This window comes from Kitasatospora sp. NPDC050463 (assembly GCF_040655255.1).
Taxonomy (GTDB): Bacteria; Actinomycetota; Actinomycetes; order Streptomycetales; family Streptomycetaceae; genus Kitasatospora.
The window spans coordinates 57672-114524 of the sequence record NZ_JBFAJO010000003.1 but is presented as its reverse complement, the minus strand read 5'-3'; the positions used below and the strand labels follow the sequence as shown (position 1 = coordinate 114524).

At 72.4% G+C, this 56853-nt stretch carries 59 protein-coding genes and 1 pseudogene (1 of these 60 cut by a window edge); 15 read left to right on the top strand and 45 right to left on the bottom strand.

The features are described from left to right. The first annotated feature begins 377 nt into the window (after window positions 1–377). The 15 genes from AB0J08_RS03320 to AB0J08_RS03250 all read left to right on the top strand — a co-directional run bounded on the left by AB0J08_RS03320 (window position 378) and on the right by AB0J08_RS03250 (window position 20462). Window positions 378–602, top strand: a complete 225-nt coding sequence (locus AB0J08_RS03320) for a hypothetical protein (protein WP_360626074.1) — start codon at window positions 378–380, stop codon at window positions 600–602. A 312-nt stretch (window positions 603–914) separates the two neighbouring features. Then, window positions 915–1262 carry a plasmid mobilization relaxosome protein MobC gene (gene mobC, locus AB0J08_RS03315; protein WP_360626071.1) on the top strand — a complete coding sequence of 116 codons (348 nt, stop codon included), beginning with the start codon at window positions 915–917 and terminating at the stop codon, window positions 1260–1262. Then, window positions 1243–2985 carry a mobilization protein gene (locus AB0J08_RS03310; RefSeq protein ID WP_360626068.1) on the top strand — a complete coding sequence of 581 codons (1743 nt, stop codon included), beginning with the start codon at window positions 1243–1245 and terminating at the stop codon, window positions 2983–2985. The genes mobC and AB0J08_RS03310 overlap by 20 nt, the downstream gene beginning before the upstream one ends. Before the next feature lie 3652 nt (window positions 2986–6637). Further along, complete coding sequence (locus AB0J08_RS03305; protein WP_360626065.1) at window positions 6638–7366, top strand: CRISPR-associated endoribonuclease Cas6; 729 nt, start codon at window positions 6638–6640, stop codon at window positions 7364–7366. Then, window positions 7363–8796, top strand: coding sequence for a hypothetical protein (locus tag AB0J08_RS03300; protein ID WP_360626062.1), 1434 nt, complete (start codon window positions 7363–7365; stop codon window positions 8794–8796). The genes AB0J08_RS03305 and AB0J08_RS03300 overlap by 4 nt, the downstream gene beginning before the upstream one ends. After that, entirely contained in the window at window positions 8793–9818 is a 1026-nt protein-coding gene (gene cas7i / locus AB0J08_RS03295) for a type I-B CRISPR-associated protein Cas7/Cst2/DevR (protein ID WP_360626059.1), read from the top strand. The genes AB0J08_RS03300 and cas7i overlap by 4 nt, the downstream gene beginning before the upstream one ends. After that, window positions 9815–10492, top strand: coding sequence for a CRISPR-associated protein Cas5 (gene cas5, locus AB0J08_RS03290; protein ID WP_360626057.1), 678 nt, complete (start codon window positions 9815–9817; stop codon window positions 10490–10492). Before cas7i ends, cas5 begins: the two co-directional genes overlap by 4 nt. Window positions 10493–10515: 23 nt before the next feature. Beyond that, window positions 10516–12930 carry a CRISPR-associated helicase Cas3' gene (gene cas3 / locus AB0J08_RS03285; protein ID WP_360626054.1) on the top strand — a complete coding sequence of 805 codons (2415 nt, stop codon included), beginning with the start codon at window positions 10516–10518 and terminating at the stop codon, window positions 12928–12930. Between the two features lie 662 nt (window positions 12931–13592). Further along, window positions 13593–14915: an MFS transporter gene (locus AB0J08_RS03280; protein WP_360626051.1), complete on the top strand. Its 1323-nt coding sequence runs from the start codon at window positions 13593–13595 to the stop codon at window positions 14913–14915. Window positions 14916–14948: 33 nt separating this feature from the next. Further along, window positions 14949–16073: a GNAT family N-acetyltransferase gene (locus AB0J08_RS03275; RefSeq protein WP_360626048.1), complete on the top strand. Its 1125-nt coding sequence runs from the start codon at window positions 14949–14951 to the stop codon at window positions 16071–16073. Window positions 16074–16117: 44 nt separating this feature from the next. Then, on the top strand, window positions 16118–17386 hold the full coding sequence (locus AB0J08_RS03270) for an ATP-grasp domain-containing protein (protein ID WP_360626045.1): 1269 nt from the start codon (window positions 16118–16120) through the stop codon (window positions 17384–17386). Window positions 17387–17503: 117 nt separating this feature from the next. Continuing rightward, on the top strand, window positions 17504–18493 hold the full coding sequence (locus tag AB0J08_RS03265; protein ID WP_360626042.1) for a hypothetical protein: 990 nt from the start codon (window positions 17504–17506) through the stop codon (window positions 18491–18493). 319 nt (window positions 18494–18812) lie between these two features. Further along, complete coding sequence (locus tag AB0J08_RS03260; protein WP_360626038.1) at window positions 18813–19088, top strand: hypothetical protein; 276 nt, start codon at window positions 18813–18815, stop codon at window positions 19086–19088. A 177-nt stretch (window positions 19089–19265) separates the two neighbouring features. Then, window positions 19266–19679 (top strand): hypothetical protein, encoded by a 414-nt coding sequence (locus AB0J08_RS03255; RefSeq protein WP_360626035.1) that lies wholly within the window; start codon window positions 19266–19268, stop codon window positions 19677–19679. Window positions 19680–19973: 294 nt separating this feature from the next. Further along, complete coding sequence (locus AB0J08_RS03250; RefSeq protein WP_360626032.1) at window positions 19974–20462, top strand: hypothetical protein; 489 nt, start codon at window positions 19974–19976, stop codon at window positions 20460–20462. A gap of 252 nt (window positions 20463–20714) precedes the next feature. On the opposite strand, the gene AB0J08_RS03245 is transcribed toward AB0J08_RS03250, so the two are convergent. From AB0J08_RS03245 to AB0J08_RS03025, 45 genes and pseudogenes are all read right to left on the bottom strand, one after another. Beyond that, a complete protein-coding gene (locus AB0J08_RS03245; protein WP_360626029.1) occupies window positions 20715–21083 on the bottom strand; it encodes a hypothetical protein in 369 nt (122 codons plus the stop codon). Continuing rightward, window positions 21080–21490, bottom strand: a complete 411-nt coding sequence (locus tag AB0J08_RS03240; RefSeq protein ID WP_360626026.1) for a hypothetical protein — start codon at window positions 21488–21490, stop codon at window positions 21080–21082. Before AB0J08_RS03240 ends, AB0J08_RS03245 begins: the two co-directional genes overlap by 4 nt. A gap of 92 nt (window positions 21491–21582) precedes the next feature. Continuing rightward, complete coding sequence (locus AB0J08_RS03235) at window positions 21583–21750, bottom strand: hypothetical protein (RefSeq protein ID WP_360626023.1); 168 nt, start codon at window positions 21748–21750, stop codon at window positions 21583–21585. Between the two features lie 83 nt (window positions 21751–21833). Then, on the bottom strand, window positions 21834–22202 hold the full coding sequence (locus tag AB0J08_RS03230) for a DUF317 domain-containing protein (RefSeq protein ID WP_360626020.1): 369 nt from the start codon (window positions 22200–22202) through the stop codon (window positions 21834–21836). 295 nt (window positions 22203–22497) lie between these two features. Next, window positions 22498–24300 (bottom strand): hypothetical protein, encoded by a 1803-nt coding sequence (locus AB0J08_RS03225; RefSeq protein WP_360626017.1) that lies wholly within the window; start codon window positions 24298–24300, stop codon window positions 22498–22500. Beyond that, window positions 24297–25448, bottom strand: coding sequence for an AAA family ATPase (locus tag AB0J08_RS03220; RefSeq protein WP_360626382.1), 1152 nt, complete (start codon window positions 25446–25448; stop codon window positions 24297–24299). The genes AB0J08_RS03225 and AB0J08_RS03220 overlap by 4 nt, the downstream gene beginning before the upstream one ends. Before the next feature lie 261 nt (window positions 25449–25709). Next, complete coding sequence (locus tag AB0J08_RS03215; RefSeq protein WP_360626014.1) at window positions 25710–25931, bottom strand: hypothetical protein; 222 nt, start codon at window positions 25929–25931, stop codon at window positions 25710–25712. Window positions 25932–26110: 179 nt separating this feature from the next. Beyond that, window positions 26111–26971 carry a hypothetical protein gene (locus AB0J08_RS03210; protein WP_360626011.1) on the bottom strand — a complete coding sequence of 287 codons (861 nt, stop codon included), beginning with the start codon at window positions 26969–26971 and terminating at the stop codon, window positions 26111–26113. A 21-nt stretch (window positions 26972–26992) separates the two neighbouring features. Next, window positions 26993–28630, bottom strand: a complete 1638-nt coding sequence (locus AB0J08_RS03205; protein ID WP_360626008.1) for a DUF317 domain-containing protein — start codon at window positions 28628–28630, stop codon at window positions 26993–26995. Window positions 28631–28681: 51 nt separating this feature from the next. Next, on the bottom strand, window positions 28682–29797 hold the full coding sequence (locus AB0J08_RS03200) for a hypothetical protein (RefSeq protein WP_360626005.1): 1116 nt from the start codon (window positions 29795–29797) through the stop codon (window positions 28682–28684). After that, the gene (locus tag AB0J08_RS03195; RefSeq protein ID WP_360626002.1) at window positions 29794–30198 is read right to left on the bottom strand and encodes a DUF317 domain-containing protein; all 405 of its coding nucleotides are present in this window, start codon (window positions 30196–30198) and stop codon (window positions 29794–29796) included. Before AB0J08_RS03195 ends, AB0J08_RS03200 begins: the two co-directional genes overlap by 4 nt. Before the next feature lie 147 nt (window positions 30199–30345). Continuing rightward, window positions 30346–31131 (bottom strand): hypothetical protein, encoded by a 786-nt coding sequence (locus tag AB0J08_RS03190; RefSeq protein ID WP_360625999.1) that lies wholly within the window; start codon window positions 31129–31131, stop codon window positions 30346–30348. Between the two features lie 13 nt (window positions 31132–31144). Further along, on the bottom strand, window positions 31145–31720 hold the full coding sequence (locus AB0J08_RS03185) for a hypothetical protein (RefSeq protein WP_360625996.1): 576 nt from the start codon (window positions 31718–31720) through the stop codon (window positions 31145–31147). Further along, entirely contained in the window at window positions 31717–33300 is a 1584-nt protein-coding gene (locus AB0J08_RS03180; RefSeq protein WP_360625993.1) for a DUF317 domain-containing protein, read from the bottom strand. Before AB0J08_RS03180 ends, AB0J08_RS03185 begins: the two co-directional genes overlap by 4 nt. 33 nt (window positions 33301–33333) lie before the next feature. Further along, the gene (locus tag AB0J08_RS03175) at window positions 33334–34107 is read right to left on the bottom strand and encodes a hypothetical protein (RefSeq protein ID WP_360625990.1); all 774 of its coding nucleotides are present in this window, start codon (window positions 34105–34107) and stop codon (window positions 33334–33336) included. A 21-nt stretch (window positions 34108–34128) separates the two neighbouring features. Next, window positions 34129–35022 carry a hypothetical protein gene (locus AB0J08_RS03170; protein WP_360625987.1) on the bottom strand — a complete coding sequence of 298 codons (894 nt, stop codon included), beginning with the start codon at window positions 35020–35022 and terminating at the stop codon, window positions 34129–34131. Beyond that, complete coding sequence (locus AB0J08_RS03165; RefSeq protein WP_360625984.1) at window positions 35019–35885, bottom strand: hypothetical protein; 867 nt, start codon at window positions 35883–35885, stop codon at window positions 35019–35021. Before AB0J08_RS03165 ends, AB0J08_RS03170 begins: the two co-directional genes overlap by 4 nt. Further along, window positions 35882–36205 carry a hypothetical protein gene (locus AB0J08_RS03160; RefSeq protein ID WP_360625981.1) on the bottom strand — a complete coding sequence of 108 codons (324 nt, stop codon included), beginning with the start codon at window positions 36203–36205 and terminating at the stop codon, window positions 35882–35884. Before AB0J08_RS03160 ends, AB0J08_RS03165 begins: the two co-directional genes overlap by 4 nt. A 107-nt stretch (window positions 36206–36312) precedes the next feature. Beyond that, on the bottom strand, window positions 36313–36999 hold the full coding sequence (locus AB0J08_RS03155) for a hypothetical protein (protein WP_360625978.1): 687 nt from the start codon (window positions 36997–36999) through the stop codon (window positions 36313–36315). Between the two features lie 127 nt (window positions 37000–37126). Further along, window positions 37127–38047, bottom strand: a complete 921-nt coding sequence (locus tag AB0J08_RS03150) for a DUF4259 domain-containing protein (protein WP_360626379.1) — start codon at window positions 38045–38047, stop codon at window positions 37127–37129. Window positions 38048–38111: 64 nt separating this feature from the next. Continuing rightward, complete coding sequence (locus AB0J08_RS03145) at window positions 38112–38918, bottom strand: hypothetical protein (RefSeq protein WP_360625975.1); 807 nt, start codon at window positions 38916–38918, stop codon at window positions 38112–38114. Further along, on the bottom strand, window positions 38915–39616 hold the full coding sequence (locus tag AB0J08_RS03140; protein WP_360625972.1) for an HAD family hydrolase: 702 nt from the start codon (window positions 39614–39616) through the stop codon (window positions 38915–38917). The genes AB0J08_RS03145 and AB0J08_RS03140 overlap by 4 nt, the downstream gene beginning before the upstream one ends. 31 nt (window positions 39617–39647) lie before the next feature. Beyond that, window positions 39648–40730, bottom strand: a complete 1083-nt coding sequence (locus AB0J08_RS03135; protein ID WP_360625969.1) for an MFS transporter — start codon at window positions 40728–40730, stop codon at window positions 39648–39650. Window positions 40731–40951: 221 nt separating this feature from the next. Continuing rightward, window positions 40952–41830 (bottom strand): winged helix-turn-helix transcriptional regulator, encoded by an 879-nt coding sequence (locus AB0J08_RS03130; protein WP_360625966.1) that lies wholly within the window; start codon window positions 41828–41830, stop codon window positions 40952–40954. A 45-nt stretch (window positions 41831–41875) separates the two neighbouring features. Then, window positions 41876–42373 carry a hypothetical protein gene (locus AB0J08_RS03125; RefSeq protein ID WP_360625963.1) on the bottom strand — a complete coding sequence of 166 codons (498 nt, stop codon included), beginning with the start codon at window positions 42371–42373 and terminating at the stop codon, window positions 41876–41878. Further along, window positions 42370–43107, bottom strand: coding sequence for a hypothetical protein (locus AB0J08_RS03120; protein WP_360625960.1), 738 nt, complete (start codon window positions 43105–43107; stop codon window positions 42370–42372). Before AB0J08_RS03120 ends, AB0J08_RS03125 begins: the two co-directional genes overlap by 4 nt. 16 nt (window positions 43108–43123) lie before the next feature. Continuing rightward, window positions 43124–43699: a DUF4913 domain-containing protein gene (locus AB0J08_RS03115; protein ID WP_360625957.1), complete on the bottom strand. Its 576-nt coding sequence runs from the start codon at window positions 43697–43699 to the stop codon at window positions 43124–43126. Window positions 43700–43795: 96 nt separating this feature from the next. Next, window positions 43796–43960 (bottom strand): hypothetical protein, encoded by a 165-nt coding sequence (locus AB0J08_RS03110; RefSeq protein WP_360625954.1) that lies wholly within the window; start codon window positions 43958–43960, stop codon window positions 43796–43798. Between the two features lie 113 nt (window positions 43961–44073). Then, window positions 44074–44370, bottom strand: a complete 297-nt coding sequence (locus AB0J08_RS03105; protein WP_360625951.1) for a hypothetical protein — start codon at window positions 44368–44370, stop codon at window positions 44074–44076. A gap of 154 nt (window positions 44371–44524) precedes the next feature. Then, window positions 44525–44845: pseudogene (locus AB0J08_RS03100) on the bottom strand (DNA cytosine methyltransferase); the annotation flags it as partial. A gap of 207 nt (window positions 44846–45052) precedes the next feature. Beyond that, window positions 45053–45547 (bottom strand): hypothetical protein, encoded by a 495-nt coding sequence (locus tag AB0J08_RS03095; protein WP_360625948.1) that lies wholly within the window; start codon window positions 45545–45547, stop codon window positions 45053–45055. A 156-nt stretch (window positions 45548–45703) separates the two neighbouring features. Then, the gene (locus AB0J08_RS03090; protein WP_360625945.1) at window positions 45704–46189 is read right to left on the bottom strand and encodes a hypothetical protein; all 486 of its coding nucleotides are present in this window, start codon (window positions 46187–46189) and stop codon (window positions 45704–45706) included. A 220-nt stretch (window positions 46190–46409) separates the two neighbouring features. Beyond that, window positions 46410–47063: a hypothetical protein gene (locus AB0J08_RS03085; RefSeq protein WP_360625942.1), complete on the bottom strand. Its 654-nt coding sequence runs from the start codon at window positions 47061–47063 to the stop codon at window positions 46410–46412. Next, window positions 47060–47653, bottom strand: coding sequence for a hypothetical protein (locus tag AB0J08_RS03080; RefSeq protein WP_360625939.1), 594 nt, complete (start codon window positions 47651–47653; stop codon window positions 47060–47062). Before AB0J08_RS03080 ends, AB0J08_RS03085 begins: the two co-directional genes overlap by 4 nt. Then, window positions 47650–48219: a hypothetical protein gene (locus AB0J08_RS03075; RefSeq protein WP_360625936.1), complete on the bottom strand. Its 570-nt coding sequence runs from the start codon at window positions 48217–48219 to the stop codon at window positions 47650–47652. The genes AB0J08_RS03080 and AB0J08_RS03075 overlap by 4 nt, the downstream gene beginning before the upstream one ends. Before the next feature lie 51 nt (window positions 48220–48270). Continuing rightward, the gene (locus AB0J08_RS03070) at window positions 48271–49431 is read right to left on the bottom strand and encodes a DnaB-like helicase N-terminal domain-containing protein (RefSeq protein WP_360625933.1); all 1161 of its coding nucleotides are present in this window, start codon (window positions 49429–49431) and stop codon (window positions 48271–48273) included. Window positions 49432–49800: 369 nt separating this feature from the next. Then, window positions 49801–50703 carry a hypothetical protein gene (locus AB0J08_RS03065; RefSeq protein WP_360625930.1) on the bottom strand — a complete coding sequence of 301 codons (903 nt, stop codon included), beginning with the start codon at window positions 50701–50703 and terminating at the stop codon, window positions 49801–49803. Beyond that, a complete protein-coding gene (locus tag AB0J08_RS03060; protein WP_360626377.1) occupies window positions 50700–52466 on the bottom strand; it encodes a TraM recognition domain-containing protein in 1767 nt (588 codons plus the stop codon). The genes AB0J08_RS03065 and AB0J08_RS03060 overlap by 4 nt, the downstream gene beginning before the upstream one ends. Before the next feature lie 159 nt (window positions 52467–52625). Continuing rightward, window positions 52626–53066: a hypothetical protein gene (locus AB0J08_RS03055; protein WP_360625927.1), complete on the bottom strand. Its 441-nt coding sequence runs from the start codon at window positions 53064–53066 to the stop codon at window positions 52626–52628. A gap of 311 nt (window positions 53067–53377) precedes the next feature. Then, entirely contained in the window at window positions 53378–54181 is an 804-nt protein-coding gene (locus tag AB0J08_RS03050; protein ID WP_360625924.1) for a DUF317 domain-containing protein, read from the bottom strand. Between the two features lie 19 nt (window positions 54182–54200). Continuing rightward, window positions 54201–54656 (bottom strand): hypothetical protein, encoded by a 456-nt coding sequence (locus AB0J08_RS03045; RefSeq protein WP_360625921.1) that lies wholly within the window; start codon window positions 54654–54656, stop codon window positions 54201–54203. A 12-nt stretch (window positions 54657–54668) separates the two neighbouring features. Further along, window positions 54669–55259, bottom strand: coding sequence for a hypothetical protein (locus tag AB0J08_RS03040; RefSeq protein ID WP_360625918.1), 591 nt, complete (start codon window positions 55257–55259; stop codon window positions 54669–54671). Between the two features lie 168 nt (window positions 55260–55427). Beyond that, the gene (locus AB0J08_RS03035; RefSeq protein ID WP_360625915.1) at window positions 55428–55685 is read right to left on the bottom strand and encodes a hypothetical protein; all 258 of its coding nucleotides are present in this window, start codon (window positions 55683–55685) and stop codon (window positions 55428–55430) included. Window positions 55686–55970: 285 nt separating this feature from the next. After that, a complete protein-coding gene (locus tag AB0J08_RS03030; RefSeq protein WP_360625912.1) occupies window positions 55971–56390 on the bottom strand; it encodes a hypothetical protein in 420 nt (139 codons plus the stop codon). A 4-nt stretch (window positions 56391–56394) separates the two neighbouring features. Beyond that, window positions 56395–56853, bottom strand: partial view of a hypothetical protein gene (locus AB0J08_RS03025; protein ID WP_360625909.1) — the 3' portion only. It continues 459 nt past the right edge of the window; only the last 459 of its 918 coding nucleotides appear in the window; its start codon lies beyond the right edge, outside the window — the gene reads right to left on this strand; the stop codon is at window positions 56395–56397.

The window sequence follows — 56853 nt, the reverse complement described above, 5'->3', positions numbered from 1 at the left end:
CCGGGTCCGTCCGGTCCGGTGCCCGGTCCGGTGCCCGTGCCGGGTCCGTCCGGTCCGGTGCCCGGTCCGGTGCCCGTGCCGGGTCCGTCCGGTCCGGTAGCGACAACGGGACGGGCGCGGGTGAAGCTCGAGGTGCTGGTGCCGGTCGCCAGGCAGGCCGCCGCGCGGGCCGGCCGGACCAACCGGGAGGTCGTGGCCGCCGGGCTCCGGGAGGAGGGCTACTCCATCAGCAACGAGCGGATGGGCAAGTTGCTGCGGATGATCGAGGACGCCGACGCCAAACCTCCGCCGACCTCCCCACCCGGCTCCGCGCGCCCATCGCACTCTGTCGCACAGCGATCCCACCCCACGCCTAACTCGCTTCCGAGGAAACGCCCATGACCAGCACCACTACGCCGAAGACCACCCCTGATGCCCTGATGAGTCTGCTCCTGCAGCAGCGACTCGTCCGCACCGCCACCGCCGCCAGCGACGGGAGCTGGCTCGTCCGCCGGACCGCTCACGGGCCCAAGGTGGTCCTGGAGAGCCCGATCGAGGTCATGGACTACGGGCTCGGGCTGCTGCTCGACGCCAAGATCGAGCTGGAGGACGCCGCCGCCTGATCTGGCCAAAATGCTTGCCCAGTACCGCAGTTCGGTGCCTGACCGCTTGGCCCCTACGGCGCAGCAAGCTATCGCGAAAGCCGGGCTTACGCCCGGTTTTCGCACTTGCCCTCGCCCCCAGGAGGGGCGAGGGAGACCGAGGACGAGTCGAGCGGGGGCGCTCGACTCGTCCTCGGTCTCCCGGCACCAGGGGGTGCCGGGAGGGAGAAGGAGGAGGAGACGATCGAGCTGCTGAACGATTCCACCGAGCCGACCGCTCGCCGCCCGCGCCGTCGCCACCGCGACCCCCAGAGCCGCACGTGCAAGCTGACCGTGCGTCTGAACACCGAAGAGAAAGCCGAGATCGACACCGCCGCCGCTGTCCGCGCCGTCACCGTCGGTCGCTTCCTCGCGACCAGCGCCATCAGCGCCGCCCGCGGAACACCCGCTGACCGCGACCCCCAAGACCGCCTCGACCGCGCCGTCGACGAGCTTGCCGCCTCCCGCGCGCAGCTCGCCCGCGTCGGCAACAACCTCAACCAGATGGTCTTCGGCCTCAACGCCGCCGGCTACGTCCAGCCTGCAGAGCTGGCCCCGACGCTCGGAGCCGTCCGCGCCGCGGTCGCCGCGGTCGACGACGCTGCCGCCCAGCTGGTCGCCGGTGGACCAATTGGTCCCTGATATCAGCCGCGGTAGCAAGACGTACGGCCTGTTGGCCTACCTCTACGGCCCCGGCAAGCACGACGAACACTTCGACCCGCACCTGGTGGCGAGCTGGGATGGTTTCGCGCCCGACCCCGGCCGCGACCCCGCAGCGAACCTGAAGCAGCTGGAGCAGGTCCTGGACCTGCGGGTCAACCAGCTCGGACCGAGGCGGCCGAAGAAGCACGTCTGGCACTGCCCCGTCAGCGCCGACCCCGACGACCGGCTGCTCACCGACGAGGAGTGGGCCGAGGTCGCCCGCCGCGTCGTCGCCGCCGCCGGCATCGCTGAACCCGGCGACCCGGACGGATGCCGCTGGATCGCGGTCCGCCACGACCCGCGCCACATCCACATCATGGCCACCGTCGTACGCGGCGACGGGCGCCAAGCCCGCCTCAACGGTGACGCCCAGCGCGCCCAGGACGAGTGCCGGCAGATCGAGAAGGACCTCGGCCTCAAGCAGCTCAATCCCGGCGACAAGACCGCCGCCAAGCGCCCGACCAGCGCGGAAACCCACAAAGCCGAACGGCTCGGGCGACCGGAACCCGTCCGCCTCCAGCTGCGGGACCAGGTGCGCCGCGCCGTCGCGGGCTGCGCGAGCGAAGCCGAGTTCTTCGACCGCCTCGCCGCCGCCGGCCTGCTGGTGCAGCGGCGCATCGGACCCTCCGGAGACACCCTTGGGTACTCGGTCGCCGACCCGGACGACCGCAACGGCAAGGGCGACCCGGTCTACTTCCCCGGCTCGAAGCTGGCCCCCGACCTCTCCCTCCCGCGCATCCGCAAGCGGCTGAGCGGCGGCGTCCGGGCCGCCGGGGTGAGCACCGCCGAGCCGGGCGACCCGGCCACCGGCACGGCCCGTGTGCCCGGCTCCAAGGCCGCCCGCGCCCGCCGGGACGCCGCAGCCGCGGTCGACGACGCCACGCGGACCATAGAGGAAGGGAGCGAAGAGGGCGCAGCGGGGCAGCTGGTCGGCGCGATCGAGATCATCGACGTGCTGGCCGTCCGCGCCCCGGCCGACACCAGGGCCCAACTCATCTCTGCAGCAAGGTCATTCGAGCGGGCATCACGATCCCACGTGCGCGCCGAGCGGGCCGACAACCGGGCAGTGCGAGCAGCTGCCCGCGAGATGCTCAGCAGCGGCTACACCGGGAACCGGGGCGAGGACGGCGGCGTGACCGCCATGCTGCTGTCGGCCCTGATCCTGCTGGCCATCGCCTCCGCCCGGTGGCACTCCGCGCGCTCGCACGCTCAGCAGGCCGCCGCCGCCAGCGCCGCGGCCGAGCAGCTGCGGGCGGCGTACGCCACGGTGGCCGCCCGCCCGATGGCGGCCATGGCCGCGCGGGGTCGCTCCCTGCCGTCACCGGTGCGCGAGCGCCAGGACGCGGTGATCCGGGCGAAGCTGCCCGAAGCCGTGGCTGGCGAGCACGGCGGGAGCGACTGGGACGCGCTTGCGGCCACCCTCGCCGAGGCGGAGGCGGCCGGCCACGACCCGGTCGCGCTCCTGGAGAAGGCCAGGAACCGCCGCGAACTCGACACCGCGGACTCCGTCACCGCCGTTATGGTCTGGCGGGTCCGCCGGATCGCGAAGCTGTCTGCCGCACCCTCGGCCAGCTCCGAGGGGCCCGGCGTCCGCGCCCGGACCGACGGGCCGGCGGCTCCGGCACCCGTCGAGGGGCGTCAGGCTCGCAACAGCCGGCGCTGAACCTCCTGGGGTTGCTCCTCGCGCAGACCTGCGTGGGGAGCGACCCCGGCGAAGCCGCAGCAGCGACTCCTCGCAGCTGCCCCAGCTGTCCGGGCCGTCCCCGTCGGGGAACGCGAAGTCGTCGAGCATTGGCTCGCCGCAGGAGCACTCGCCGTCGAGGCACTCCGGCCTCCGGGCGCAGCGACCAGAGGGTTCGGGGAGCGGGGGCATCGGCGGGAGCGGGGCCGGCCGCTGGATTCGGACCACGGCCGAGACCGCCTGGCCGTCCTTCCAGACCCCTGTCGCCAGCAGCTCGTAGTCGTCGGGTCCGACCATGTCGGAGTTGTCGATCGTCACTGCATACCTCCCGAGATTCGCTTACCGTCAGGTCAGCGCCAGAGCCGCGAGGGGGAATTGAGGTGCGGAGGGGGACATCTGCGGCCAGCACTCCTCCCGCAGAGTGTTCGGCTCGGTGACAATGAAGCAGTTCCTGCTACTCCGGGGGTGATGAACCCCTGCTTCTGGGCTCCGGCTGCCACGCCCCCAACAGATTGTTACCCCTGCCAGGGGAAATGAGGGCCCGTTCGGCAGCAAGCTCGGGATCCCGCTGACCTAGTTGTTACCCCTCCGAGGGGCGATGAGAGGGGCCGCGGGACTGAGCACTACTATCTGAAGGCCATGTTGCTACCCCTCCGAGGGGCGATAAGCCCGTTCGACGCGGGTGACCACGATTCCACTCGCTCCCGTTTCTGCCCCTCCGAGGGGCGGTGTGCCCACCGAGCACTCCGAACTGCTGTCCGTCACCCTCGAATTGTTACCCCTCCCAAAGCGACGATCCATTGACTCGGTGGAAGGGCGTGTCGGAGTCCTACGTGTTGCTACCCCCCCGAGGGGTGATGAGACCTGCGGCCGGTCTTCCGAGACGACGACGCCGATCATGTTGCTACCCCTCCGAGGAGCGATGAGACGCCGTCCGTGGTCGACGACCAGCCGTGGTGGCTGATGTTGCTACCCCCCGAGGGGCGATGAGACTTCGAAGCAGCCCTCCGCCTGCGAGCCCCCGGCTAGTTGCTACCCCTCTGAGGGTCGATGAGACGACCTACCTTCAGGACTGGGACGTGCTGATGCACTAGTTGCTACCCCTCCGAGGGGCAATGAGTCGCTGTGTTTGCAGGTCACCCGCACCTGGCTGACCAGATTGCAACCCCTCCATGGGGCGATGAGCCGTGACCGGCACGTCGCAGCAGGTGGCCCGGACGATCTTGCTACCCCTCCGAGGGGCGATGAGACCAGGGCGAGGTTCTGGTGGACCTCCATGTCCACCGCGTCGCTACCCCTCCGAGGGGCGATGAGACGCGAAGCTCCAACTGGTTTGCCTCGTCGGCTTCCGGTTGCTACCCCTCCGCGGGGCGATGATCCCACGTCGCCGCCGAGGAGCAGTGCGAGCTGTGGCTGTTGCTACCCCTCCGAGGGGCGATGAGACGGCTGGAGGGCGACCAGGGCGACGTGATGGTGCTGGAGTTGCTACCCCTCTGAGGAGCGATGGGACAGGTACGCCCCGTTCTGGATGCGGTCCTGGTAGAAGTTGCTACCCCTCAGAGGGGCGATGAGACACGACCTCCACCCGCCATGGTGGAGCGCGTCCTGCAGGTTGCTACCCCTCCGAGGGGCGATGAGATCCGGCGTGGCCCGCCCCTGGCTGGTGATCGTCCGGTTGCTACCCCTGCCAGGGGCGATGAGACCGGCAAAGGCCGCGCCGGGCGTGCGGGGCCGGTACGAGTTGCTACCCCTCCAAGGGGCGATGAGACCACCGGGGCCTCCGTCGCCAAACGCGAGATGTACACGTTGCTACCCCTCAGAGGAGCGATGAGACAAGCCGTTCCAAATGCTCTACCGGCTCTGGGACATGTTGCTACCCCTCCGAGGGGCGATGAGACCGCGTGCAGAGCGGCCAGGCCCGTCCACGGCGTCACGTTGCTACCCCTGCGAGGGGCGATGAGACCAGGAGGCGGGGCGGGGTCTGGCCGTTCGCCTTCTGTTGCTACCCCTCCGAGGGGCGATGAGACGACGCGGTGGCCGCCGCCGAGTCGCTGCCAGGTGTAGTTGCTACCCCTGCGAGGGGCGATGAGACGTGGATGCAGCGGGCCGGCCTGTGGCCGCCTACCAGTTGCTACCCCTCCGAGGGGCGATGAGACCGTCGTCACGGTCGTCTGGGTTGGCTGGGACTACCCGTTGCCACCCCTCCGAGGGGTGATGAGACGCGGTGGATGGTGCGCTCCTGCCCGAAGGCACTACCCCTCGGGGGGCGATGAGGCGCTACTCCCCGGACACGCCATCACCCGCCGGGCCGCGTTGCTATTCCTCCGAGGGGCGGTGAGACCGCCGCCGGGAAGGCCGGAGGACTCCACCTCACCCGGTTGTTACCCCTTCGAGGGGCGATGAGACCTGGGAGCGCGAGGCCAGCCTGCGACTGCGCGAGGGGTTGCTACCCCTCCGAGGGGCGATGATCCCACGTCGCCGCCGAGGAGCAGCGCGAGCTGTGGCTGTTGCTACCCCTCCGAGGGGCGATGAGACCTGGGAACTCGGATTCGTCCACGGGCTGTTGCAGACGTTGCTGCCCCTCCGAGGGGCGATGAGTCCAGAAGGCTGGCATGCTAACCCACCACGCATATCCGTTGTTACCCCTCCAACGGCCGATGAGACCTCGCGGAGCACTTCTTCGTCGGCGGCACCGACTAGTTGCTACCCCTCCGAGGGGCGATGAGCCCGGACTCATTCATGCGCTCGCACACGGCTGGATCGTGTTGCTACCCCTCCGAGGGGCGATGAGACCCACAGTGGCGCCACCAGCCGCCTCCACCAGATCGTGTTACTAACCCTCCGAGGGCGATGTAGACGGGATGGGTCTGACCGGGACGAACAACATCGTGGAGATCTTGTTGCTACCCCTGCGAGGGGAGATGAGACCGGGGCGCGGCGCTGAGCACTACCACCTGAAGGCCATATTGCTACCCCTCCAAGGGGCAATGAACCACGCCGGGGTCCGAGTCCTGTATCGAGGGCTCGTGATTACTACCCCTCCCAAGGGCGATAAGGACAGCAAGCCCACCATAACGAGGCGGCTCTGACTGCGGCGCGGCGGACACAGCCAGCGCGCAGTACACCTTGCTACCCCTATGAGGGGCAATGAGACAGTCTTCATCCCGGCGACGCTGACCGCCGACGGCCAATTGTTACCCCACCGAGAGGCAATGAGACGCAGGCCATCAGCGAGTTCCCGGATGGCGACCTCACGTTGTTACTCCTCCGAGGGTGATAAGACCGGCATGTGCCTGGTGCACCTGGGTACCCAGTTCGCGTTGTTACCCCTCTGAGGGGTGATGAGGCCCAAATGTAAAGCCACGGGTCAGTGGCCGGGGCGGACCGACTGGCGAGCCAGGTTCTGCAGCATACGTCCGTGATGCCGTCGACCACGTCATGGCGCTGCCGTACGCGGCTTGGCGATCTGGGCGGGCTCGTTTCAACGGTACGGCACCGAGTACCGACCGGGCGGCGGGTGACTGTGAGCAATCTTGTGACGGCTGTCAGTGGCGCCGTTTAGGGTCCTGGACTGTGCGGCTGGTGGTTCATCAGCTTGCTGGTTTGTCATGCCGTTTGAGCGTTGGAGTGCGGGATGAGGGTGCGGCTGGCCGTGGTGACGGCGGCGGCGGAGGTGCCGTGGGGCAGTGTGCTGGCCCCGGGCCGAGGGCTGGTCTACGACGTGCTGGGGCGGGTGGCTCCCGACCTTGGGCGCCGGCTCCACGAGAACGGCGCGGAGCCTCACGGGATGGCGCCGTTCGGGCACGGTGCGCCGGTCTTCTCGACCGCTCGTCGAAGGCCCGGGCGGTATGCGGCGGGTGGGCGCGGGGTGGTGGAGTTCGGCAGCCCCGTGCTGGAGATCGCCCAGGCGCTGGCCGCCGGGTTCGCGGAGCGCGAGTTGCTGGACTGGGGCGGGGTCGCCCTGCGCCTAACCGGCCTCGATGTGGTGGCACCGCCGGAGTTCGCGGACGGCCGGGCGGTGCTGCGGACGTCAACTCCGGTGGTGATGAAGGGCTCCGGCTACAGCCCGGACGGGGTACGCGGTCCGCGGCAGGCGTGGGTGCTGCCGACGGAGCTGGAGTGGGCGGGCTACTTCCAGGGGAACCTGCGGCGCAAGGCCGAGACCCTGGGCCTGGACACCGCGGTCAGCCTGGAGTCGGTGTCCTGGATCGGGCCGAAGAGGTCGTTCGCGGTTGGGCAGGGGGCCAAGCCGGGGGCTGCTGTCGAGGTAGAACTGGCGGGAGCGCCGGAGACGTTGCGGGCTTTGTGGAGTTGGGGCTTGGGGCAGGCGAACTCGGCCGGGTTCGGCTGGGTGGCAGCATGACGGCGCCAGCTGACGGTGACCTGGGGCAGGGCCAACTGGTGCTGACCGCGCACCCCTTGCAGAGGGTGGGGGCGTTCGCGCTCGCGGCCCTGGCCGGCGATGGCTCTCCGGAGGAGGCCACCGCGGCCGAGTTCAACGCGGCGCTGAGGCCGATGGCCCGGGACGCGCTGCGTGCCGCTCTTGGACGCGACAGCAAAGCGCCGGACGGGTTCTGGCTGAAGGTCAGCTACTCCTTCTTCCCCAACACCGCGATGAACCACCCCAGCAACGGCAAGCGCACCGATGCCGAGATCACGGAGCGGGTGGAGCAGTGGCGGACTCTGCCCGCACCGTCCGGTTGGCCGCCCACAGTCTGCGTTCTGTGCTCACGGCAGGCCGTCGGGTACTACGGGAAGAGCGACGTGCCTCTCGCCGAGAGCCCGTCGTACCGCAACACCACCCCGCGAGGCCACGACGGGATGGCCTTGTGCTGGCCGTGCCTGAACAGCTTCTACGCGCTGCCCTACGGGGTGCGCCTCACGGGCGGGCCGTCCATCGCCCTGCACAGCTGGGACGACGACTTCCTTCAGCACGCCGTGGCCGAGCAGGTCGACCACAACCGGATGCTCGCCGCCACCGGCGACGCCAGCAAGCGGCAGACGGGCGCGCAGGAGGTCGTCGCGCTGACCGCGCTGCGCACCCACCGCCGGCCGATGGGCGCCGCCGTCGAGCTGCTGGTATTCAACAACAACAACCGCGGCCAGGAGCTGGAGATCCACTCTCTGGAGCAGCCGCTGGCCGAGTGGCTGCGCCGCACCCAGCGGCTGGCTGACCGGCGGACCGGGTTCGCGGAGCTGGTGCGCGCCCACGCCAGTTCGTCGACTCCCGGGCTCGTGGCCTTGGCCCGCAACGTCTTCCGCGCGCCCAGCCGGATCGTGTCCGCCGGCCACAGCCGACTGCTCGGCGGCCTGACCCGAACCGGGCGTGACCGGTCCCGGGCCGAATCCCTGGCTGTGCTGCTCAACTCCTTCGCTACCGAGGTAATGCTGATGACCGAGAAAGACCTGGCCGAGATCGCCAGGACCGCCCGCAACGTGGCCGTGCTGCTGAACACCGCGACCACCGGCGGCCAACTGCGGAGCTTCCGCACTCTGCTGCGCGACCCGTCGAAGCTGCGCGCGTGGCTGACCTCCCAAGGCGTGCAGTGGACCGTCAAGCCGCCCACGGGAGCAGCCGGACCTTTGGTGACCGAGCGGGGCTTCGAGCTGCTGTTCAGCCCGGTCTCGCAGAACCCGGCCTGGTTTCACCGGGACATGCTCCTGGTCGGTGTGCTGCAGGAACTGAACTCGCTCGGCTGGAAGCCCGAGCAGCCGGAGGAGGAGGGCGAGGAGGATCTCGATCCCCGCGACCTCGAAGCCCTGACGTTCGACGTGGAGGATGAGCAGCAGTGACGTATCTGGTCGGCAAGATCGTTCTGGATGTGGTGGCGGGAGCCCCGAACAACGGACTGGCGGAGGACAACAACGGCAAGGTCAAGCAGTTGCGGGTGGGCCGCGACGTCCACCCGTACGTGTCGGCGCAAGCGTTCCGCCGCTGGCTGCGCGACAGCCTGCCCGTGCAGGAGTCCCGTTCGCCGGTGACCCGCAGCGGTTCCGGCGCGAAGCAGCAGGCGTACACCGCGGGCCGCCCCGATCTGCACCTGGACGACGACCTGTTCGGGTACATGGTGGCGGTGAAGAAGGAGAGCTACGGTCGCGAGACGGTGCTGGCGACCGGCACGTTCGTCTCCGTCGTCCCCCAGCGCCCGACCAGCGACTTCGGCACCATGAGCCGGGACTTCCCCGCTGGCGAGCACCCGGTGATCCACTCCCACGAGCTCTACAGTGCCGTCCTGGCCGGGGACGTGCTCCTGGACCTCCCCCGGGTCGGTGTCTTCGAGACGGACGGCACCGGCCTGCGCACCGCGCTGAGCTCGGCCTCCGCCGAGGAGGCCGTCAAGGCGGGTGCCGAGAAGACGACGCTGCGCGGCACCGGCGCGGTCAAGCTGCCGCTGGCGGAGCGCCGACGGCGGGTGGACACCGTGCTGCGCACGCTCGCCGCCGTGCGCGGCGGCGCGAAGCAGGCCCTCCACTACGGTGACCGCGCCCCGGCGCTGGTGCTGCTCGCCTCGGTCAAGGGCGGGGTGAACCCGTTCACCCGGATCGTCGGCGCCGACGACGGCCGGCCCGTCTTCCAGGCCGATGTGCTGCGCGAGGAGATCGAGGCGTGGAGCGACGAGCTGGACGGCCCGGTGCTGGTCGGCTGGTCGCCCGGGTTCCTCGGTGACCAGCGTGAGCGGGCGGTCAAGGACCTCGCCGACCTCGTCGACAGCGGCGCGGTGGTCTTCGGGCACCCCCGGGTGATCCTGAACAGCCTGGCCGACCGGATCGGTGCGGGCGAGCACGACGCCTGGTTCGAGGACCCCGCGGCATGACGGCCGCCTCGGTCACGGCGCTGCGGGTGACGCTGACCGCGCCGGTGGTCTCCTTCCGCAACCACCTGTACGCCGGTGTGCAGGTCACTCATCCCTGCCCGCCCCCGTCCACCGTCGCGGGCATGCTCGCGGCGGCGGCCGGCGGCTGGGACGGGGTCGACATCGGCCTGCGGTTCGCCATGGCCTTTCACGCCGCCGGCAGCGGCGTCGACCTGGAGACCTACCACCCGCTGGACGCGACGGGGAAGGCCACGACCCCGGTGCCGCGTACCCGCGAGTTCCTCGCCGACGCCACCGTGCACGTCTGGCTGCTGGACGACACCGAGGCGTGGCGCAGCCGGCTCCGGCGACCGGTGTGGCCGCTGCGGCTCGGCCGGAGCCAAGACCTTGTCGGTATTCGCCTCGACCACACCGTCCTCACCTCGGTCGAGGGCGAGCAGCGCGGCGCCGTTGTCTCCACCTTCCCGAAGGCCCAGGGCACGCTGTTGCGGCTGCCGACGTCGGTGGCCCCGGGGCGGGAGCGGACCGTCTGGGGCGACTACCGGCACGACGCCACCGCCCGCAGCAGCACCCTGGTGCCCGGAAGCTGGTCGGACGCCGACGGGCAGGCCGTCCTGTTGCTGCCGCCGGTCCACCCCGGCGCCCACTTCACCACCGCCGCCAACCCGGCCTGACCCGGCAACTGAAGGAGACAACCTTGGGCACGAGCGCCGATCCCTTGCGGACGCTGCTGGCCAAGAGCGCCCGCGGCGCCGTGCCCCCCGAAGAGCTGACAGTGCACCTGGAGGCCACCTTGGTGGCCGGGATCGAGCTCGCCCGGCGGGTCGGCCGGATCGAGGCCGCCGAGCGCGTGCTGGACGGCCGGTTCTGGCCGGCCGCCCAGCTGAGCGGGCTCTACCACGACGGCGGCAAACTCCCCGACGGCTGCCAGCAGATGCTCCTCGGCCAGGTTCGCTCCTGGGGCGAACGCCACGAGGTCGTCTCCCTGGGCTTCCTGCCGGCCCTGGTCCCGGACGAGCAGCTGCTTGGGTGGGTGGCGGCAGGTGTCGCCACCCACCACCGCGCCCTGACCGGCAGCAACGGCCGCGATCTGCGCTTCCTCTACGACGGCCTGACAGCGGACGAACTCGCGAAGCGGATCGGCCCGATCGACGAGAACGCGGTGACGGCGCTGCTCGGCTGGCTGCACACCACCGCGGCTACCGCCCTGCTCCCCACCACCCACAAGACCGGCACGCTGAGCAGCATCAGCCTCACCGGCACGGCGCACGGCATCCTCACCGAGCTGCTGAACCGCTGGGACCGGAGGGTGGCCGCCAACGTCGGCCTGGCCGCCGTCCTGCTCCAAGGAGCGGTGACGGTCGCCGACCACCTCTCCTCCGCCCATGGCAGTCTCCACACCTCCCAGCCGTTCGACCACCGCTTCCGGCCGGCCCTCGAAGAGCAGATGGCCACCAAGGGCCGGGTGCTGCGCGAGCACCAGCTCCGCGCGGCCGAGACCAGCGGTCACCTGCTCCTGCGCGCGCCCACCGGGAGCGGCAAGACCGAGGCCGTGCTGCTGTGGGCGGCCCGCCAGGTCACCGAGCTCGCCCAGCACACGGGCGGCGTGCCCAGGGTCTTCTTCACCCTGCCCTACCTCGCCTCCATCAACGCGATGGCCGACCGCTTCGCCGACCTCCTCGGCGATCCGGAGCTCGTTGGCGTCGCCCACTCCCGCGCCGCCTCCTACCACCTGGCCGCCGCCATCCGCTCCAACGACAACCCCGACGAGGACGAACAGGCCGGGCCCTGCCAGCAGAGCGAAGCGTCGAAGGCCCTGGCCCGGGCAGCGTTCACCCGCTTGTTCCGCGAGAGCGTCCGGGTGGGCACCCCCTACCAGCTGTTCCGCGCCGCCTTGGCGGGCCCGGCCCACGCCGGCCTGCTCGTGGACGCCGCGAACTCGGTGTTCATCCTGGACGAGCTGCACGCCTACGACTCCCGCCGCCTCGGCTACATCCTCGCCACGGCCCGACTGTGGGAGCGTCTGGGCGGACGGATCGCGGTCGTCTCCGCCACGCTGCCCGACGTTCTCGCCGACCTCTTCGAGGACACGCTCGACCAGGCGCCCACGCTGGTGGACACCCCCGATCTCGGCCTGCCCGCCCGCCACCGCCTGCAGGTCCGCCAGCACCACCTCACGGACCCGGCCACCACCAACGAGATCCGCACTCGCCTCGACCGGGGCCAGAGCGTGCTGGTCGTCGCCAACAACGTCGCCCACGCTCTGGCCCTGTTCACCGAACTCGCCCCGCACTGCCGGGCCCTCCACGGCGACGACAGCGCCTTCCTCCTGCACTCCCGCTTCACCCGCCAGGACCGCAACCGCATCGAGCAGAACATCCGCGACCGGTTCGCCAGCGCAGCAGCCGACCGCCTCCCCGGGCTACTGGTCGCCACCCAGGTCGTCGAGGTCAGCCTCGACCTCGACCTCGACGTCCTCTTCGCCGCCGCCGCGCCGTTGGAAGCCCTCCTCCAGCGGTTCGGCCGCGTCAACCGCCTCGGCGCCCGCGAGCCGGCCGACGTCATCGTCCACGCCCCCGCATGGACCCGCCGACGCAACCAGCCAGGTGAGTACGCCGACGGCATCTACCCCCGCGATCCGGTCGAGGCCGGCTGGCAGCGCTTGCTCGAACACCAGAACCGCATCATCAGCGAGGTTGACGCGACCGGCTGGCTCAACACCATCTACAGCACCGGTTGGGGCAAGCACTGGCACGGCGAAGTCGCCACTCACCGCGACGCCTTCGACAGCGCCTTCCTCACCTTCCGCCGTCCCTTCGCCGACCGCACCGACCTCGCCCAGACCTTCGACGAACTCTTCGACGGCACCGAAGCCATCCTCGAGCAGCACCGCGCCGCCTACACCCAAGCCCTCACCCAGGGCACTGCCGCCGAAGGACGCCTCGTCGCCGACCAGTACCTCATCCCCATGCCCGCCTGGGCCGCCCAACTCAGCCGCTATGAGAAAGCCCTCAACGTCCGCGTCCTTGACGCCGACTACGACCCCGACCTCGGCCTCCTCGCCATCCGCGGCCCCCACCGACACGCCTACCAGACCAGCCAGGTCGTGTGACGGCCGCCAGCGCATCAACAGCGCACGGTAGGTACGCTCATCGCCCCGTTCAGGGGTAGCAACCCCTTGAAGCCGAGCACCAGGGCGAAGGCTCAGCGGGTCTCATCGCGCCCGGCGGAGTAGCAACTAGCGCAGACCAGCGGTAGCAGTACCACCGTGTCTGTTCTCATCGCCCCTGAGAGGGGTATCAACTACCACTCCCAAGAGTCGAAGCCGAAGGTTCTGCCGCCCTGATCTGCCTTTGAAGGGGCGGCAACTCCAAGGAGCACAGGTCGAGGGCGGCGATGCCAATCCCCGTGCTACTGGACTTGATTGAGTGGTGCCGGAGCCGTTGGCCTGAGAGCACTCTGTCACTCGCTGGACTTCGTACTGCGCCAGCTCGCCGCCACCGCGCGCACCAAGGCAAACTGCGCGGGCCCGTCCGGTGACAGGGCCGCGCGCTGCGCGGTGGGGCAATGGCCGAGAGCTCACCGGATAGGGCCCGTGGCGCCCCTGGCGCTTTGATCAATCCGCATGGATCACCCAAGCGCGGCTTTTACCACATGATCGGCGCGATGCGTCGGGCTGCATGGCGCGGAGTCTTGGGGTCCGCCCGCCGACGAACGCGACCGACGCTTCGTCGGCGGGCGGACCACCGACCCGTCGACGCCAGCAGGAGCAGCATGTCCGTCTTCCCGTTCACGGAGTCCGGCGACCCCGCCGAGCGTGCCCTGCGACGGACACCGCAGAGCGACCGGGACTGGCTGCTGCGCTGCTATGTGCTGCGCGGCACCGACGCCCTCGCGGGCTCGGTGATCACCTACGCCGTGCCGCTGCTGGTCCTCACCCTCACCCACTCGGTGATGTGGACCGGCGCCGCGTTCCTACTGGAGTGGATGCCCCGGCTTGCCGCGATCGTGCTCGGCGGGCCGCTGGTCGACCGGCACAGTCCGCAGACCGCCGTCCTGGTGACCAGCCTGGCGCGTGGCGGGGCCGCCCTGCTGACCCTGGTGGGGATGAGCCTGGGGCTCGGCGTGCCGATCGTGCTCGGCTTCGGCGTGGTCGCGGGGATGCTCGCCGAAGGCTCGTTCCTGGCGGTCGAGTCGCTCGGGTCGGAGGCGAGCCGGCGAGCCGGTGCCCAGGCTCACCGGGTGCAGTCGCGGTTCACCGCGATCGACCAGAGTGCGGCGCTGCTGGGCCCGCTGATCGGCGGCGCCCTGCTGCTCGCCGGTCCGGCCCTCCTGCTGGCCACCGTGGCGATCCTGTCCGCCGTCACCATCACCATGGCGCTGGTCATGCACACCCCGCGAGTGCGGCTGCGCCTGGTCGCCGAGCACCCCCGCGAGCGCGCCCGCGACGCCCTGGCCGGCGGCCTGAAGGGAGTGCTCGGCACCCCGGCCCTCGCTTGGCTGGTCGCCACGCTGGCCGCCGCGAACCTGCTGTCCGGACTCCTGCAGGTCTCCACTCCGATCACCGTCACCCAGGACCTTCACCACAGCACCGCCGCCACCGGCCTGGTGTGGAGCGTCGCGGCGGGCGCCAGCCTGCTGGCCGTCCTCGCCGCGAAGCCGGCCATCGACCGGCACGGCCTGTTCCCCGTAATCCTCGCCTCCTCCGTCATCACCTGCGCAGCCGCCGCCGGTGCCGCCCTGGCCCCGACCCTGGTCACCTACACCGCGGCCGTCGCCACCCTGATGGCCGCCGAGGGCGCCGCGACGGTCGCCCTGCGCACCGCCCGCGCCCGCCTGATCCCCGCCCGGCGCTTCGGCGCGACGTTGTCGGTCTGCGTCCTGCTCGTCCTGGCCCCCCTGCCGCTGGCCGGTCTGCTGGTCGTAGTCGTCCCCGCCGACGGCGTGAGGGCCCTGCTGTTCGCCGGAGCCGTCGCCGTCACGGGCGCCACCGCCTTCTGCTTGACCGGCCTCCACCGGCACCGGCACACCTACGAGCAGCCGGCCGCCGAGCCCGCCGACCAGGACCAGCCCGCGATCCAGGCCGAAGCTGCCTGAGCCTGCCCCCAACCCCTTGGAGACCGCCACCGCATGACCCTGCCCCACTCCGCCGTATCCCAGGCCACCGCCCGCTCGTACGACAAACTCGACGACGCCCCGGCCGACACCCGGCGGGCACCGCACCCCTCCCGCACCCGGGCCTGGGCGAGCGCCTGGTCGACGCTGACCACCGAACGGATCCTGGACCACCACCACCTCCACCTGACCGACCCCGACGGGGACGGCGAGACCGTCTCCTTCTTCCTCACCGACGCCGACGGCTCCCCGTACTGGACGAGCCAGGAGACTGACGCCGGCGTCCCGCCGGTGTGGTCCGGCCGAGTTCTGTACGCCGGGAGCCCGCACGCCGAGTACGGCGGCGCCGGCACCGCGACCGCCATGATGGCCTCCGCCACCGCCCGGGCCGGCCTCGACCTCGTCACCCGGCTCGGCGCCAGCGCCCTCGTTCACCCCGGTCTCGACCAGGCCCAGGCTGACCGGTTGACCACCGCCGCCCGCGCCGCAGGCGCGGGAACGGTTCTTGACCTGGCCACCGATGTCGCCTGGACCCGCACACTCGGACCGACCCTCGACCAGTGGTGGCAGGGCATGCCCTCGCGCCAACGGCGGGACATCCGCCGCCGCTGGCGCCGGGGCACCGAAGCCGGCCTCGTCCTCGACCCGCACACCAACACCCGGGACATCCTCGACGCCGTACCCGCCTTCGCGCCGCTGGCCGCCGGCACCGCCGACCGCCACGGCACCCGGCTCTACGGCCCCGACATGTTCGAGCAGCTGGTCACCGTCCCCGGCACTGTCCTGCTCGCCGCCCGCCACGACGGCCACCTCGTCGGCGGGATCTACGGCTGGCTGTACGACGGCTGCCTCTACCTCTGGGCCTCCGGCCTCGACTACGAGAACCCCCTCGCCCCGCTCGTCTACACCTGGCTGATGTGCGAGTCCGCCCGCTGGGCACTCGACCAGGGCGCGACCTTCATCGACGCGGGCCGCGCCAACCATTTGGCGAAGGCGCGCCTCGGCTATCGGCCGCGCATCCTGCGCACCGTCGTCCACCTGGACGGCCACCGGCCCGCCACCGAGCACGCGCTGCGACGGCTGTCGAAGCGCCTCGGCGACCAGGCCGCCCCGCACCTGCCGGCGGGGGCCCGTTGGTGAACCCCACCGTGCCCGCCGCCCTGCCCCGTACCGGAAGGACCAGCATGACCACCGTCACCGCCCCGACGAACGACACCCGTGACGAGGGTGTGCTCTTGGTCCTGGGCTCGGGAGACCCGGCCTATCGCTCCTACTGTCTCGCCTCCGCCGCCAAGCGCAGCCCGCTGGTCCTGGTGAACGCCACCGAACCGACCTGGCAGCTGGATCACGTCCGCGACCACGAAGTGGCCCACCTCAACGATCTGGAGCAGCTGCGGTGGGCGGTCGCCCGCCTCGCCGAGCGGCACGACATCAAGGGCGTCGTGACCTGGGACGAGTACGCGCTGGTGCCGGCCGCGCACATCGCCGCCGACCTCGGTGTACCCGGGCAGTCCTCGGCCACCGCCGCGGCCTGCCGCAACAAGGCCGCCTCGCGGGCGGTGTGGGCTTCGGAAGGTGTGCCGTCTGCCCAGTCGATCCGGGTCACCTCCCTTGTGACCGCCGCCCGCGCGGCCCGCCGCATCGGCTACCCCGTGGTCCTCAAGCCCGCCGCCCACGCGGGCAGCATCGGCGTGATCAAGGTGGAGAACCCCGACGATCTGCCGGGCGCGTTCGCCTACGCCGGCGGCCGAGCCGAGGACCAGGGCGAGGAGGGCAGCGGCGTCCTGGTCGAGGAGTACCTGGCCGGCCCCGAGATCTCGGTCGAGTGCGTCACCCGCCGCGGCATCACCACCGCCGTCGCCGTCACCCGCAAGGAACTCGGACCGGAACCCCACTTCGAGGAAGTCGGCCACGTCGTGGCCGCCGGCGACCCGCTGCTCGCGCAGGTCGGCCCGGTTGCCGAGGCCGCCCTGGACGCCCTCGGCATGAACAGCGGCATCTCCCACGTCGAGATGCGCCTGACCGCCGACGGCCCGCGGCTGATCGAGGTCAACGGGCGCATCGGCGGCGACCTGATCGGACACCTGGTCCGTCTCGCCACCGGCCTCGACCTCGCCGCCGCGGCGGCCGACATCGCCCTCGGCCGCGAACCCGACCTCACCCCCACCCGCTCCGGTGCCGCCGGCGTCCGCTTCCTCTACCCGGCCGCCTCCGGAACCGTCCGCACCGCCTGGCCTCGACCCGAACTGGGCACCCCCGACTGGCTGGAGCGCCTCGTGTGGGAGTGCCACCCGGGCGGGCAGGTCCTCCTGCCCCCAGCTGGCGACCTCGGCACCGCGCGCCTGGGGCACCTGGTGGTCACCGGTGCCGACGCCGCCCAGGTCCACGAGCACCTCGCCCACGCCGAGGGCCTGCTCGACATCGTGGTCGACCCGGCCCCGACCGAGGACTGACGCACCGCACCGACGGCGGGCCCGGCGCACTGCTCGCGCCGGGCCCGCCCCGCGACCGTAGCCGCTCGCGCGCACCGACGACACCCCCGGCCCGAGCCGACAACCGAGAACAGGACCGTGGACCTCCCCTCCTACGCCACCGCCCTCGCCGCCCGCCTGCCCGGCACCTGGGCGGCCGAGCACCATCTGGACCTCGACGCGGACATGGCCGACATCGTCTCGCTGCTCGCCCTCGGCCCCATCCAGTTCGCCGACTTCCGCAACGCCTCCGTCCTCATCGACCCCGCCCGGCCGATCGGCCTGCTCGCCACCGAGGATCAGCACACCACCGGGCTCGGCTACACGATCCGCTCGGTCGCCCTGACCGACGGACACGCCTACACCCGGCAGGCCGTCGTCGGCGACCAGCTCCAACTCGCAGTCCCCGCAGACCCGGAGACCGCAGCCGCCGACATCGAGCGCACCCTGCTGCCGAGCCACGACCGGCTCCTGGCCCGGCACCGACTGGCCGTCCTCGAAGAAGCCCTCCGCGGAGCCCAACTGGCCCTCGACCACTGGGACTCGATCTCCGACGGCCTCTGCGACGAAGACGGCTGGCCGCTGGACGAGCAGCTCTACGGCGACGGCAAAGTCCGCCGTGACGCCGACGCGCTCGCACACCTCCAACGGGTCCTACCCCACGCCGACGCCCTCCTCCAGGACGGCCACGCCGCCCACCAGCTCCTGCTACCCGGGCGGGAAGCCGACCAGGCCGGCTACTACCTGCGCGCCTTGGCCGCCACCTTCGCGGCGGCCAACCGGATCCTCGACGAGTGGAACGCCACTCTTCGGCGCTACACCCGGGCGGACGGGACTCCGATCGAGCCCGCCCACACCACCGCGGTGGAGGAACGCAACGCGGAGATGTGGTCGGACATCGACACCTGGCTCAGCAACGGCCCAGCCCTCGCCGCCCTCCTGCACGGTGCTGCCGCCTCAACCGAGCCGGCCGCCCGCACCGCCGCCGCGCAGGCACGCTCACCTCGACTTCCCACAGCGGCCTCCGCCCTTGTCGTCCAGGTCCTGCGAGCAGAACAGGCCGCCATCCGACCCGCCCCGAGTAGGTGAATTCCCTGTTCTGCCCGAGAAGTCCGGCAGGCCGACCTGGCCACGGGCTGACGGACTCCAGCGGCGCCTGGCCAGGCGCCGCGGACTCGCCCGCCCGCCACTGGAAGGGTCACAGCTGGATAACGAAGTGTCGGTTTCGGGAATAAAATCGGCATGTGCCCGGTTGGCCCCGGCATCGCTAACGAAAGGGCTGTACTTGTCGGATTCGCCGAGACCTCACGACGGCCACAACGACCCGCTCGAGCCGGCTGACCTCCCGCCGCTCGATCATATTGAGCTCTCGATCCCTGACTTCCCCACGCTCTCGCCGGACAGGCCCGTGATCCGCGCGGTCCCGCATCACGACGAGCTGAACCCCCGCGGCACCGTGATCACCTGCGGCGAGTGCAACGCGGCCCGCGACTGGCTGCTCCTCAACGTCCGCGCGCACGTCTTCGTCCGCTGCCGCTGCGGCCACGAGTGGCTGGAGGGCGATCTGACGGTCGAGTACTTCGAGCAGCACTTCTCGGCTCCCGAGACCGCCTGGGACGACTTCGAGACGGCGATGGCCTCGACCGGCTACGACGGCGCCTGGGCAGGGATGTACCTCAACTGAGCCGACGGGCCGCAGCCGGCGGGTGCACGGCCCGCGAGCTGGCTTCGGCGGACTGTGCGAAACGACGACGGGGCGCTGAACCTACTGGTCGAACAGTCGGACACGCCGGTGGTGCTCAATTGGGCGATGTCGGCAAGCGCCTGACAGGTGAGGGAAGGGTCCGGTAGATCTGTGCGCGTGAATGACTCCACGCCCGAGGATGACGGGCCCGCCTCCTTCATCGAGAACGCGAAGAGCCTGTACAGGAAGCACAGGCCGAAGGTCCTCGCCGTCGGAGCTGCCGTCGCCACTGTGGCCCTGGCCGCCATCGCCGCCAGTCTCGCTGAGGGGCGGGACTCCGAGAACGCCGAGGATCAGGCGTCGCTCTCCGTCCCTGAAACGACCGACCAGCCCCGGCGGTCCTCCATGGATGATGACCGCGACCCCTTCCTGCGAAGGCTCCCTGCTGGTCAGCACGCCAGCGAGGAGGCCAAGACGAGGTACAAGGAATCGACGGGCAACGACCTCCCCCCTGGCTACACGGGGGTTCGCCCGTGGTCTTATCTGAAGGACTCCTCAGAGGATGAGCCTCCCGGTGAAGCCGCAGCCTGAGCACCTGGGCGAAGGCACCCGGGCCCGGTGCCACGCCCGCCTCCAGAAACTCGGCGTTTCACCCGCGTCCACAACCCCTTGACTCAACTCCAGCATGTGGCTCCCGGCGACCAGGAGGTCGAGGCCGGTGCGCTGCCCAGCAGGTCGTACGCGGCGCCAGCAGCTGGCGGCTGTCCGGGAGGGCGGGGTCCGGGGAATCGATCGTGTGATCCTTTGGCCCCGGCCCGCTCGCGCCGCCGCCGATGTTCTGCGTGTCCCCAAGCCGGCCCAGGCATCCGTCGCCACACTTGGGCCATGGCGCAACCTGACAACCTCACCCGGGCGATCGCCGTAGCCGGCGCCATCGTCGCGGCATTCAGCCTGCTGATCTCGTGGATGGCCTTTCGGCGTGCCAAGCCCAAGGTGAAGGTGCGGGTTGAAAGGTGGGGTATCAGCCCCGTGCTGCGTGAGGGCGCTCGTGAAGGCGAGGAGCGAGATTGTCGCTTTGCTCTGCGCCTGATCAACAAGGGCTCGACGGCGACGGGCGCAGAACGGGTTGAACTTGTCGCTCACTTGAGTCGCGTCCCACGAAAGAAGCCCGAATTCATGAAGGGGGTCCGGTTCAAGGAACCGGTGCAGGTCCCCGCCTTCGACGGAGTCTTGCAGTGGATGGACCTACCCGAGCGCAAGTTGGTTGGCGGGCAGGTACCCAGATACCTACGCTTTCGGGTCTTGCTCTCCGACGGTCGGACGGTGCGAAGTAAGAAGCTCTCGGACGTCAAGGATCCTCTGCCACTGCTTTGAGGTGGAACCTCAACTGAACGCCGCCGCAAGCCACCCAGGCCCGACCGTCAAGCGCTACGCCCGACCCGGTGCCAGGAAATAGTGCAGGGTCGGACACTGCTTCTTCGCCAGTCTGAGCCGCCGGCCCGCAGCCGGCGGCGGCGGGTGGCCGGCACGGGGCCGGGCTTCGGTGGACTCCGCGAAACGACGACGGGGCGGCACCGCGAGAGATCGCGGTGCCGCCCCGTCGTCGTTGCCCCGAAGGGCTCCCGCCTAGCGGTCGAGCAGGCGGAAGCCGCCGTGCTCGTCCTGGAGCACCTGGCCGGAGTTCAACAACCGGGTGAGACTGAGCCGCACAACGGCGACTCGCAGCCCGAGGTCGCCCGCGAGCTCGCCGACGGGCGCCGGGCCGGAGGCGAGGCCGGTGAGCACCGCGCGGTCGGCGTCGGCGTCGAGCAGTTTGCTCACACGGTAGAGGGCGAGGGCGGAGACGCCGCACGCGGCCAGTTCGACGGCGGCCCAGGCGCCGTCGTGTCGCAGGCCCGCCGTGACGGCGATGGCACCGGAGAGGGCGGTGAGCGTGATGAACGTGACCGCCGCATGGCGCAGGCCGCGGCGGGAGTTGTTCAGGTTGGTGGTCACGGAGCCTCCTGGGGAAGTGGAGCGTAGCGGGACTGGGAGAAGAACGAGCAGTCGGTGCGGGGCGGGCGGATCCGGCAGGCTCGACACGGGCGGTCCGGTGCGCCGGGGACGATGTGGTGGTGGCAGATGGTCCGGCCTCCGCTGTCGGCGCGCACCAGGTGGGCGACGACGAGTTCGGCGAGCTGATCGGCGGTGCTCCACCCGCAGCGGCCCTCGCCGGGGTGGTGCCGCGCGGGAGTTCCGTCGATGCCGCCGACGGCCAGCAGGTAGCGGTCAGACGGGGCGAGGTAGGCGAGCACGTGGTAGCGGGTCCGCTCGCCCGCGCTGTTGGCGGGGCCGTAGGCGGTGCCGAACGCGCGGGCGATGCCGACGCGGTCGCCGCGCAGATCGAGGGTCTCGGGTTCCAACGGGCCTCCGTGGTCGCGGTGCTCGACGCGAGGTGCGCGTCGATGACTGGGCCGCCGGGCCGGGCCACGGCGGCATGCGAGGGAGGTGCCGGTCAGCGGTGCGGGCGGCGCTGCTGGGGAATCCGCCCGGGCGTCTCGGCAACGGCCGGGACACGTACGAGCAGGACTCGCGCGATGATCAGCTGGAGAGCGATCAGGAGCACGCCGATGCGGGTGGCGGCCTGCTCGTCGACCAGCAGGGCGTGGAAGGTGAGGCCCACGGCGGCGGCGCTGATCAGGTATTCGGCGAAGGTGAGGCGGCGACGGGCGGACAGGCGGGGAGTGCGGGGGATGGCGCGTCCTTTCAGGAGGTCGACGAGGTGGTGGTGGACGGGCGGGGGGTGGAGCGGTTGACCATGGAGGTGAGGAGGTCGATGACCAGTTCGGCGGGGGTGTGCCGGTTGAACGTGGCGCGCCAGCCGGGCTGGCGGGCGGTGCCGTGCAGCGCGATGATCCAGGTGTCGACGTGCCGGTTGTCCGGCTGGTAGCCGACGTAGACCTGGGTACACGGCGACGCGGCGTGCAGGCCGCCCTCGGCGTCGATCACCCATGACCAGCCGTGCTCGTAGAGGAAGGCGCTGATGGCGTTGGGGTTGCCCTCACCGAGCGGCCAGGTGCGGTGCGGGATGGCGTCGCCGGGCCGGGGACCGCGGACAGCGGGGGCGGAGATCACGACGGACAGAGGGGCCCTCCTTCGGGCAGGCGCTGCGGGGTCGTCCATGTTGACTTGGACTGCCCCGATTTGCGTAGTCCGTTCGAGGGTTCGTCTGCCACAGGCGAACACGCCTGTGCCCGGACCGAGTTGGTCCGGGCACAGGCGCGTTGTGTCGGCGGGGGTGGCGCGGCGGAGGGGCGCCGGTCTGGTTGGGGAAAGGGACCGCGGGGTGGTCGGCCTCGGTCCGGGTCGGGAGGCCGGCGAACCTGGTGGCGAGGTCTGCCGCACCAAGCCCAACGCCTCCGTCAGCGTCTCAGCGTGTTTTGCGGATGGCGTCGGTGGCGGCCTGGGCGATGGCGGCAGGGGCGCTGGAGGGCCGGGGCAGGTGGAGCAGCGTGGTCCCTGGCAGGTGCAGGGACTCTTTGGTGAGGGTGAGTTGGAGCACGGCGCAGCCGGCCTTGGTGAGGCGGTTGATGCGGGTGACCGCGTTGGCGGTTTCGTCGCCGAAGTAGCGGGCGTCGGTGACGATCACGAGGAGACGGCCGGTGCCGGGGCTGCTGAGGTCGAGGCCGTGGTCGAGTGCATCGATGGCGTCGGCGAGGTTGTGCCTGCCACCGCTGGCGTTGAACGTCGTCACGCGCTCCGGCGCCCGGTGGGTGGGCCGGGTCAGCGCGGTCAGATGCGCGTCGTAGGCGATGGTGGCGGTGCGGGAGTCGGGGCCGGTCATGGCCGCTGCACGGGCCACGATCCAGGCAGCGGATGCGACGGGCCCGCAGGCGGCCGACATGGAGCCGGAGACGTCCACGGCGATCCCCGCCCGCAGCGGCGGGGTGGGTGAGTTGCGGCGGCGGGTGGCGGTGAACGGCTCTGCGGTGGGCACCGACCCGCTCGCGCGCTGGGCGTCGCGGGCGAGGGCCGCGCGCATGTTGAGGCGGCCCGGCGGGGTGGGGCTGGTAGTCCGCTCCTCGGTCCGTTCCCGATAAGCCGCTGCTCGAAGCGCGCGACTGAGCTGCGCGGCGGCACTCTGCTCGGCGGCGGTGGGCCTGCGGGTGCCGGTGACCGGGTTGCTGGAGGGCATCGGTGTGCCGTCGGGGCTGACGGTGGCGCTGCGCGAGTTGAAGACCGACCTGGCGGTGGCGGCGGCCTTGCGCCGCTGGTCGGCCTGCTGGGCGCGGCCCTGGGCCTGGGCCTTGGACCGCGCGGCAACGGCGCTGTCCGCAGCAGTCCGTGCCGCGAGGTCGGCGGCGTCATTGGCGGCCATGTTGTCCATGACGATCACCACGGCGCCGGACAGCAGATCGGTGAGGTCCTCCGGCGCGGCGGGCAGGGCGAGGGCAGCGGCGTCCAGGGCGTCGCACCAGTCCTGGGCGTGCGCGAGCATGGTGGTGGCGTCGTTGTCGGCGCACTGGTGGGCCGCGGTCCAGATCCCGGTGAGAGTGGCCAGCAGGTCGGCGCCCAGCACCTTTTCGCACAGGTCGGCGACGGCCTTGGTCTCGCCGGCGTCCAGGATGCCGGCGTCCCGGCGGCCGAGCATCAGGGCCGCCACGCCGGCGGCCTGCTCGACGCCCTGGAAGGCGGGGTTGGCGATGTCGGGCATGACCAGGGTCCGGGCACTGGTGCGCAGGTACGTGCGGTCCATCGGCCGCCTGATCAGGTGAGCGCCTTCGACACGACTCTCCTCCAGCAGCAGCGCGGCCTCGACGACGCGGGGGTCCGCGCCGGTCGGCTCCACCCATTCGGAGTGGGCCGCGTGAGCCGCCTCATGGACGAAAACTCCCCAGGCAGCGGGATAGCGCTCCTCGTCGCCCACGATCCGCGGATGGACCTCGTGGGGCTGGAGAGGCTCGAACAGCGTGGCGTCGAACTCGACCTCCGCCAAGGCGGGAAAGAAGGCGGCCGGTGCGCCGCTGCGGGTGCCGGGACGGCAGGTGACGAGCAGGTCCTGCCGGCCGGACAGCGCGACCAGCCGATCACCCAGCTCGGCTCCCACGCGCAGCCAAGCGGCCGGGGAGGACCGGGGCTGTGCTGGCGGGGCGCCGTCGTCGTCCCAGCGCGCGAGATCGGCGGCGTCGTCGGGCGTGGTGACCGGGGACTGGACGTGGTGATGGGCGCTCATCGCTGGCGGCCCCGGTTCGCGGGTCCGGTGGGCTGCTGAGCAGCCGGGGCGGTTGTGGCGGGGAGCTGACGGCCGAGGGTGAGCGGCTTGACGTTCTTGACGCCAGCGATCTTGCTGACGGCGGCGGCGACCACGTCGCGGTCCTCCAGAGGAGCGATCCCGATCAAGTTCGCCCACGCGGCCTGGCTGCCGAGGACGGCCTCGGTCTTCTGGAAGCTGAGCAGCTCCCGCAGCTGGGGGGCCCAGCCCAGCTCACCAAGCTCGACCTGGCCGGCGAGGTGCCGGGCGACCCGGACCACCCGGGCATCGACCCGCAGCGCCTGAGCAAGGTCATAATCGGTCCCGACCTGGATCTGCACGCTGAACCGGGACGCCAGCGCCTCCGTCAGGATCGCCCCGTGTACGCCCGGATTGTGGCCCGCGACCACGAAGAAGCCGGGCTCGGCCGTGACGGTCTCGCCCTTGTGCGCCTTGACCTGGATCTGGCGGCGCCCGTCCATCGCCGGATACATCGCCGACAGAACCTTGGGCGAGATCAGGGTGGCGTCGTCGATCAGCAGGGCGCGGCCCTCGGTCATCGCGGTGACCAGCGGACCGTACTGCCAGACGTAGCCCCCACTATCGGCCAGCGTGTAATCGCCGATCAGGTCGCCGACCGTGGTGTCGCCATCGCCCGCGACGGTGATCAGATCGGGGAACGCGGCCTCCACCAGGGACGTCTTGCCGGTGCCCGGGGGACCGTAGAGCAGCACCGGCACGTCGGCGGCACGCAGCCGAGCCAGCGCCTCGACGTCGGGCAGGGAGGCCAGCTCCCGGGGGTGGTAGAGCTGGCCCCCCGCGCGGCGGATCGGACCGACCTGCCGGGGCGTCTTCGGTGCGGGCGGGGCCGTGCGGGCCGTGGCCGCCTGGGCCCGGGGAGAGTGCGTGCCCGGTGGGCTGATCACCACGACCGCCGCGGCCAAGGCCGTCTTCCCGTTCGCACGGAACTGCCTTCCGGTGCCGAGCTGGTCGGCCTCTCCACGCCCAACCAGCGTGTTGACCGCCTGCTGGACAGCACCGTGGGAGTGACCCAATGCCTTGGAAATCTCCCCGATGGTGAACGGGGCCGCCGGCCGGTCGGCCAGCAACTTGGCGACCTTGGCCCGCAGCTCGCCGGGCTTGGCGTGTGCCGGCTTGACGGACGGTCCGGGTGTGGTCAAAGCGAGGAACCTCCAACGGGTTCGAGGGCGGGCGGGGTTGGCAATGTGCTGGGATGGCGGGGCCGCTCTCGGAGCGGATCAAGGGCGGGACGATCACCGGGACCATGACGGCGAGGCCGGCCCGCTCACGGGGTCTGTCCGGGCCGGTTCGCCCGGGGCCCCGGCCGGGCCGGGCGGTGCGGGCGCCCGGCAGGGGCGTACCGTCGACGGTCAGCGGCCGGCCGAGTGCTCGGTCCAGGCGCACGGGGTGGCGGTCGACGGGCAGCTCGCTGGCTGCCGAGCAGGCCCGTGCGTCCGGTCCGTGCTGGGTTCGGTTGCTGGGCAGGAGCAGCCAGGAGCCTCCTCGAAGTCGGCCCCGATCAGGATCCGCAGCGCGGCGGCGTTGTAGCCGGTGGTGGTGATCTCGCCGGTGGCGGTGCGCCGGATCGGCACGAACTGCTGGGCTGTGTGCTCTGCGGGCGCCCCCGCCTCGTGGACGGGCGAGGGCCCCTGGGCGGAGTCGAGAGGTTGCGAGGTCAGGATTGCTCCGTGGTGTTCGGTTCGGGGCTTGGAGGGCTTGGAGGGCTTGGGCGGCCGGTGCCAGCCCGTTTCCGGGGCGCGGGACTCGACGGTCAGCGGACGCGGCGCTGCTGCGGCAGCATCCGCGGTGCAGCCGAGGCCGGCTGTTGGGCTGTCCGTGGGCGCCTGGCCGTGGTGCGCGTACGAGCCGCGTCCGCACGGCGGCTCTCCGCCGGGGTGGTGAACAGCTCGTCGCTCGCGTAGCGGAACGCGCCGGCGGCGTCCTCCAGCAGCTCGGCCTGGATCCGCTGGGGCGCCCGGGCGGCGTCGGCCAGGATCTCGGGGATGCGCGCGTCCAGCAGACCGGCCTCGCGGGGCAGCCCGTACGCGGAGGCGACGGCATGGCGGGCGGTCGCCTCGATCGTGGCGGACCACGCTGTCGGCAGGTTCGGGCCCTCGGGCACGATGCCGCAGACCGTCGGGCCCAGGTTGGCGAGGGCCCGCGGCAGGGTGGCCTCGTCGTCGATGGAGGCCATGAGGGCCACCTCAAGGGCCGTGTACGACGCTGCCCCCAGGCGGGAGAAGAGGTGTCCGTTGTGCAGCCAGGCGACTGCCTGCTGCTGCGGACCGAGGGTAGGGGCGGGCAACTCCGGTAGCTCGATGACCAATTCGTCGGGGCTGGCGGTCGTGGCGAGGGCCCGCCAGAAGCATGCCAGCCGCGCGGTGCCCGGGAGAGTGTCGGCATTGGCCAAGGCGGTCAGCACGGCAGGGTCGAGCGGGTTCTGCGGACGCGGGTACACCTGCTGGGCGAGGCGGAAGCCGGCGTCGGCGAGGGCCAGGCAGCCCCTGGACGGCTCCAGCGTCCGGCTCGCGGCGACCAGTAGGTCGGCGACCGGGGCGCTGCCCAGGCCCTCGTAGGCGGCGTTCAGTACGCGGCGGCTGTCCAGGAGTGCGGGGTGTGGGGAGTCGGTCATGGTCGTCTCTACGTGATGGGTTCAGCGCCGCTGGCTGGGGGCGGGGGCGCTGACCAGGGTGCTGCTGGTGGCGGCGGTGCCGGGTTCAGCACTCGGCCGGGGCAGCTGGGTGCCGTGGGCGAGGGCCGCAGCGCGCCGCTGGGCCGGAGCGGTGAGGGCCTCGGCACTCACCGGGGTGACGACGGCGACCTTCCGGTCGGTCGCGTCGAGGTGGAGGCCGGTGGTGCTCCGTAGTAGGGGCTCCGGGGAGGCGAGGTCGCGGCAGAGTGCGGCGGCGAGGCGGGAGGGGGTGTTCGCGCTGATCTCCGCCATCCAGTACCCGCGGGCCCGGTAGCAGCTGATCCGGGCGGCGGGCTTTCCGCGCAGGTCGTGGAGGGCGCTCGGGACGTCGCAGTGGGCGTTGACGTAGCCGTCGGGCGAGCGGAAGGAGACGGAGCCGCGGGGATCGACGGTGCTCTGCCACCCCGCCTCGGCAAGGGGCAGGAGACCGAGGGCCAGGACTCCGGCCTGGAAGGGCTCGCGGGAGCCCGACCCGGCTTCGTCCAGCATGGCGAGCGCCTCGTCGACTACGCCGGCGATCAGCTCGGGCGGGGCCAGGTCGCCGCTGGTGATGCGCCAGGCGACGCTCGCTCCCCGGTGCTGGGCACCCCAGACCCGCCAGGCGGCGCTCTGCCGCGTCGGGCTGTCGGTGCCGTCGGGCCAGGCGACGCCGAGCCTGCCGCACGGGCTGGTCATCGTGTTCGTGCCCAACGCCCAGCCCTGGGAGGCGAGATGGATCTTGATCTGTTCGGCACCACCACGGCCGGGTCCGGCGTAGTGGCGGGGGGTTACGGTGACCAGCTCCGCTTCGGGCTCGGGGCTGAGGGCCGGTTCGACGGCGGTTCGGTCGGGGGTGGTCGGCAGCGGGTTCTCCAGGTCGGTCGGGGGCGCCAGCTGGGGGCGCCATCGCGGCAGGGTGGCGACGGCGGCGGGTTCGATCGTGACGCGGGCCAAGTGGTGGGCGGGGATCTCGCTGCGGCGGCGCAGCGCCGCGTCCGAGGCCAGCGCCACCGCGGCCATGCGCAGGATCGCCTCGGGAGCCCACGGCGAGGCGATGACCTCCCACGCCAGCTCGGAGCTGGTGTTGCCCAGGCTGAAGGCGAGCGTGCGCTCCGGGTGGGAGGGCACCAGGAGGGTGGCGGCGCCGGGCGAGTGGATGAACGTCCGCCAAGGGCCCTGCTTGATCGTCCATCCGGCGTCGGAGAGGATCCGCGCGATGTCGTCACCGGCCCTGCGGTCGGCAAGGACGGTGGCTGGGTCGCTGTCGAGTCGGCCGGCGGCGTCCAGGACAAGGCCGTGGGTGAGTTCGTAGGGCGTTTGGGGGCTGAACCAGGCACACCAGAGTTCCGTGGCGTCCTGCTCCCCGCTGTCGTAGGCGGAGAGCTTCCAGTGGTTCTGGAGGATGCGGCGGCCGAGGGGGAAGTCGCCGTGCTCCAGGGCCATGCGGCGGCAGGGGCTGACGAGCAGGGGTTCTTCGGGGGTGCTGTCCGGGTCGTGCTCCCACCCGTACGCGGAGACGAGGTGGTCGCCCAGGTCGCTGGGCGCGGTGCCGGTGCCGGCCAGCTCCAAGGGGCGGACGGCGACCAGTTCGTCGGTGTCGGTGGGCAGGTCGGTCTCCAAGAACGAGGGGTGGGCGGAACGGCGCCGCGTCGTCCGGGACTCCGTCGGCGGTCACCGCCGTGAGGCACCCGCGGTCGCGGGGTGAGCGGCGGCCGGGTTGCCGGCGGGCGCGCTGGTGCTCGTGGTGGACTGGGCCGGCAGCGAGCGGGTGATGGCGGCGGCCCGGCGGCCGGTAGCGGTAGTGAGGGACTGCGCGGTGACCGGGGTGACGACGACGACCTCCCGGTCGGTGGCATCCAGGCGCAGGTGATCGGGATTGCGGATCAGGGGCCCGGGGTCGGCAGCGTCGCGGCACAGGGCGGCAGCTAGCCGGGAGGGGGTGTTCGCGCTGATCTCGACCTCCCAGAATCCGAGCGCCCGCCGACAGGAGATGCGGGCGGCCGGTCGGCCGCGGAGTTCGTACAGGGCGTCCGGGGGTCCGCAGCGGGCGCTGAGGAATCCATCGGGCGACTCGAAGCTGGCGGCGCCCTTGGGGGTGACCTCGCTGGTCCAGCCGGCGGCAGCCAGGGGGAGGAACCCCAGCGCCAGGACGCCCGACTCGAACGGCATCCGGCCGGCCTTGTCGGCTTCGTCCAGCATCACGGTCGCCTCGCCGATCAGACCCTCGACGATCTCCTGGGGAACCAGGCGCCAGCCGGTGACCCGCCAGGCGACGCCCGCGCCGCGGTGCTGGGTGCCCCAGACCCGCCACGGTGCGTACGTCCGCTCGCGTCCCCAGCCTCGCGGCTTGTCCGACTCGGTGGGCCAGGCGACGCTCAGCCGGCCGCACGCGCTGGTGAGGACGCCCTCCGCACCGACCCATCCCTCCGCCTCGAGACGGTGCCGAAGCCGGTCGACGGCGTCAACGCTGGGCCCGGCGTAGTGGCGAGGGGTTACCGCGACCAACGCCGGAGGTGGGCTGGGCCGTTCAGCACCGGCCTCGTCCGACCCGGCGGGCGCGAGCGTCCCCTCGGCGGCGAGGCCGGGCAGCAGCGTCGTCCAGCGTGACTGGAGGGCGGTGCCGGCCGGCGCGGTCGAGACCCGCTCGCGGTGGTGCGCGGGGATCTCACCGTGGCTGCGCACTGCCGAGTCCTCGACCAGGGCCGTCGCAGCGACGCGCAGCAGCACCTCCGGTGTCCGGGGCGACATGGAGATCGACCAGGCCAGTTCGGAACTGGTGTTGTTCATGCTGAACGACAGGGCCCGCTCGGGAAGTTCGAAGGTGTGGGACGCGCCGGTGTGCCCGTGGGGGTGACCATGCGAACGCCGGGGAGAGGGTACTTCTCCTCCAGCCAGCCGCAGGCGGCGAGCAGCTCGCCCGCGTCGTCGGCCACGTCCCGGCGGACCAGGACGCTGCCGGGCTCACTGCCCAGGCGCCGGGCGGTCTCCAGCACGAAGCCGTAGGTGAGTTCGTGCGGTGTCTGGGGGCTGAAGCACGCCCACCACAGCCACTCCGAGGCCGGCGACTCGCGGGCGGTGAGCATCCAGTTGTCGACCAGCGGGAGCTTGCCGGACAGGAAGTCGCCGTGCTGCAGCCGCAGCCGTCCGCAGGGGCTCTCCAACTGCGGGTTCTCGCCGTCGGAGACCACTCGCCACTGGTACTCGCCAGCGAGGTGGCGCAGAAGGTCGAATGGCGCGGTGCCGGGGGCCAGCGAGTTCCAGCGGGCGGACGGCGACCAGGGCGTCGGTGTCGGAATCGGCAGGCAGCGAGGTCTCCAGAAGCGAGAGGGGCAAGGTCAGGACGGGCGGCGCCGCGGAGCCGGCACGGACGCGCTGCTGCCGGTGTGCGGCCGGTCGGACAGCGGCAACGCGGTGGACACCGGCCGGGCCGCGGTGCTCCGGGCGCGAGCCGCACCGGACCGTCCAGTGCGCGGCGGCCGTTCGGCGAGCGTCTGGGTGGTCAGCAGGTTCCGGTGGCGCGCCGGGAGCTGCCCGGCCCGGCGGACGACCGGGGCCAGAAGGGCGGCGGTCGCGGCAGTCAGCAGCGGCTCCGGGGCGGTCGCGCCGAACCGCACCGTCCAGGTGCCCTTCTCGGCGGCGCCGGTCAGCATCACCTCGCTGCCGGGCGCCTCCAGTGGGAAGGAGAGGGCGGCGCGGCGGTCGGGGGCGGAGACCAGCTCGTATCCGTCCCGCTGATGGCCGGACCAGCCGGCCGCGAGCAGGGCCGCGCGGGCGTGGTGGCCGACGAGGCGGCCGGTGCCGGCGAAGACGTCCGGACGGTGGAGGAGGCCGGTGGCGGCCTCGTCGAGCAGGGACTGGGTGATCTCGGCCGGCACCTGGTGGCAGAAGCCGACCGACCAGCCGATCCCGGTCAGGGACAGCGGGGCCGTGCCCGATCCAGTGGAGAGCGCGATTCCGGTGGTGCCGCTCACGAGGACTACGTGGGTGGGCGAGTTGTAGGGACGGAACCAGCCGTGCTCGGTGGTGAGGAGGGAGGGCAGGTCGGTGTCGCCGGGCCCGGCAAGGTGGGCGGGGCGGACGGAGAGGAGCGGGTCGGCGGAGACGGGGGAAGCAGTGGGCACAAATCTCGTTCGGTCAGGGGGCCGGGACTCGGCCTCGGCCCGCAAGCGGGGTGGCTGGACGCAGGGGACCAGCGGAATAGACGACGGCCGGTGGGGTGCCTGCTGGCACGCTCGTCCGGGCGGTGGCCGCGCGGACCCGGCGGCGCCCGTCGTCGGAAGGCGGTCCGGGATAGACCCCACGCTCCTCGGCCAGCAGTAGGGCGTAGTCGAGCCGGGGCAGCAGCCGGCGGCGGACCGTCTCGGCCGCCCGGGCCGGCGACCCGCTGACGGACAGGCCGAACGGCGTCAGGTCCTCCACCGCGCCGGGGTCCGTGCCGGCCGGGACCAGCGGCGCGATCAGGTAGCGGCCTGTGCGGAAGGGACGGGGGACCACGACCAACTCCCCTCCCTGGCCGTCACGTAGCATCCCGAGACGGTCGTTGACGAACTCCAGCAGGGCCCATTGGGTGATCCCGAGGTCCCAGAGCCGCTCGTACACCTCGGTCAGGGCCGCCGACGTGCGCACGTCCGCCAGCTCCGGCCGCCAGGCACCCGGAAGTCGGCCGGCTACCGCTTCGGTGAACGCCTCCAGGGCGCGGCCATCCTTCACCGTCGCTGCCCCCGGTCCACGGTGGTGGTCCGCAACGGTCCGGCCGGGTCGGGCAGCGGAGTACGGGAGGCCGGTGCGGTGCCCGAACGGGCGGCGCTGGAACGGCCGGTGCCCGGCGAGACGACCTCCAGGAACGGCAGGTGCGTCTCGGGCAGCGACCGGCGGGCCCGGAGCACCGGGGCCGGGTCGACGGCGGCCAGCGCCGCAGCGGTGACTAGGTACGACGGTGCGCCGCTGGTGAAGTCGGCGGACCAAGCGCTGAACCGGTCGTCGATGCCCGCGGTGAGTGTCCAGGAGGGAGGGGCCTGGCCCTCCAGCTCCTCGTAGCGGCCGAACTGGGCGGAGTTGTGCTGGAGTTTGACCTTCGGGTCCGGCGCGCTGAACACGGTCCACACGCCGGCGGTGAGGCTCGTCCAGGCGTGCCCGTCCAGCTGGAAGGGCGAGGTGTACTCGGTGCCAGCCGTCCCGTTGTTGCCGGTCTCGGCGACGAGCCGGGTCACCTCGCCGATGACCTCGGCCGGCGTCTTGTAGCTGAAGGTGGCCCTCCAGGTGGGCATGCCCAGCGGGCCGGCCAGCGCGGTGATCTGCCAGGCGTCCCGGGTCCGCTCGGGAAGGTGCGCGACGCGGACGGTCTGGCAGTCGCTCTCCCACAGCCGTCCGCTCCGGATGGCCACGGACCTCCAGCCGGCCTCGCCCGTCAGGGATGCCACCGCCCGCTCAACCGTGCCGGGCCCGGCCAGGTACAGCGGGCTCACGGCGACCGCAGCGTCCAAGCCGTCGCCATTGGCGAGGAGTTCGACGGCGGTCGGCAGCGCTGCACGGGCTTCGGCAGCGCGCCGGTCGACCTCGGCCTGCTCGGCGAGAGCGCGGGCGACCACCCGCTGCGGCAGGTCGTCGGTGGCGCGGACGACCGGGCTGCTGTCGGCGACGGCGCCGTTCACCGCGGCGATCAGGTGCAGCGGCGTACACGAGCTGAAGGCAGCACTCCAGCCCACGTCCGGGTCGCTCCGGGAGATGCGCCAGGTGAAGCCGCGCTGCACGTCGGCCGCCAGCTCGACCGCCGGGTCGACGAGCGGTGCGACGTCGTACTCGACCTCGCCGTCGCCCGACCTGGTCAGCCAGTGGCCATCGGAGCTGGAAGTCGGCCAACCTGCTTCGGAGAGAGCCTCGTTGGCGTCTGCGAGCGTTCCCTCCAGCGACACGAAGGTGCCCGTGCTGTCGTCGACCTCGTCGTAGTGGAGGGAGTCGGCCAGCTGGCCGAGGAACGCCTCGACGATCTCCGGCGGGGTGGCCCCGCTGAATCCGCCGCGCCAGGCGGGGACGGCGAACGGGTCCGAGGCTGCGGTGACCTGCCACGCTTGCTCCTGGCCGGGCCGGTACCCGACGCGGATGCGGTGGCACGGGCTGGTGGCGATCACCTCGGTGAGATACCGGCCGAGGGCCGTTACTCGCCACCGTGACCCGCGCAGGGGCGCGAAGGCGGTCTCGACGGACTCCCGGTCGCCGGGGCCGGCGAGGTAGCGGGGGCGGACCAGGGTCTCGACGTCGGGCTCGTGGTACGGCAGGTAGGTGTCAGGCAAGGGCCAGAGCTCCAGAGTGGGGTGGGGGCGGTGTCAGCGGCCGTGGGGGCGGCGGATGTTGGGCGCGGTCGGCGGCGGCGCAGGAGCTTGTGCGGGCGAAGGCTGGACTGGGGCGACGCGAAGCCGGGCCGCTTGGGACCGGGTGGCTGCCGGAAGGGGCGCGGAGGTGTCCCGGGTCCACTCGTACGCGGCGTCGAGGCTGGCGAACTGACCACGGCGCACCGTGTAGGCGGGGCTCCTGTCGTCGGGCAGCCGCCAGAAGAAGACCTCCGCCGACGGGCTGGCGGTCTGCTCGGTGTCGGTGGCGACCACCCAAGTCTCGTAGGGCGGTTCGTGACGGCTGAAGGTGTCGTGGATCTCGAACCGCTCGCCGCTGCCGCGCAGGAAGTCCTCCAGCTGTTCCGTCTCGGCATCCAACGGGTCGCTCCAGCCGTCCGGCTCCAAGACCCTGCTGGGCTCCGCCCCGCGGCCGACGAGCCAGTTCTGCGCGAGCGGGATCAGCGCGTGCGATGCCATGGTGGCCCGGACCGTGCGGGCGTTCGGGTCGCGGTCGAAGTGGGCGGCGACGATCTGCGGCGCCCCGGCCCGCTCGTGGTGGGCGGCATCCGCGTCGAGCAAGAGGAAGTAGTCGTGCAACCGCGCCCCTGGGCGGCGAAGGGTGTCCGACGCCCACTGCTTCGCGATGATCCACAGCGAACTCTCGAAGTCGAACAGCCGGTTGATGGTCCGGGCGGACACGGCGTCGACCGCCTCGAACTCGTCGAGGTCCAGTTCGTCGCGGGCGTCGTGGAAGGAGGCGATGTACAACAGGCGGTCTCTCTGCTCAGATCAGCCGGCGTCGGTTCGCCGGGAGTAGGTCGCGGCGGCGGCCCGCACCAGCGCCCGCTGCTGCTCGATCGGGAGGGCATCGAACGTGGCGATCTTCGCCTTGGTCGCCGGATCGAATATGCCGCTACCGGTGTCGGCCAGACCGGCGGTGCTGAGGATCCGGCCGATCACCTCGGCCTCGATCAGCGCCTCGCAGCTGTCGTTCACCTCCCAGTAGATCCGGACGTGGGTGGTGACACCGACCAGGGCCTCGGACAGCGGTCCGCGGTGACCCAGCAGCAGGCCCAGAGCGGCGAGTACATCTTCGGCGGCACACCGCAGCAGGTCGGTGTCCTCCGGATGGGAGAGCCAGCGCACCCCCCTCATCTCGTACAGCTCCTGGGCCAGTTCGGGGTCGCCGGAGTGCTCGGCCTCGGCGGCCAGGCACGCGGCGATGCTCGCCTCGGTGGCGTCCAGGACGCCGACGACATGGTCGAGCATGGCCCGCAGCTCGCTCTCGTAGACGGGCAGCAGCGAGTCGGCGAGTTTGTCGGCGGCCGTGGCCGGGTCGGCGGGAACGACGATCGAGCCGAGCGGGGAGGTACTGGTGTACACGGGCACGTCGAAGGCGATGAGGGGGCAGATCAGGAAGGACCGGCCCGCTTCGGCGGCGGGCAATACCAGCAGCCGGCGTCCGTCGAGGCCGTCGAGCACGGCGCTCTCCGCCATGGTGTCGCGGTCCAGCCCCAGCTCCTGGGCACGGCGGCGGTCCCACACGCGGTAGTAGAAGTGGTGGCGAAGCTCGGCGTCGTCGCGCAGGTCCAGCTCGGTGGCCTCCCACTGGTCCGGGAGTCGCTCGGCCAGGGCGTGCGCGAAGTCCGCCAGGGGGCTGAGGGGGTTCTGAGGGCTGGTCATGATCGGATTCCTTCGGCGGACTTCTTCGTGGACAGGTGGTGCAGGACGCGGGGCAGGGTCATCGCGGAGTCGAGGCGACCGGCGGCGAAGTGCACGATCTGCCCTCCGGCGCCGACGTCACCGGGGCGGGCCAGGCTGTAGCCGGCGGCGACGTTGTCCTCGCCGCGCCGGACGCGGACGATGACCCCGCGCTCGGCCAGCGCGGCGAAGTAGCCGTTGGGGTCGGCCGCCTCGGACAGCGCCAGGTGCATCTGCCGCTGCAGCCACACGCGGGAGGGCTCGCTCCAACCGTGCCGCTCCGCCTTGATGATCTCGGCGCTGGTCGGGTAGCTCGTGCTGGTCCGCTCGCCGATCCCGACACGGCGCAACCCCCACTCGGCCTCAATGGCCCGGCACTCGGCCTGCGCCCGCATTGCGTCGCGGTGCATGCCGGGCCGGGCGCCGGAGGGCAGGACGGTGACGGCGGCGAGGTGGATGTGGTGGACGGCGTGGCGCACCGCCACCCACCGGCAGCCGGGGCCCTCCTCCGGCTCGAGACCGGTGGCGCGTACGACCCGGCGGGCCACCTGGGCCCACTGCTCGTCGCCGAGGATGGGGTCCTCTGGTGCGGCGCGGACGGAGCAGTGCCATACCCGGTTCGGCGGCATCGCCCCCAGCTCGGCGGCGCGCAACTGGGCGTGCTGGTCGAGGCGGTCAGCGAGCCGGCCGACGCTCGCGCGCGGATGGCGTCCCGGGTCGGGGGCGCCGTGCAGGTCCCACGCGGCGACGAGGTGCGGGTCCTCGTGTTCCTCGCGCCGACCGGGGCCGTAGAGGTAGGCCAGCAGCGGGCGGATGCCGTTGCCCCGGGAGACGTCGGGGATCACGACGCCTCCAGCACGGTGTCCAGGACGGTGTACGTCTGCTCGGCGACGGATGGCAGGGCCGCGAGCGCGGCCTCTCGCCCGGGTCCGTCGCTCGAGTTGCGGACGGTGGCGACGGCGGCGTTCAGCTCGCCCGCCACGCGGTCGAGGGCTTCGACGAGCGGGCGCCGCGGGTCGCGGTCGGGTCGGTGGAGCGGATCGCCGCACTGGGCGGCGGCCAGGGCGGCGTTGCCGATGAACCCGGCGATCGTGAGGCGCTCGGCGGCGGCGCGCTCGCCGATGGCGGCGATGGCGGCGGGGGTGAACCGCACCGTGGTCTGCACGCTGCGGCGCTCCGTCGTGCGCGGTCGTCGCTGCGGCCCGGCGGCGGCCGGCGACTGGGTGCTGTCGGGCGAGGTGATGCGCGGTCCTTCCAGGGAGTGAGGGGGCGTCAGCGGCGTTGCGGTCGAGTGGGGCAGCCCTCGGTTGTAGCGGGCACCGGGGCGTTGGGGGCCGACACGGTGACCGCGACCGAGCTGTGCGCCTTGGCGCCGGCGGCGCGGGCGCTGGGGGTACCGGTCAGCGGTGGCAGCGGATTCTCGGGATGCCCCAGCCGGTCGACCCAGCTCCGGGCGGCCTCGACGGTGGCGAAGCCGCCCTGGCGCAGGGTGTACGAGTGATTCGCCGTGTCGACGTCCTCGTAGAAGAGGCGGATCGGCTGCTGCCCCGGATCGGGTCGGGTATCGGTGGCGATGATCCACGTCTTGTAGAAGTCCGGGCTGTCGTGGGTGTAGTCATCGACGAGCCGGAAGCGGTCTCCCGAGGCGGCCAGGAATTCCTCCAGGCCCCGGGTGGCCTGGTCGGTGCTCATCGGGTCCTCGACGTCCACGGTGAGCTGCTCCGGGTCGGCGCCGCGGCCCACGAGCCAGTTCTGCGCGAGAGAGGCGATGGGGTGGCGGCTGTAGTCGAAGCGGTACGTGCCGTCCCCGAGGTCACGTTGGACGTGGATGGCCGCGTACTGGGCCAGGCCGGGGACGTCGTGCCAGGTCATGGTGCCGTCGTGCACGACATAGAAGCTGTCGCGGAGGAGCTCGGTGTGCGGATTCGTCGCGTGCTGGACCGCCAGAGAGGTGTACATGTCCAGGCTGAGAGCGAGGTGGTCGAGCCTCGACTCGTCGTCGGCGGTGACGGGGCGGAGGTCGTCGACGTCGAAGCGGGTGTCTTCGAGGGTTTCGAGGGTGGTGATGGGTGGTGTCCTTCTCGCGTCAGCGGCGGTGGGAGGGGGCTCCGGCGGAGGGCGGTGCGGGTGCTGCCAGCGGCAGGCCCGCTTCGGCTGTGGCGAGGGGTGTGGTCCGGCTTCGGGCCGCCGCCGCCCGCGAGTCCCCGGCCTGCGGCGGCTGGTCAGCGGCGGCATGCTGGTACCGGTTGGCCAGGTCTTCGAGGCCGCGGCTGGCGAGGGCGAAGCGGGCTCCGACGGTCTCCAGCTCGACGCCGGTGAAGCGCAAGACGCCGTTGGTCTGGACCGCCCCGTGCTTGCCCTCGGCGACCTGGGCGAGCGTCTCGCCAGCCCGGGAGGCCGTCGCGCGCAGCTCCCGGTCGAGGGTGTCCACCTCGTACGCCTGGCGCTCCACCAACTCGGCCAGAGCGTGCGCCGGCGACCCCTTGGGATGCCGTTCGGGCAGCTCCCAGGAGTTCTCGATGCCGAACCGGCCCTGGAGGAGCTGCTGGCCGGCGAACACTCGCCGCTGAGGCCGGGGCGCCGCAGGCTCAGGGCTGGATGCCGGGTCCACCAGGATGAGACGGATCCGCTCCAGGTTGCCGAGCCACTGCTCGCCTCGCTCCCGGACGTACCAGCGGTTCACCTCGGCGTCGGCGTGGGCGAGGACGCGGTCGAGGGCTGCGGCAGCCTTCGGTCGGAGGTCCGTCGGCAGAGGCGGGACCGGCTCGCGCGGACCACTGTTGAGGTTGACGTCGTCTCCGCCTGGGCACTGCGAGGCGATGACGGCCGCGGCGGCGACGACCTCCTGGGCCATGTCGTTGTCGAGCGGGCCCTCCGGCATGGAGACCGCGACATCGAAGAGGCGGTGGAGCCACGGCGGCAGCTCGCTGTCGAAGAGGCTGTCGAAGCGTTCGGCGGTGCCGACGGCGGCGTCGTTGTGGAACGGGCCGGTATCCCAGCTACCGATGGAGATCTCCTGAGTTGAGGTCTGAGGCGGGCCCGACGAGCGGGCTTTGGGGTCGAGGGGCCGGTCAGCTTCGGGACCGGGCAGTCGGCGAGGAAACGGCGACGCTGACGGCGGGGGCCGCCTCCGGGGCGGTGGGCAGGGCGACCGGCCGGGTGCGGGCGGCGGCCGAGCGGGCGGTAGGCCGTTGCAGCGCCTCGTACCGGGTCTGCCCCTCGGAGGTGAGGGCCAGGTCGTGGCCCCGGACCAGGTCTTGGCGCTCGTAGTGGTCAACCAGACCCTTGCCGATCAGGGCGTCAACGGTGGCGACCTTGACATCGGCCCCGCCGGCCACGACCCGGAGCGACCCGTGGCGCACGCTCTCGTAGATGGTGACGGTGGACGAGCCGACCAGCCGCAACGCCTCCTCCTGCCGCACCGGCAGCCGGCCAGTCGCTGGTGCCCTCTTCGCCGGCGGCACCGGGGCCGGGGGCGGGACGAAGGCGGGCAGTTCCTTGTAGATGCCGATCAGCGCGGTGAGCGAGCGGTGCAGTTCGGTGCGGCGGGTGACCAGGAGGTCGATGTCGAGAGCGCTGTTGCGCAGGATCCCGTTGGTGACAGGCATGGTGGTGTCGTGGCCGGCCGCGATGCGCTGGAGGTCGTCCTGCAGGGAGGCGGCGAGAGCGACCAGCCGGGTCTGCACGTCGTCGAGCTTGACGGCGGTGGTGGCGATCTCGTCGGCGACCGCGCCGTGGAGGGTCGCTGTGCGGTGCCCGGGCAGGTCGCGCACCCGCTGGACCTGGAGCTCGGACCACACCGTCCGGCTGCCCAGGTCGGTGTTGCCGGGTACCCGGGGCCTCCACGCGGCGACCGGGATTCCGCTGTTCGCACTCACGCCGCGGCCAGCTGCCGCGAGGTGATGATGGCGATGCCGGTGGCGACGGCGTCCTGAATCGTTTCCACCAGCGGCACGCCAGCCGTGGCCAGGCGCTTCGCTCCGTGAAGCCCCGTGGTGTGCAGCACCGGGACGGCCCCGACGGCGTGTGCGGCAACGGCATCGTCCACGCTGTCCCCGATCACCAGGGTGCGGGCCGGGTCCACCTCCGGCCCGAGAGCCTGGATGTGCGCGATCATGGCGGGCGCCTTGCTCGGAACCGACGGCCCCGGCCGGCCGTCGACCCGCTCCAGCAGCCCGGTGATGCCGACCGACTCCACCTCGCGGACGAGCCGCTCGTGCGGCGCGAGCGACAGCAGGCTCTGACGTACGCCCCGGGCCCGCAGGCCCATCATCAGCTGCCGGGCACCCTGCTGGAGCTTCACCGGCCGCTGGGCGAGTTCGGCGAGGAACGCCTCGTCGGCGGAGTGCCACTCCTCGTCGCCGAGCTGGCGGCCGAGCAGGTCGCCGTAGAAACTGCGGATCGGCATCCGGTGGAGCGCCTGGTAGGTCTCCACACTGATCGGCTCGCCGCCCAAGCCGGGCAGCGTGGCGTTGAGGGCGGCGACGTGGTCGCCGAGGTCGTTGCGAAGCGTCCCGTTCCAGTCCCAGACGATGGTGATCGGCGCGGGCTTGGCCGGGTTGGTGCGGCTGTGCAAGAAGTCCAGCTCCAGGGAGAGAGGGGAGAGATCAGGGAAGGGTGAGCCGACGTCGCCCCACACCGAGGACGGCAGCGGCCACAGCCGCGCCCATCAGGGGAACGGCGGCCGTGGCGGCGTGGCCGGAGGCGGAGAGTTGGCCGGCGACGGCGGTGCCCGCGGCCTGCCCGAGACCGATCACCGCGATCAGCCAGGCGGCGGCCTCGGTGGCGGTGTCGCGGGGAGCCAGTGCGTCGCAGGCCACGAAGGAGGAGGCGAGCCACGGGGCGAGGAACAGCCCCGGCAGGACGCTTGCCGTGATCATCAGCCACGGCGGTGCGGGCAGCAGCAGGACGGCGAAGGCAGCGGCGTACGCGCCGCCGACCGCGGGCAGGGCCCGGCTGGGTGGCCACGGGCGCTTGAGCCGGGCCCATGCGGCGCCGCCGACGAGGCTGCCGAGCGACAGCGCCGCCGGGAGCACGCCGGCGAGCCATCCTTCCTGGTGCCGGTCGGCGTAGGACAGCGCCAGGACGGTGAACGAGCCGAGCGTCACCCCGAAGAACACCGAGGCCGCGAGCAGGACCAGCAGACCGGTCGAGCGCAGCGGACCGAGCCAGTGGACCGCGCGTGCCACGGACCGGAAGCGGGCCGGAGGGCGGGCGGCGACGGCCAGGGTGCCCGCGCTGCCGGCCACCGCGCAGGCGACCAGCGCCAGGTCGGGCGAGGCGAGCAGGCACACGGCGGTGGCCAGCAGCGGTCCGGCGACGAACACCACCTCCTGGGAGGCGGAGTCGAGGGCGAAGACCTTGTGATGGCGGCGCGGTTCGACCAACCGGGTCCACATCGCCCTGAGCCCGGCCTCGAGCGGCGGCGTTGCCAGACCCGCGGCGACCGACAGCACGCCGGCGGCCAGCGGCTGTGCGGCACAGTCCACGAAGGCCAGAGCGGTGAACGCTCCACCCGAGACCGCTGCGGCGGGCACGGCGACGGCGGCCAGGGTCGAGCGGTCGACCACCCGGCCGAGCAGCGGCTGACCCACCGCCCCGGCCACCGCGTACAAGGCGGCCAGGACGGCACCGAGCGCGGTGGAGGCGTGATCGGCCCGGGCCGCCAGGAGGACGGCGATCGGAGCCATCGCCGCTGGCAAGCGGCCCACCAGGGTGCCCGCCAACAGCGGGGTGACGTGCGGGGTTCGCAGAACGGACCGCTCACGGGACGGGCCGGCACCTACCGGAGGCACTGGCTGGGAGCTGTCACCGCCGGCAGGAGTGGACGTGCTGATCGTAGGAACGGAGGACGGGGAAGACGTGATCATGGACCTCGGGTGGGATCGGCAGTCCGGTAGGGCGGGGCTCGTCAGCGGCGGTGAGCCGAGGCGGCGACGAGCAGCGGAGCTGGCGGCTGCGGAGCCGGGGCGTGCGAGAAGGAGATGTGAAGGGTGATGGTGCGCAGGTCGGCCGCCGCCGCCCGGGCACTCACCGGCTGCTCGGCGCCCCGCGGTGAGGAGAACAGCTCGCCCTGCGCCGGGCTCTTCATGACGACGGCACTGGTGCCGGCGGCGGCCAGCGCGGTACCGGGCCGGGCCGGCGCGGCCGAGTGGTGAGCGGCGGAGGTCCAAGTCGACAGGTCGCTGTACACCCGGCCGACCGCCAGGCCCGCCTCGGTGGCGCTCCACCGGTAGACGCGGCGGGTGCCGCTGCGGGCCACGAGCCCGCGCTCCTCCAGGGCGAGCAGTCGCTGGTACGCCGCCGCCTTGTCACGGGCATTGAGCGAGGTGACCAGGTGCGGGTAGGCCATCGGGTCGCGGCCGGCCAGCTCGCTCAGCAGCGGGACGGCGTGGGAGCTGGCCAGCAGGCCCAGAACCTCCTCGATCATCTCGGGCGCCTGCTCGCCCGCCACACCCGGACGGGGGTAGCGCTGGGCCCAGGCGAGGGCGGAGGCGTGCACGGGCGCCAGCGCCTGCCCCTTCGCAGACAGCGCGACGTCGAACCGGGACGCGCCGGTCGGAATCCGCGTGGCGACACCGGCCCCCGCGAGCGCACGGACGACCGAGTACGCGCTGCTCACCGGGATCATCGGGTCGGCCTCCAGGAGGTCGCCGCTGCTCGCCGCGCCCTGCCGCAGCGCGTGGACGATCCGGGTGGCCCACCGGATGGAGAGGAGCTCGGCGGCCCGCTGGACGGCGCTGGTGGAGGACTGCGACGTGACGGGCGTGGTGGCGGTGGCGGTCGACACTGGTAGATCTCCGATTCAGGCGTGCGGTTGGGCAGTTGGGCGACGTCAGCGCTGGCGGGCGGGCGGGGAGAGGGCGACGGCCGGCGATACCCCGGCCGGTGCGGAGACCGAGGCGGCGGACTGGGCCGGGGAGGTCCGGGTGGAGGCCGCGAGGGCGGCCTGGAAACGGGCCGGCATCCCGCGCTTCACCTCGTGGCTGGCGGCCTGCCGCAGGCGGCGGGCCGCAGTCTCGTAGACCGCGACCCCCCGGCGCTCGCCGACGGCGACCAGGTGGATGCCCTGCAGATGACGAGGGTTGTGGGGTGCACGGCGTTCCACGTAGACGAGCCGATAGTCCAGCGCTTCGTCGAGGTAGAGCTTCCTGGCGCCGCGCAGGTCGCGCTCGCCTTGCTCTTCAAGGAAGGGGCCGCGGACCTCTGCGCGCACCAGCCGGCCGAGGTAGCTCAGGGCCAGCATCCGCACGTGCTGCGGTACGGACAGAAGGTCGTCCAGCGCCTCGGGGTGGGAGCTGAAGGCGGCGAGCGGCCGGGTGGTCGTAGTCACCGCACGGCCCTTCGAGCAGTGGTCGCCGCCGTGGCGGTGAGCGCGGGTGCGGGCTCCGCAGCGGCCGTCCGGCGCTGGCCGGACGAGGTACGGGTGCGCGCGGCGTTGGCCTGCGGGCTGACCACGACGGCGACGTCTCCGTCGGCGACCGGAGGCAGTGACGTTCGCCGGTTCTCCAGCCACTGCTGGGCCTCTTGCGGCGAACTGAACGAGCCCTCGCGCAGCTTGTACCCGCGGTCCGGGTCGACGGTCTCCAGGTGCAGCAGGAAGGGTCGCTCGGCTCCGGCGGCGCTGCCGTCGCGCAGCATCGCCCAGGTCTCGCCGGGCTCCGCGCCGTGGTCGACGAGCCGGTAGCGGGAGCCGGACTCCAGCAGGCGGGCGGCGGCCGAGGCGCTGCGGGCGTCGGCCGGGGCGCCGGGGTGGCCGGACCGGTTGAGGAAGGCGTCGCTCTCCGCGCCGCGCTGGACGAGCCAGGCCGCGGCCAGGGCGAAGGTGGGCAGGGTCGCGGTGGCGAGGGTGAACGTCTCGCCGTCCTCGTCGTAGTGCAGGTGAGCGGTGACCGCGGCGTAGCCGGAGACGTCCTCGAAGAGGAGGAAGTCGTCGCTGCTGCCGTCGTGGTCGTGGTTGACCTCGGTCAGCAGCTCGTACGCATCCTCTGCGGCGAGGAACTGCACCTGGGCCTCGGCGGAGGCGGCGTCCGCGGGACGCCATCCGGGCAGGTTGAAGTCGGGCAAGGGTCGGCTCTTTCGGTCAGGTGAGGGGGCGGTCGGCAGGGGTGGTGTCGGTCAGCGCGGGGTGCGGCAGCACGCGGTGGCTGATGTGGCCACCGCTGCTGGTGCAGGCGGCGAACGGCCCGTCGGCGGACCGGAGCTTCATGAGCGCGGGCTCCAGGTGGTCGCGCTGCCAGGAGCTGGGGCCGGCGGCTCCCGATTCGGGGTCGAGGGCGGCCTGCCAGGACAGCCAGACGGCGTGCAGCCGGGCGACGGCCTCGGGGTGCTCCTTCCAGCGCGGGCACCAGGGCTTGCCGGCGGTGGTCTCGGGGCCGTAGATCTTGGTCCAGATTTCGTCTACCCATGGGGTCATCAGCTCCAGTTCCTGGTCGTACTGCGGGTCGTCGAAGGCGAGGATGAACAGCGGCTCTGCGCCGCCGATGGCGTCCAGATCGTCGCCGTCCTCCGGGGGAAGGGCGGTGGTCATGCTGGCCAGCTGCTCGGCCTGCAGGTCGAATCCCGCCGCGAGAGCGGACAGCTTCGCGGTCAGCACGTCGATCTGGGAGTTGGTGTAGCCGTCCGGCGCGGACGTGGGGTCGGGCTCGGGGGTGGTCAAAGGGGCGGGTGCCTCTCGTCGGCGGGTGATGACACGAGGATCTGCGCTCGACGGCCCGACGTATCGGGCCGAACTTGGTGTATAAGCACCGTCCGCTCACCGCCGCCCGCACCAGCGGGCGGCAGCGAGCAGATCGGCCACATCGAGCAACTGCAAGGCAGAGCTGGCCTGTTGGGGAACAACACCGTTGCCCAGCGCGGTCAGCTGGGCGGAGCGGGACAGACCCGGAACGGCTGTGACATGGCCCTCATCGACGCCCATGATCCACTCGACGAAGGCGGGGGCGAGCCGGCCTCGCTCGTCGGTCGGCGCCGGTGCGGGCCGGGTGACGCGCTCCCACCGGGCGATGGCCGGCCCGTACGGGCCCCACCGGTTCAGTCCGAGCTGTCCTGCTCCCAGATCGGCAGGACCACCGCCGACAGCGGCGGACGGAACCCCGCCCCGGGTTTCCGTCCGGGCGTCCCGGTGTCCGAGGCCCTCGGCGTCGGCAGCAGCTGGGCCGCCGCCGACGGCAAGGTCAGGTCGCCCTTGCTGCCACGGCTGTTGGGCCCGCCGTGCGTCCCGTCGGAGGCTTTCGGGGTCGGGAACAGCAGGTGCTCCACCTCGTCGCTCAAGTTCGGCCCGTGGCCGCCCTGGCGCCGCTTGTCCGGGTGCTGACTCCCGCCGATCACGCCCAAATTGCTGGTCGGGGTCTTCAGCAGGGTGACCGCATGCCCCAGGTCCTCCCGCTTCGCATCCGGCCCCTTCGCATCGCGGGCCTTCGGCGTCGGAAGGCCAGGCGACGAGGAACAGCCGCTCCCTGCGGTGGGGGGCGCCGACGGCGGCTGCGGGTAGCACCGTCCACCGCGCATCCATCCCGAGGTCGGCCAGGTCTCCGAGAACCGCGCCGAGTGCCCGCAGAGCAGGCTCACCTCCGCCGTCTCCCAGATCGCACCAGCCGCACTCCAAGTCGCTATCGGCTGGCGAGGCAGCGGCTGCGCTGAGGATTCCGCGGACGTTTTCAATGATCACCACCTTCGGCTTGAGGACGTCGATCGCGCGGGCGATGGTCAGCCACAGTCCGGAGCGGGTGCCCTTCATCAGACCGGCCCTGCGGCCGGCGACGCTCAGGTCCTGGCAGGGGAAGCCTGCCGTGAGGACGTCGATCGGCTCGACGTCGCCCCAGTCAACTTGTGTGATATTGCCGTGATTTGGCGTCTCTAGGCCAGTGGTGGGCGAGGATCGAGGCAGCGTTGGGGTTCATCTCGGCGTGCCACGCCACGCTTCCGCCGAGGACGGCCTGGACGCCCAGGTCCAGGCCGCCATAGCCGGAGCACATGCTGCCGATACGCGGCCACCCGCCGCCCGGCGACGTCATCGGCGGGCCCCGCTGCGGGCGGTCGAGGCGCGCACGGCGGGCGGCGAGACCTGCACGGCGGCGCCGGGGCCGGCGGCCTTGCGCGACGTGACCGGCTTGGTCGGCCGCTGGTACAGGGAGGTGGAGCGGGTGAGGACGATCGCCTCCTCGCCGGAGAGGGTGAGGAAGTCCGGCTCCGGGCCGGTCAGGTCCGCCGCGACCTCCTTGATCTTCCAGACCGCCTCTTCGAGAACTCCCCGGGAGGACGACAGGGACTTGAAGTAGGCGGTGCGGTGCGGCCACCGGTCGGCCTCGGGGCTGATCCGCTTGAGCGTGACGGCGACCAGGGCGGGCTGGGCGCGCAGGATCGCCTTCGCGGTCAGCAGCCCGGCGTAGGCGTAGGCGAGGCTGCGGCGTCGCCAGGCGATGTCCTCGGGCCTGGTGGACTCGGCGGGTGTGGTGCCGTACTCGTCGACGACATTGGCCAGCAGCCTCTGCTGCACGTCGGTCATGGAGTCCAGGACGGCGCCGAGGCGGTCGGGGAGCGGATCGCGGTGGCAGTAGATGCTGAACAGCTCTTCGCTGAAGTAGTGCAGATCGGCGGCGGTGCCGAGCAGCCACTGGGCCTGGGTCTCGGTGGAGGTGGTGGTCAGGGTGGGTCCTTGGGGTCAGCGGCGGGGAGCGGGGGCACTGCTGCGGGGCAGCGCGGCGATCGGGAGGGGGTCGGCGCGGTGGCCGGGCAGGACCCGGCGAAGGCGCTGGGTGACGCTGAGCGCGGCGGACCGGCGGGGCTTGGCCGGGACGGCGGAGACGCCGGCGGAGGCGAGGTGGTCGGCGTCGATACGCAACTGCCCAGCGGTACGCCGCAGTTCGGTGGAGGCGGCACCGTAGACGGCGGCGGGGTCGACCGGCTGGGCGTCGGGCAGAGCCCAGACGTCGGCGCTCACGGCGTGCTGGAGCAGGTAGGACAGGTGCCGGGTGGCCTTGGTGACGCGGCCGTGAGCTCGGGCCAGGGACAGCGCGGTGAGCCGGGCGGCCGTCATGGTGGTGGGATGCGCCGGGAACTGGTCGGAGAACTCGGCCGCGGCGAGCGCGCTGGTCTGCAGCTCCTGCATCGCGCGCAGGTGCCCGGCGACGTCGCGGGCGTCTGGCACGCCGGCGGCGGAAGCGGCGCGGGCGGTGGGCAGCTTCGCGGCGAGGGCCTCGGCCTGCTGCGCGACATCGCGCAGGTGCCGCTGGTATGCCTTGACCTCGGAGGTGGGACGGGCGGTGGGCGTGGGGACTCCATCGGTTCGGGAGCTGCCGGGCGGCCGGCAGGTTCGGTGCGTCGTCGGATGAGGCCGCAGCCGGAAGTCGGGCGGGGCCGACGGGGTGTCAGGTCCGCCGCAGCGGTACGACCGTCGCCGACGGAGCGCCGGAGCGAGCCGGCGGTGCGGGTGGCGTGGCGGGAGGGGAGAGCAGGACCAGGGCCGGCGAGCGGCGAAGCGCCGCGTCCACGCGGCGCTCGGCATCGCCCGCGGCCGGTGGGCGGTGCCCGGCCGGGACGACGGGGCGGCGGCGGGAGGCGAGGGCGGTGACCTCGGGAAGGCCGGAAGCGGTGTCCACGGCCTCGCCCAGCGCTTCGGCCGCCGAGTGGACGGTGCCGCGGGCGGTCGTGAGAGAGCTGCGGGCGCTGCTCAGCGCCTCGGGCGTCGGCGCCGGGTCGGCGAGTAGGTTCGCCGCCCGGGCCAGCGCGACCTGGGCGAGGGTGAGGGCCGTCGTCGTGGCGGTGAAGACGCCGAGCCCGGCGTCGGGGCCCGCGATGTTCGTCGCGCGGAAGAAGCTCTCGTCCAGCGGAACCGCGATCAGCTCGTGCAGGCGCACCATCGGCCAGGCCAGCTCCCTGACCTCGGGCAGTGGCTCGTGCGGGGCCGGTGCGGGGATGGCGTCGGCGAAGGCGGCCAGCTGCGCGGCGAGGTCGCCCAGCGTGTCGAGATCGTCCTGCCGTAGTCCGGCCGGGGCGGGCGGCAGCGGAGGGTCGGTGCTCAACGGCGGCTCCTGGTAGGCGAGGTGAGGGGAGGAGCGGGCGCGTGTGCGGAGTCGGCGGGAGTCTCCGCCGGCACAGGCGCGAGCCGGTCGGTGAACGCGCGAATCTCCTCGGCTCCCTGGGCCGCGCACCGGTCCGCGGTCTCCAGAGCGATGCCTGTGTGTTCGGCCTGGCGACGGCGCAGTTCCGCGGCGGGGCTGCCCGGTTTGGCCGGGGTGGCGGTCGTGCACTTGATCGAGAGATCGAGGGCGGCGCCCAGGTGCCGGTGGACGGTGGCGGCGCGGCTCATCGCGGCGTCGTACGCGCTGGCCAGTACGGCCGCGGACGGGTTGTCCGCCGAGCTCTGGCGGCGGTAGTGCTCGGCGTTGTCGCCGCAGTGCCGGATGAACGCAGTCGCCTGGCGGCACTGCTCCAGCAGGGCGTCGCGGTCGGGGATGCCGGGGACGGGCCCGGAGGGGGTCGCGGCGGCGTTGTGCCCGAGGGTGCGCAGCATCCCGGCGACCGCCGTCAGGTCGTTGCGGTATGCGGACGGAGCGGTGCCGGACACGGCGCCGCCGAAGGTCGACGGGCCGGCGGTGGTGGGCGGCCTCACCGGCGCCGCCCTGCGACGGCGGCGTGCTGTCCGGGGAGGGCCGGCAGCGAGGCGACCGTGCAGGCGCTCGGGCCGGCGGCGGTGTGGGCGGTGGCGGCGACAACTCGCGGGGCCGGACGGCCGACGCCGGAGACGGGGACGGCGAGCGAGCGAGCGTCGCGGCGCAGGTCCTCGCAGGCGCCATCGAGGGCGAGGCGGGTGCGCGAGAGCGCGAGATTGAGCTGCTGCGAGCCGCGCTCGCGGACTTCCTCGGCACGGGGGCCGCCGATGCCGTCGACCTCGTAGAGGCGGCCGGCCATGGCGGTCGCCCGGCCGAGGGCGCCGAGCGCCTCGCCCAGCTGGGCGGTCGCCGAGGTCAGGGACCGGACGACGGCCCGGTCGGCGCTCTGGGCGTGGGGGTGGTGCAGGGCGGCGGTGACGTCCAGCAGGTCGTCCTGGCAGTCGCGGACCGCCCGGGTGTGCGCGGCCAGTTCCTCAAGACCCGGCAGGCCCTCCTCGCGGTAGGCGCGCGGGAGTTGGTGCTTGAGGTACTCGATGGTGTCGGCCGCCGCGTGGAGCCGGTGCACGGACTGGGCGCGGGGACGGGGGGTGAAGGTGGGCAGAGGGTTCTCCGTGGATCAGCGGCGGGGGCGGGCGGCGGGCTCGCCCGCACGGTCGGCGGTTCGCGCGGGCGGGGTGGCCGGCGGGGCGGGACTGCGGCTCAGGGCAGCGCCCTTGCGCCGGGCAGTGCCGAGAACGACCGGCCCTCCGCGCTCCGCGGGGGTGGCGGTCGCGGCGCGCAGTCGGTCCTGAACGCGGTCGGCGGGGGCCAGAGCTCGGACCGCCGAGCCGAGCAGCGGGCCGGCGGCGATGGAGGCGTCCAGTGCCATCACCCGGACGATGCCGGCCGAGGTGGCGGCGGCTCGCAGCAGGGCGGCGCGTAGGACGTGCTCCGCCCAGTAATCCGGGTCGCCGGGCATCCCGTCCGAGCAGATCTCCCGGACCCCGGCCACGGAGATCACGCCGGCGGCAAGCGCCCCGCGCCGCTGCACTTCCCACAGCACCGTCAGTTCGTCCAACGGCTCGCGCCGGTGCGCGAGCGCGGCCATCGCCAGGTAGACGGCGCGGTGGCCGGGGTCGACGAAGTCCTCGCCGGTGAGCCAGGAAGCTACCGCGGGGATCCGCCCGGGCGTGCTGAGGAGGCTGGAGAGCAGTGCCTGTTCGTGCTGCCGGGCGGCCTCGATCGCCTTGGAGGGGTTTCCGGCCGGCGGCGGGGTGGGCAGCGGGCGGCGGGAGCGCTGGTCGATCGTGCCCCAGGCGTCGCCGAGCCGTTGGATGACGGCATGCAGGGCACCGGTCAGTTCGACGGTGGCCTCGACCGACTCGCTTTCGGCGGCGGCGAGCAGCCGGTGGGCGTGTTCCTCGAGCGCCCTCCGGACGGCGGTCTCCAGCACCATCCGGCCGTAGCTGGCGGCGTGCTCGGACCGGGGGCAGGTGGAGACCAGGGTTTGGCCGTAGCTGGCGGTGACGCCGGGGACCTCGCTGGCGGCGGTGGCGATGGCGGTCAGCGCCCAGTCCTGCTTCTGGTCGTCCCCGGCATCCGGGGCGAGGGCCGGGTGGCCGGCGGCGTGCTGGGCGAGCAGGATCGCGAAGAACCCCTCGTGGGCCGGACGGTAGAAGTGCCGGGGCTCCAGCCACCCGGCCAGCAGCCCGACCTGGGACGGATCGAGCAGGCAGGCGCCGAGCACCGCCTGCTCGGCCTCCAGCTGCGGGCTCATGTCACGGCTGACCGGCGTCACCGCGGCGCCACCTCCTCGCGGAGAGGGGCGGGGAGCATCAGGTCGCGCAGCCGGTCCAGGTCCTCGACGAGGGCCTCGTCGCGGATCCGGAGGCGGCCGGAGCCCACTGCCAGGTACCAGCAGCCGTCCGCGCGGCTGATCGGCAGGAAGGCCAGGTCGTTGCGGATGATGTCAACTCCGTTGCACAGAAGGGTGGTCGAGGTGGTCAGCGGGAGTGCGTGTGCGGGTTACCGGGGTGTGGCCGTGGCTGCCGTACCGGCGGCGGGTGGCGACAGCGCTACTGCGGTGCTTCCGGCGCGGCCCGCCTCCGAGCGGCTGGTCCTCCGGTTGCCCGGCGGGGCGCCGGCGCGGTCGGCTGGCGAGAGCGGGTCACGCGACCGCCTCACCGTGGCAGCTGAACGGGGAGCAGCCGCCCTCGGGCCCGTCCTCCAGCTCGTCCTCATCCAGGTCCAAATGCGTCTGCAGGGATCGGAGTTCGGCCCGTGTGAGCTTGTCGACCGGCGCCTGGTCGAGGGGCAGGCGCGAGCGGTGCAGGTACGCCTGCCCGAGCAGTGGCCGCCCGTCCGCGTTCGCCCGCGCGTTGCCGGCCCGGATCGCTGCGTCGAACTCCACGACGTCCGCCCACTCCTCGGGAGAGGTGTCGCGGATTTCCCGCCACTGAGCATTTCCGTGAAATGGGCAACCCAGGCAACTCGACTTCGGAGTGGCGCCCCATCCGTGCTCGGCAAGCAGCTTGAGGCAGTCCGCGCGGGACATGCCGAGCTCGATCAGCGGGAAGGTGTGACGGGTGTACCGGACGTCGGAATCCTTGGCCCGGTGGAATTCATCGGTGCTGATACCGATCCACTGCTCGGCATACACGCCGTTCGGAACTCGGGCGGGATGCGGGTACCCTAGGATCTGCCGCACCTGCCGCTTTATCGGCTTAATTTTATACTCGCCAGTACATTGCCGCCGAGTCATTCCCGAACTGCCGTCCTGGTTGAGAATGTAGAGTGGCATCGACGCGAACCTGTGAGCGGGGTCGAGGGCGTCCTTGCGGATGTTTCCGGACGAGACCCGCAGGATCGGTATGTTGGCCGGCCGGGCAATCTTCCGCTCCACCTCGTCCAGGTGCCGGTAAACCTTCGCTGGTTCCCAGCCGGTGTCCGAGAAAACGGCGTAGTCCAGTTTCGGAAGCTCACCGAGTGCCGAAAGAAGGAGTAGCGTTGTGGATTGTACGCCAGCGCCGAGCGAAAGAATTCGAGTGGCCGGTTCAGTGGTGTAAATCATTCGGCACCACCGGCCTTGGCCATCGCCCGTTCGGTGATCAGAGCGGTCTGCCGGGAGCTGGCCGCACCGACCTCGGCGGCACCCGGCTCCTTGTACCAGGGGCGCAGGGTCAGCAGTGCGGGCCGCAGGCCGGTCGCAAAAAGGAGCGCCGACCCCTTCTTTAGGGCGCGGATCTGGTCGGGCGGAAGAATGCGCTCCTGACGCATGCTGACCGAGGTGGAGCGGCCGGATTCCGAGGTCGAATGCGAAATCGTCTCCACGTCATGGTCGCCGACCAGGCGAGACAGTTTGTCGGCGAAATCTGCGTCGTCGATGCCGGAGCCCACGAGTTTGATGGTGGCCGCGCTCCACATGGCGTCCATTCCGGCCTCGCCCCAGACTTTCTGGCCCTGACGGTAGCTCTGGAGAATGGTGATCGGGATGACGCCGCGAGATCCAAGGTGGGAATAGAGGTCGGGTAGGTCCCCGATTTTGCACACATTTGCGGCCTCGTCCAGAATGGCGAGGAGCGGCGGGTCGAGACGGCCCCCGGCACGCTCGGCCTCGATGACCGCGGTGCGCATCACGGAATCCGCCGCAGCCGCGATCAGAGCCGATGCGGAGCCGCCGCCGTCCTTGGACAGCAGGAACAGGCTGTCCTTACGGGTGACGAACTCCTCCGGCTTGAACTCCGGCAGGTCGGGATTCGGCGTGACCCACTTGGAGATCTGCGGATCGAGAAGGCAGGCCGCATACTGTCGGGCCGTTTCGAAAATACCGTCGCGCGTTTCGACCGCACCGGAGACGGTGCCCTGGAGCTGGTCTGCGATGGCGACCATCCCGTGTGCGCGGAGAAGGTCGACCGGGGTGCGGTCGGACGGCACGGCGAGCCACGTGAGGACGTCGGTGATCGGGCGGCGGTCGCAGCCTGCGGCGAGGAACAAGGCGCACAGGGTGTTCTGGGCGGCGGTGGACCAGAAGTCGCCCTGGCTCGACTCGTCGACGGCCGCTGCGACGAAGTGGCCGGCGAGCCGCCGCGCGCCGGGCAGGTCCTTGGCGTCGGCCAGGATGTCCCACCACATCGCCTGCGGGGTGTGGGCGATCTGCTGCGGGTCCATCGTCCACACCCGGCCGGCCTCGGAGCGGGCCTCCAGGCACGCCGTGTAGGCGTCGCGGGCCGCCTTGTTCGAGGTGAGCAGGACGGGGCCGGGGGCGCGCAGGATCGCCGGGACGGCGATGGAGGTCGTCTTCCCGGAGCGCGGCGCCATGATGGCGACCGCGACGTCTTCCCAGTTGGAGCGGACCTCGGGACCGCTGGGGGCGAGGTCGCCGAGCAGGATGCCGGTGTCGTCGGGGTTGATCTCGCGCGGCTTGGCCTTGGAGAGGCTGGGGCGCAGGTCCCGAGCCTTGGCGGTGATCTCGGCGGGCAGTAGCGGTGCCAGTTCGCTGCGGCCCGCGAGGCCGGTCGGCTTGCGGCGGTGCTTGGACCACAGCAGCAGGCCGGCGGCGGTGAGCGCGATCGACAGCAGCGCCGGGGTGATGCGGGTGCTGATCAGCAGCAGGAGCGGGCTGAGGTGCGGGAAGGCCCGGCCGGGGTGGAGTGCGGCGTCGACCGGCTGGAATGGGGCCCACAGGGCGTGGTCGGTGGTTGCGGCGGTGGCGGCGTTGCCGCCGAGCCAGGCGAAGGTGCCGAAGACGGCGACGGCGACGCCCGCGCCGATGAGCGCGTAGAGGAGGGCGTCGGAACCGGGGCTGGCGGAAGGGGATTTGGGCGAGGCGGGCAGGAGCGGGTTCCTTGACGGGGGATTTCGGCCTGCCGGGCAGGGGCGCGCGGCGGCAGGGGCCCAGAGCGGGCGGTGGGCGGGCGGCGATCACGGCGGGACGGAGGCCCGAGACATGGGTGATCGGCCCGTTGGCCGGCGGGTGGTCAGCCGGGGGCGTGGTCAGCGGGAGGCGGAAGCCTTGGCCGACGTAGGTGTGCGGGAGGTGACCGGTGTGGTGGTGGCACCGGTCAGGGCGGCGGGCTGCGCGGGAGGTGCTGTGCGGGTGCGGGCGGCAGTGGCGCGGGGCGCGGCCGAGGCCGGCAACTGCTCGTCGGTCTCGTCCGGGCGTGCCAGTTGGGCCTCGGCGATGCGGTATCCCGCGGTGGTGAGCTGGGTACTCGCGTCCTGCAGGGCGGTGGCCATGGCGGAGCCGGGCAGCAGATCCTGGTTGGCGAGGGTCGCCAGCCGCTGGGAAGCGGTGTCCAGCAGCGCGGTGAGGCGCTCCAGCAGGCCGGTCTCGGGGTCCATCACCGCGAGCGCCACCGTGGTGACGTCCTCCGCCGTGGTGGCCCGGTGGACCTGGGCGGTCGCCTGCACCAGGCGGGCCTGCAGGTAGGCCAAGTCCCGTTCGCCGAAGGTCCTCTCGATCCTGCGAATCGGGAGCGGGGGTACCACCCGGGTGGCGTACCCGGCCTCGGTGAGGAGCTGCTCGGCGAGGCGGATGCGCTGGTTGACATCGTTGTTCCCGGCGTCCTCGGCGGTGAAGATCGCGTTGAAGCCGTCGTTGGAGAATCCGGCGCGGGCAAGTAGGGCCCGGCTGGCCAGGTCGGTGGCCTGGGTCCAGGCGCTGCCGGTGGTGGTGGAGCCTTCCCGGAGAGGGAAGCGGGCGAAGACGATTTCGGTGCGGTCGGGCAGCGGGGAGTCCTTCCGGTTCAGCGGCGTGGGGGGTGGCCATGGCCGGGGTGGCGGGGGTTGAACATGGCGCCCGTGTACTCGACGGCGGTGAACCGGCGGGTGGGATCGGCAGGACGGGCGGGTCGAGTGGCCAGCTTCGCCAGCGCGGCGGCGGACAGGGCGCTGCGGCGGCGGACCACGGGGGCGGGATCGGCGATGGCGGAGGCCAGGATCGCCAAGTACCGCACGGGGGTTGCGTGGCCGAGGACGATCGTCCACTGGTCGCTCCAGTCGGGCCCGAAGGAGGCGTGCGCCATCCAGGCACCCACGCCTTCGCCGCACCGGTCGTCGGTCGAGGTCGGTGAGTGGGTGAGGCTGGTGGTGCCGTCTGGCGACGCGAGGTTGACGAAGTGCGGGTCGTCCTTGAGCTGCCAGCCGGCCTTCAACAGCGGGCGCCAGGCGGTCGTTGGCGAGGCGGTCGGCTCGGCGACCATCTCCTCCGGCATCGTGTACCGGTCGGCGGCGATGGCCTGGACGAAAGCGCCGACGATCTCCCCTGGCGTGTCCTTGGTGAACGTGGCCTGCCAGTAGGGCACTTGATCCGCCGGATGCTTGCGGACGGTGACCCGGTAGAGGTGGAAGACCCGGTGCGGTTCCATGGCGATCTCGATCCGCCGGCACGGGCTGGTGGCGACGACCTGGGCGAGAGATTCGTCGAATCGGTACGGCCACTCGTGGAGGTGGAGCAGCGGTGTCAGGACCGGCAGGGGCCCGGGGCCGGCGAGGTGGCGGGGGCGGACGAGCACCTCGTCCTGGGCCCCGGCCGGGGTGGACGTGGTCAACGGTGGGCTCCTCGGAGCGTCAGCGGTGGGGAGGTTCGACGATGCGGGAGTGCGGCGGCACGGCGATGGCCGGGGCGAAGTGGACCGATGCCGTCGTGCCGGCGGCCCGCAGTGCTGGGGACTGGGCGGTGGCGGCCCGGCTGCGGGTGGTCTCTTCCGCGGCCTCGGCGATGGCGTCGGCGGTGGCGGCTGTGCGGAAGGCCGCGGCGGAGATGGCGGTGGCCTCGGTGAGCAGCGGCTCCCACAGGGGAGGCCGGTCGCCGTACTGCTGGGCGACCTGGCGGCCGATCTCTGTGACGGCATCGGCGAGTTGATGAACTGCGCCGGGCATCAGTGTGAGGCCCAGCAGTACCTCGGCGGCCTCGTGGGCCGTCAGCGAGGGGGCGATCTCGACGATCTCGGAGAACGCGCGGCCGGCACGGGCGATGGCCTGGTTGGCGACATCGAGGGGCCCGGTGGTGCGGGCGTCGGTCAACGGTCCTGCTTTCTACGGGCGCCGCCCGGCTCGGGCTGCGGCGGTGACGACGGGAGAAGGGGCGGGGAGGAGACCTGTCCGGCGGCCAGGTGTGCCGGCCGCTGCCGGGCGGGGACGGCCGATGCTGGCACTGCGGCTCTCGGCGAGCTGGCAGACGGCCAGGGCGAGGGAGCGGTCGCGGCCGGCGTCCACGATGGTGCCGTCCGGTCGGGCGAGCGGCGCAACGAGGCGGGCCTCGTGGTCGCCGACGCGCAGCAGCGCCCACCGGCACGCCACCGAGGCGCCCTCGGAGGCGATGCCGGTGGCGGCCAGGATGCGCCGGGCGGTCTCCTGGAAGCGGTGATCCGCGGGGCCTGCGGCGTCGGGGTCGGTGCGCAGGGTGCACTGCCACACCAACCTGGTGCGCAGGGCCTCGGCGGGCCCGGCCGGCGGCGGCAGGTACGCGGCCAGCGCCGTGGCGAACGCCATCTGGTCGGCCGGGAGGTCCGCGGCGGGACGCCAGGCGTCGATGAGACGCAGGCGGTTCTGCTGCTGGGCGGCGGCGGCCGTGGCGGCGGCGAGCAGGTCGCGGGTGGAGGCGTACCGGGCGATCGTGGGGTGCACGTCACCGTCCCGGCGCCGGCGCGACCGTCTGGCCGACCGAGGCGAGCACCGGCTCCGCGGTCGGGGGCGTACTGCTGCCCGGACGGGCGGCGCCCTGTTCGGCGCGCAGGACCTGCACGACGAGGGAGGAGGCTGCCGCGATCCGGGACGGGCCGACGGGGCCGGCGCTCAGTTCGGGTTCTCCGTGACGCGGTCCGCGCTGGTGGCGGCGGCGGCCAGCTCGGGCAGGTCGGCCGGCTCGGACTCCCGCTGGTCGATCCACCAGCTGGCCTTGTCCAGCGTGCGCAGCTGCTCCTCGACGGCCAGCCACGCCTCCTCGGGGAGGGCGCCCTCGACCACCAGGGCCTGGTAGGCGGTGGTCACCAGCTGGTGCCGGCAACGCTCGCCCCACGCGATGGCGCGCTGGGGGCCCTCCAGCGGCGGCATGCCGAACTGGCCGGCCCAGGCGGTGGCGGCTTCCTGCTCCTCGGCGCGGCGAGCGGCGATCCACGCCTCGCGTTCGGCGGTGTCCTCCTTGCGCTCGGCGAGCCAGCAGTCGCGGCAGGAGCGGGTGGCGAGCCAGCGGGCGTAGGAGGCGCGCTTGTCGGCGGGGCGGGAGGACAGGTCATGGTCAACGGTGTGGCCGCAGTCGTGTTCGACAGACCACCGGGTTCGGACAGCTATGTCGGGTCTCCTGTGAACTCGGTTTGATGGGAAAGGAATTGGGTCAGATCAGCGGACTCGCCGCAGCTGGGAGGCAGGGGGGACCGGGGAAGTCGTCCCTGCTGTAGCCGGGCCAGGGCGCGGGGTGCGCGTGGACTGGAGCCGGGCGATGGTCGCGCGGGGGATCGGCTCGGTCCCGTTCCGGTCGTGCAGCGCCTTGGCGGTGCGTTCGACCTGACTCCCGAGGAGACGGGCGGCGCGGACGGCGGGTCCGAGTGCAGCGGGCTGGTCGAGTGAATCCGCCGCCAGTTGCAGGACTTCCTCGAGCTCGCGGATCACAGGACCGAGGTGGCCGAGGAGGTCGGCCACCTCGACCTCCTCGGCGGGCTCCGGCAGCAGCTGGCCCAGACGGCGCACCGCCCACGAGCCGATGAGGCTCGCGTCGTGCTCGCCAGGCTGGGCGCGGTTCAGGGCATCGGTGTAGGACATCGGCTCACCGGGAGTTCGGGCGTCCGGCGGCCCACGCGATCCGCGGGTCGACGGCCGGCGCGGACGCGGCGGTCATTGCGGCGGCGGTGGCGTGCAGAGCGGCGGAGGAGCGGAGTCGGCCGCTGGTGGCGAGCGCGGCGCGGGCACGGGGGCTGGCGGGGCTGCTCGTGTGGGCGGCCGGTACGGCGGCGGGGCGGGCCGCGACGGCGGCGAGGTCCCTGCCCGCGCCGGCGAGCACGGTGGTGGCCTCGCCGACCACGGCCTCGACCCGTGCCAGGTCGACGCTGCCCGGGTTCGTGCGGACCTGGTCCTCGATCGCCCGCAGCCGGGAGGCGATCTCTGCACTCAGCGCGGCCCGGTCGTGCAGCAGGGCGTCCGCGCGCTGGTCGTCCCGGCTCGGCACGGCCGACGGGTGGACGACCGTGTTGAACGGGTCCGGCACCGTCGGGGTGACGGGCCCGAG

Coding starts and splice junctions, on each gene's coding strand:
- AB0J08_RS03270 (WP_360626045.1), top strand. CDS start 16,118: ATGACCACCGTCACCGCCCCGACGAACGACACCCGTGACGAGGGTGTG.
- AB0J08_RS03135 (WP_360625969.1), bottom strand. CDS start 40,730: ATGGCTCCGATCGCCGTCCTCCTGGCGGCCCGGGCCGATCACGCCTCC.
- AB0J08_RS03030 (WP_360625912.1), bottom strand. CDS start 56,390: ATGTCCTACACCGATGCCCTGAACCGCGCCCAGCCTGGCGAGCACGAC.
- AB0J08_RS03065 (WP_360625930.1), bottom strand. CDS start 50,703: ATGATTTACACCACTGAACCGGCCACTCGAATTCTTTCGCTCGGCGCT.
- AB0J08_RS03035 (WP_360625915.1), bottom strand. CDS start 55,685: ATGCCGCCGCTGGAGGGCCCCCAGCGCGCCATCGCGTGGGGCGAGCGT.
- AB0J08_RS03210 (WP_360626011.1), bottom strand. CDS start 26,971: ATGACCGACTCCCCACACCCCGCACTCCTGGACAGCCGCCGCGTACTG.
- AB0J08_RS03225 (WP_360626017.1), bottom strand. CDS start 24,300: ATGAGCGCCCATCACCACGTCCAGTCCCCGGTCACCACGCCCGACGAC.
- AB0J08_RS03275 (WP_360626048.1), top strand. CDS start 14,949: ATGACCCTGCCCCACTCCGCCGTATCCCAGGCCACCGCCCGCTCGTAC.
- AB0J08_RS03320 (WP_360626074.1), top strand. CDS start 378: ATGACCAGCACCACTACGCCGAAGACCACCCCTGATGCCCTGATGAGT.
- AB0J08_RS03170 (WP_360625987.1), bottom strand. CDS start 35,022: ATGACCAGCCCTCAGAACCCCCTCAGCCCCCTGGCGGACTTCGCGCAC.
- AB0J08_RS03110 (WP_360625954.1), bottom strand. CDS start 43,960: ATGGGCGTCGATGAGGGCCATGTCACAGCCGTTCCGGGTCTGTCCCGC.
- AB0J08_RS03095 (WP_360625948.1), bottom strand. CDS start 45,547: ATGACCGACGTGCAGCAGAGGCTGCTGGCCAATGTCGTCGACGAGTAC.
- AB0J08_RS03300 (WP_360626062.1), top strand. CDS start 7,363: ATGACGGCGCCAGCTGACGGTGACCTGGGGCAGGGCCAACTGGTGCTG.
- AB0J08_RS03305 (WP_360626065.1), top strand. CDS start 6,638: ATGAGGGTGCGGCTGGCCGTGGTGACGGCGGCGGCGGAGGTGCCGTGG.
- AB0J08_RS03280 (WP_360626051.1), top strand. CDS start 13,593: ATGTCCGTCTTCCCGTTCACGGAGTCCGGCGACCCCGCCGAGCGTGCC.
- AB0J08_RS03250 (WP_360626032.1), top strand. CDS start 19,974: ATGGCGCAACCTGACAACCTCACCCGGGCGATCGCCGTAGCCGGCGCC.
- cas5 (WP_360626057.1), top strand. CDS start 9,815: ATGACGGCCGCCTCGGTCACGGCGCTGCGGGTGACGCTGACCGCGCCG.
- AB0J08_RS03155 (WP_360625978.1), bottom strand. CDS start 36,999: ATGTACACCTCTCTGGCGGTCCAGCACGCGACGAATCCGCACACCGAG.
- AB0J08_RS03200 (WP_360626005.1), bottom strand. CDS start 29,797: ATGAACAACACCAGTTCCGAACTGGCCTGGTCGATCTCCATGTCGCCC.